Source organism: Shewanella sp. 6_MG-2023, assembly GCF_030547195.1.
In the GTDB taxonomy this organism is placed as follows: domain Bacteria; phylum Pseudomonadota; class Gammaproteobacteria; order Enterobacterales; family Shewanellaceae; genus Shewanella.
This window is the reverse complement of record NZ_JAUOQU010000003.1, coordinates 57672-115342: the sequence shown is the minus strand read 5'-3', so window position 1 is coordinate 115342 and position 57671 is coordinate 57672. Positions and strand designations below refer to the sequence as shown.

Genomic DNA, 57671 nt, shown 5'->3' with positions numbered 1-57671 from the left:
TTTAGTCCGCTTAGCACAGCGTTATACGTCATTCAGAGAGATGAGTTTTATCATGGCAATCAGTGAGTTTGAAATAAAGCGTTGTGAGAAAGAGTTAGATAAGTTTATTGATGAGCATCGGCCTCCTGTTCATGTAAGAGACCAGCTTGATATTAGTTATCAAATTGAAAATCAAAGCGTTGTGCTATTTGAAATTAGAGCTAACTTTAGAAATCCATCGGAAAAATTAGATATTCCGATTGCGAAAGCTACATATGTGAAAACGCAAAAAGTGTGGAAGATCTATTGGCAAAAATCTGATCTTAAATGGCATGTATATGAACCTGTAGCAACAGTCAAACATCTAGAAGATTTCTTGAATGTTGTTGGTCAAAATGAGTACGATTGCTTTTTTAGTTAAACGTATAGCAAGGTAGTTATAACGGAACTAAAACAGTGGGTTACGCTTCGCTTTGCTACACATGTTAACCCGCAATTTTAGTCCGATTATTGCGGCGTTACACGTACATTCGGAGTTGCCATGATCAAAACTGAAAGCATACAGATTCAATGTCCACAGTGTGGTGAAACTGAATTTGAACAACCTGATAATGTACAAGATGATGACTTTGTTAAATGTAATCATTGTAAATTTGAAATGATGCTGGCAGACCTTAAAGAGGTAGGTATTGAGCAAGCTAAGGAAGTCATTATTCCAGAAGCTAAAAAAGAAATTGAAAATATGTTAAAGAAAGCGTTCAAGGGGTTTAAATAAATGAGCAAATACGAAATTATAAGTAGTCTTGTTTCATTACTAGCTATAGTGGTTTCTTCAGCAGGAAAAAGGTGCCACCCATTGTTAATGTTTTATGTAGTGGCCAGACTTTATTAGCCACTGCACCCCAAATGAGTTAGCAAGGCTGAAAGCTTGTTGTTGGCAGGTAATCTACACAAACAGTTATGCTTATGGAGTGTCAAAGCATAACTGTTTGCTGAATAGGGCGAGTAACCGAGGTTTTAAAGTTATTTCACTTCATATCTAAGTAGGACTTCATTATCCAATACAACGTTGGTTGACCAGATGAAGCTTGCTCCAGCACCACTGAATTTATCAATGAAGTTCATGTAAGACTTTTTGTTGTTTACACCGATTTCATCTTCTGAATATTGTGTTGCTTGAGGCCATGAGGTTGCGTCAAACTCTTGTTCCATCCAGCTACTTGGGGTTTCCCAGTGGGCGGCATAAGCATTCTCACCATTATCTGTACCTTCCGTTGTACAGGTGGCTGATAAGCGTTTTCCATCAGCTTCGCTTAAACAGGATAAATCATAGATAGGAGCGGTATAAAACGTTTGTGCTTGCCAGTTTGCCCCTGTCACAGTGCCATCGCTAAAGCTTGCGATAAAGCCACCATCTCCAGGGTGGTATGCTTTGCCACGGTTGTCTTCAGTACCCAAGCCTAAGTTCTCTTCCCAATCAATGACCTTTACAGCAATCGTATAAGGTTTGTTAACCTTGAACTTTACGATGCTAGAGTTAAATGGCGTGAATGGTACGGTGTCTACTGCTACAAGCTGACCATTAATGTATAACTCAAAGTAATTGTCAGCAAAAATGTAACCGGTGATCTCTTCTCCGTCTGCATCAATAACTGCAACAGGTACTGAGTCCTCATCCACGTCCGCAATGCCTTGAGGAGTTATGTTGTTACACTCTTCATATAGGTCGATTGCTTTTGTTGCGGTAGTAAAATGATTTTCGGCAGGAACAATCCAAACCTTACCGTCAACATCAATTACTTCACCAATGCCAGCAACACGGCTTCTGCCATTCTTACACTCAAAAAGATTAGCCTCTATTGTGTTTGCAAGACCTTGGGTAATACTGGCTGAACCGCTGTAATCGCTGATGCTTTCGCTAACAGTTAGGTCGGCTGTTGGGGAGCAACCAGCCAACAATAAGGCGATTGATGAAAGGGCGAAAACTCGATTATTTGCAGTAATCATAGATGAAAATCCAGTAATAAGTATGAATCTTAAGTGTAGTTTTTAATTTATGTAGAGCAATGAGTTGAATTAGTTTTCTTAACAAGGCGGATATATTAGCCGATGTATTGTAAATGAACGTAAACTCATTTTTTCCAAAAACGAGTTACAAACCAATCCCAACTACGCCCCTAAAGTAGCGAGTTAACTAGCTATTAGACGCCATAATCGCGTGTTGTAATTGCAGTAAATCATTAACGATAAAATCTGCCTGAGATTGATAATCAGGCTGCTTATTATGATTAATAAAAACCGACTTCATCCCCGCATTTTTCGCCGCTTGAATATCATATAAATAATCGCCCACATAAATCAGTGACGCAGGGTCTAAATCCCAAGTGGTGGCGATGGCCAGCAGTGCATCTGGGGCGGGTTTGGCGGGATAACATTCGCGGGTTAATACCAGTTCGAGATTGATATTATTTTGTCTAAGCTTGGTGGCGGTAGCTGCTTTACTGTTGCGGGTAACAATGGCGCTGGGCAAACTTAACTGTTCAATGCTGCTGAGCAATTCTTGCATATGCGGCAAGGCCTTGGCGTTAGTGGCATCTTGTGTTTCATGGGCCAAGATAATTTGGTTGGCTCTATCTTGCAAAGGCGGATGGGTAATATCGGCGACAAAATCCAGTAGGTCAACATCGCATGGGCAACCTAATTCCTGTTTTATTTGGCTAAAATCCAGTGCTGATTCAACCAAGGTGCCATCTAAATCAAAAATGACGCCTTTAATGCCGGCCAAACTTTTCATTGCTAATCCTTGCAGTCAAAAATAGGGTGTTGATGGGCGATAGCCTTTCGCGCTCATGCTCTGATTCTACTCAGCTTGTGCTTAGCTTTTGCTTATATGTGGCTATCAAATACCAGCGTATCTAAGGTAATACTAAATGGGCCTTGCTGCTTGGCGGCGATCAGTAAACCAATGCGGCTGATATCAGCAAATTTTAACGCTGGCGCGCTGATATTTCTACCCCGAAAACGTGGCTGAAAATCTGTCACGGTAAATGTGTGTTCACTCCATTGCCCCGCTTGCGTATCAAAGTCGGCGGCATAGGCTTCACCAAAACTCAGTTTGGCGGTTTTTAGGCGTAATTGATAGCGTTTACCGTCACCAAAGACCCTAAGGGTAATACGGTCACTATAAGGGGCTGTTTGACGTAATTGAAACTCTATCGAGGCAAAGCCGCCATTATTATCTAGCGAGACATTACCGCTAAATACGGCATTTTGGCCTTGTTGAGAGTCAAGCTGACTTGCCGATAATCCGCCCATTACCGTGTCATTACTTATTCTGCCCTCTTTGACATGATTGGGGTTATCAAACTGAATTTCCATGGCGAAAGCCTTTATGCTGAGTAAATGAAATAACACCAAAGTGACAATATAAAGCGGAAATAACTTTAGCATAATGCTGTGCCTCAAGGTTGTTTAGCTGGCATTTAAGTTGAGTTATGGTTTTGATTGATGATTTTAGTAAAAAAAGCGACTTATCTGGGTGAGGGATAAGTCGCAAAAGGTAACGCAGGGACGGGTAAATCGTGTTTAATCAATACTCATACTGGGTAGATATCAGTATTGAATTGGTTGTTACTCTTCTTCGGCAACAAAGTCATCCATTAGAATAACTGAAAACATAGAAGTGTCATTTTCTGCATCCACTGCAGCAACGCTGTATAGCCCATTTGCAGCTAAGCTCACTGGCAGTGGACCAATGGCAACAGTTTTAGTACCTGTTACAGTGACGCTTACGGTGTAATCACCTGGTGCAACACTTAAACTACCTGACGCTGCTTTAAATGGTACATCTGTTAGCGCAGGCTCTGATGCACTGATGTCGGCTGTAGGGGTGAGGTAAACATCGACATTACCCGCTGAGTACGAAGCGTGGATGACGTTTAATCTAGCTTCAGTTGCAATGCGGCGAGTGTGCTCGGCAAAGGCCCAAGGGCTAATGTCGTTGTCAGATAAAGAGCCGACAGCGAGCACTGAGTAGCTGGCACCTAGCATTAAATCGACTTCGGCATCTTTAATCACTTCAACTGAGTTATCAGCATCAGCTGCCACAGTGACTGTGTGCATGCCTTCTGGGATGTTGACGTAACCTGCAAATTGACCAAACGATAGCATGTCAATGGCGGGAGTCATGCTGCCATCAAGAAACACATCAACAGCAGGTGCGTCTGCTACGGCATGGACTACACGGATGTCGCTACCACTGCTCACATCATTTAAAAGTACTTGTGCATCTGGTAATGCCACTAACAGCGCGACAGGTGAGTCTCCTGACCATTCATTTGGGATTGCCGAAATGAAGTAATCATTACCTGCGGCTAAATTGACTGTGCCTGAATCAAACACCACGGTTTTGTCACCATTTGGGGTAATTCGAATTTGATAATCAGCGGTCGGCACTTCAAGCTGATCACTGTTATCCATGTAATTGGCCGATAAGGTTGGCTCCATCATGGCGATGTCTGCCATTGGCTCGGTAACGTAAATATCCACTAAACCCACATCAGGAGCAGCATGTAATACTTGCACTCGGGCATTGTCTGCGGTGATATCGGCTTTTTCATTGGCAACCAATTTGAGCATCAAGTTTTCATCGCTGACGTTACCTAAAGCAACGGCGGTATATTCCATATCTGCAGCGGCGGCTAAGTCGGCTGACAATACCGTTGTAGTGGTGCCATCTGCAAGCTTTGCATCTACGGTAATGGCGTAGGTTGAGGCTTCAACTTCTAACAAACCACTTGAAACGGCGTAATCGACATCGGCTAATAACTGAGCGCCATCGGCAGTGACATTAACCATAGGCGCATCGCTTGATGCGTGAATAACGCGTACTTGGGCATATTCAATATTGGGGGTTTCTTCAATAACAATTTTGTCATCGTCATCATCTGAACAAGCGGTTAGGGCGATTAGTGAAAAGCACAGACCAAGGGAGTATTTCCGTTTCATCTTTATATCCTCAAATTCATTTTGTCGTATTGTCATGTCGATGGGTAATACGGCACTTGCTAATTTAGGATCATGTTTTTATTTAATCTTTAAACACAATTGTTGGTTTTAGAGATTCTAATAGGGTGATTTTTAGTCGGTATGACAAACATCGACATAGGGGTGAATAGGGGATAATCTGTAGTCTTAATCGGTGTTGTAAGGTGTCGCGTGTGAGTTTAAAAAGCCGTCAAAATACTCTGAATAAAGCTCTTAAAAATAATCTAGAAAAAGATCTGCAAAAGGATCAAAATAATGATCTGTTACTGCCAATAGCGGCAGATGTCGCTGCTGAAATCGACGCTGACATTCCCCCTAAAGTTGCACAAAAAACTGAGCGCCAGTTTCGGGTAGCCTCGTTTAATTTATTCAACTTCATCGAGCCACCTGCAGCTTATTATGATTTTGAAAATATTTATTCCCATCAGCAGTGGCAAAAAAAATGTCGCTGGTTAACTGACTATCTCACTGAGCAGCAACCTGACATGATTGGTTTTCAAGAAGTCTTTAGCCCCGATGCTTTAAAAGCATTATTGCTCCCTTTAGGCTATGACTATTTTGCGGTATTAGATGAGCCCACCTTAGTCAGTGACTATGTTTATCAAAGCCCTGTAGTGGCGCTGGCTTCTAAATTTCCGATAACCGAAACTGCCTTAATCAGCGTTGATAAATCACTATTGCCACTGATGGGCATTGCCAGTGATTTTAGCTTTAGCCGCCAACCGTTACTGGCAAGGGTTAACATTCCCAACTTTGGTGAGTGCGAGTGTTACGTGGTGCATTTAAAGTCTAAACGCAGTGGCATGGGTATCGACACTTTAGCCGATACTGGCATGACTGGCGGCGCTGATATTATGGCCAGACAAGCCCTTGGTACATGGGCATCGAATATGCAAAGGGGCAGTGAAGCGGCATTACTATTTTATGAAATTGCCAAACGCCGCCAGGCTAATCAGCTGCCGGTGTTATTAATGGGTGATTTTAACGATTCTATTCAAAGCACAGCACTGGAGGCTTTTAGGGCTAACAGCAAGCGAGTGTTTAGAAGCGATATTATCGATCCAAACCTTAAAGTATTGAATGACGTTAATCTTAAAGCTGAGTTTGAACGCTTTAGTTTATTTGATAGTTATGAATTGTTTCAAGCAGGGCAAAAGCTCAATGCCACCTTAGCCCAAGATGAATATGAATCTAGTGTTAATGCAGATGAATCGACTAGCGATATTGATGATGCGCCAGCGCCTGATTTACATCAGCATGATAGGCCAGCAACCCATTATTATGGCAATACCGGCTCGGTTTTAGATTATATTTTGGCAAGTTGTGAGTTTGATGCCTCGCATCCAAGAAACTTAGCTGAGGTCAGCGCCTATCAAACCTATGATAGACACTTAGTTAGGCCAGAATATGAACGTGACAGTGATAGTACTGATCACGCGCCTATTATGATGACCTTTAGCGTTAGGCGCTAGGCTAACGTGAGTTCAAAAAGCTAGCGCGAGTTCAAAAAGCTAGTGCTAGTTCAAAAAGCTAGTGCTAGTTCAAAAAGCTAGCGCTCGCTTATTATCTTGCTAAGGCCTCACTCATGCTGACACAGGTTTGTTCCTGTTGGCGGGCTTCTAACAGTGCCCGCCGAGTCATTTTCGATAATCCCGTTTGGGTATTTAACACTTCAGATAAAGTTTCAATATTGGCATTGGTGCAGTCCATGGGGATTAATGCTCGGTTGTAAGCGCGCATAAATACCGGGCCTTTTTTATCAATCTCACTTAGCGTATCTAAACGCTGCTCCGCAGTAGCGGCGCTCAGTAATTTTTGTTCGCTTGGATAAAGGTGATTCATGGCGATACGGGCTTTGGCAAAGGGCAGTCGGCTGTCATCTTGTATCTTGTGTAGCCATTGACGTTTAAGGCTAGCTTGAGGGCGAGACACTTCTGCGGCAATGGCAGATTTTTGGCCACTGTCGCTGTTATCTTGTTGTTTTTCGTTTGCCAGCAACGCCGCGCTATTAGGGTAATCATAGCGATTTAATTGAATGATTATTTTCCAGCGTAAATCCTGACTGATAGTTAACCCTTTAATCGGCGCAATGCCAGCCAAGATATCGGCTAAGTGCCCAAGGGCGGCATTGTCGCTGGCTAAGCTAATATAAGCATCAAACCAACGGCGCTGAAAATCAGCATCGTCGTGGTGCTCCATGGTCATGCGTAAACTCATTTGTGTTAGCGCTTTGCTGACTTTAGTGGCATAAGATTTATGGTTAGGCGCCATGCTATGAAGGTTTTTTTGCACCTCTGTTAAGTAGCCAATGACTTGGCCTAAAATGGTGTAGTCTTTTTCTAATGGGGCATTAACTAAGGCGACATTAATAAACTGCTTTAATGAGGTGTGGCCATCGCTAACACTGTCCCACATGCTTTGCCATAACATTGACCGCAGTAATGGGTCACTGACCTTAGCTAACTGCTGCTTTACCGTGTTAAACGAGCGCTGATCTAACTCAACCTTTACAAAGCCCCAATCATCAAAATTTGGGTAAACCAAGTCTGGGCAATACTCGCCTACAAGTTCAGGTACCTCGGTAATGGCGCCTTTATAAGTGACCGCTACCGTGGTGCTATGGTGAATAAAATGCCGCGCTGCTCTAAATAATGCCACTTGTACTTTTTGTTCTCGCAGGGTGGCAAAGTCTTCACTTGGGGCGCTTTGTAGCAATGAAAACTTGCTGATGCGATGGTCTTTACATTGGTATTGGGCTGTTAAGGTGTTAACCCCAGCTTGGTACAGCCACTCTTGTGTCCACTGGCTTAAGTCGCGATTACTGGCTTTGGCAAGGCTATTAATAAAATCCGCTAACTGGGCATTTTGATAACTGTATGTTTTAAGGTATTGCTGCACACCTTGTTGGAATGTCTCAGCGCCCAGTAAATGGCGTAATTGCATTAACACCGACGCGCCTTTTGAATAGGTAATAGCATCAATATTATCAAAGGCATTATTGCTACTGGCCACAGGAACTTCGATGGGGTGAGTGGTCACTAGGCTATCTTGCTGATACGCCTTTAGCTTGCCACTGGCGTAAAAGCTGCGCCAAGCGTGGTTAAATTCGGTGGCTTCGCTGGTGGCCAAGGTGCCCATAAAGGAGGCAAAGCTTTCGTTGAGCCATAAGCCATTCCACCATTTCATGGTCACTAAATTGCCAAACCACTGGTGCGCCATTTCATGCATGATAACCCCAGCTAACCGCTGCCTTTGGGCGGCGGTCATGGTGTCTTTTACCATAAAGCGGCTTTCTGAGTAGGTAATAGCGCCAGCATTCTCCATCGCGCCATAGAGAAAATCAGGCACTAATAATTGGTCGTACTTTTTAAAAGGGTAGTCAATACCAAAGTAATCATCGAAGAAGCTGAGGCCTTGCTTGGTGTAAGTAAACCAATCTTGATAGTTAACTTGCTCAGCCACAGATTGGCGGGCAAATAAACGCATGGGGTAATTGCCGGAGTTATCTTGCCACACATGATAAGGCCCAGCATGCATTGAGAAGTTATAAGGGCTCAGTTTTGGCGTCGCTGGGAAAGTCCAAATTTTGCTGTCGCCAAGATCTTCAATATGGGTTTCAGCCATGGTGCTTATCACCTGCCAGCTTGGCGGCGCTTCAACAGTAATTTGAAAGCTGGCTTTTAAATCGGGTTGGTCAAACACGGCAAACATTTGCTGGGCAGCAGCGGGTTCAAAATGGGAATACAAATATACCTTGCCATCAACGGGGTCTTCAAAGCGATGCAAGCCCTCGCCATTGGTACTGTGCTCGCGGCTGTAGCTTATCTCAATGGTGTTTTTGCCACTTGATAAAAGCAGCGGGTTAATGGTGAGGTATGCGCCATTGTAGTTAGGGTAAAGGCTTTTGCCATTAATCAATAATTTGCTGATATTGGCTTGGTTTAAGTCGATGGTTAATGCTTCTGCTGTGCTTGCAAGGCTAAAATCTATTTTGCTAATGGCCTCAAAACGGGTTTCACCAGTGAGGGTAAAACTGAGTTGGTAATCTACCTCTGACACCACATTTGAGCGAGCTTTAGCTTGGCCCTGAGTGATGTTCGCGCTGCCATCTCGGGGTTTGATATTGGGCGCGGTGGCATTACAGGCAAATAAACTGGAGCAGACCAGTGCAATAAGCGCAGACTTAAACGAGTTCACAAATTCTTCCCTAACCTAATTTGATGTTTTTATTATTGTTATTTTTGCTATAAAAAAGCCGACGTGACGTCGGCTTATGATTGTAAATCGAATAGGCTTACATGCCTAAGAAAGACTTCGATTTTACTTTACGGATTTCTTTTTCATCAGACCATTCAATTAAGCCTGTTTCAAGGTCCATAAGACGCATGGTCATTTTATAGTAAACATCTTTAGTGCTGCCATCTTGTTTTACTATGCTAGAAAGATTGCCGTATAGCATGTATTGCGCGCCCACTTGGCGGCCAAACTTAATCGCAGTTGATGGGTCGACCATGCCAGCATTGTTTTGGTAATCAAGCTGCTTGCGCACTGAATCGACTTTGGTCATGTCAATAAAGCGGAACTTACCTGAGCGTAATAGCTTGTTACTGATGGTGTCAGTGACTGATTCAGTGTCGATGTGCTCTGAGGTTTTATTTTTAATTTTATCAACGAAAATAATTGGGCGATCGTTTTGGGTCATTACGATCACTGGTGGGAAGGTTAACATGCTGTCGACCATTTTGGCGGCAATGACTTGTAGATCCGTTGAACCGAAGTTTTCATTCACGGTTTCTACTTCTGTGGCATCGCCATACTCAACCTTAGATTGACACGCTGATAGCCCAATAACCGCAGCTAAAACAAAAATCAGTTTAAAATGTTTCATAGTAAGTTCCATGTTAGATAAAAGGTAAAGTTGTTGTTTTTAAAAAGTCGCGTTAAATAGGAGTCGTATTAAATTATTATTGAATAAAAACGGGTTTGATTGCCAGTTTCTATTACCCAAATTAAGGTGGCCCGATTAGCGTGTACATTAATGGTCGCAGCTGGGCTGTTACCTAGGCTGACTTGATAGGCGCCTGGCTCAATATATTGGCGCGCTATTTGCGCTTGCCTTGGCAGCGTTAGCCAACTTCTTCTGTCGGCTTGCTCTGTTACTACATTGAAAATTTGCATTAATATGGCGGCGGCATCGGCTTCATTATTACGGCGTTTACTGCCACTTTCGACGCTGCGAGTAAACTCTGATTTAGTATAGACCCGCGCGGCTTGTCGAACCAATGCGCCGGGTAAATCTTCTTTTAAGGCATTAATGGCTAAGGCATCGATATTGGCAATGGGCTCAGCTTTTAGCACTGTGCCAAAACCTTGAATGATTGAGGGCGGGATCACTTGGTTATAGGGCTGGTAAGTGGCTAATGACACCGTTTGCCAGTTGCCATGAATTGTAAACGGCACGGTCAGGCTTTGTTTTTCGGGGACAAAGCCACGTTCAACCACCATCACCACCTGACCTTGGCCTTGTTTAGGTAAAATGGCATCTCCCCAACGGCGTTTGAATTCATCATATTGCGGCATTGAAAGTTGCTTGGCTAACCTGACTAAATCTTGTTGGAGGTATTTATTATTCGGGCTTATTTGAGCCGCTTTACGGTAATCAATATAGGCATCATTGGGCTCGCCGAGTAATTCATGTAGTAAACCTGTGGTGTAATAGCTGTAGGCATTTAAAAAGGAGCTGGTGACAGTGCCAGCCGCTGAGCCTAATTTATTTAATTCGCTATCAATGGTGCCATTAGCCATGGCTTGCACTGATTTTTGCGATTTTTGGTAGCGCGCCTGCTCACTGCTTTGCAGCTCATTACTGCGGCGCACTTCAATTAACGCCCCTTGGGGATCGCCGGCAAATAAATAGTTAAAGGCTTGGTATTGATGCACCATAATGCGCTCATAGCCTGGGCCGCGATATGGAATGGCATTGTCGTTTAATACTAGGCTACTGGCGGTGGCGGTTAAGTCTGAGGCGCTAATAACGGCTCTGTCATCAAAGGCTTGATAGGCTTTGATGGCTTGTTGGTAATAATTTTTACTGGCATCAAAATCACCCGATATTTGCGCTACTCGGCCAGCTTCTTGGGCGTAAAGTAGGCCATCATTGGTATCAATTTCACCGGCCAACTCATTAAGTTTGGCGCTGGGTGTTGGGCCACTGAGTTGCTGTTTAATCGGCGCAATTTGCGAAGGGTAGTTAATCAGCACACTATTATAAGCGCAGCCTGATAACAGGATTGGCAATAGGAAAATACTGCTCAGTGCTTTCATTAGCATACGTCCTGCAACCGTGATTTTTCTTGGTCGAAGGCCTGTTGCTGATCTGGCATATTTATCCTTTCTAGCAAAGTAATACCTTGTAAATGATCAAATTCATGTTGAAAAATGCGGGCATCAAAGCCGCTCAACTGTTGTGTTACCCACTTACCGCTTAAGGTTTGGTATTCCACGTTAATGTGTTTATGCCGATAGACGCTAACACGCTGGTTATCGATTGATAAGCATCCCTCTGTAGCCGCTTCCACCTCTAACGAACTGCTAATTATTTGTGGGTTGATAACTATGGTTGCTTGGCTTGTGGGTATTGAGGGATAGCGCGCATTTGGCCTTGAATGCATAATAAATACCGCTTTATTACTAAACACTTGTGGCGCAGCGATCCCGACTCCATTGGCTGCCAACATAGTAGCCATCATATCGTCGGTTAGCTGAACCAGAGCTTGATCAAAAGTAACAACGGGCTGAGTTTGGTGAGTTAAAATAGCGGCACCGGTTTTAGCAATCGTTAGAATGTTACTTTCTAGCATATAATCCCTTACTGAAAATTCAGCTTGATAACATCAAGCGAATTCTTGACTCTTTAATGTTAATAATAAAGCGACCACGTTATCTAAAAGCTAGCTCATAGCGGCTTAGCTCATCATGGCTTATATAGCATAGATTAATAATGTGGCGGTGGTGTTTCATCTGCTTGAGAAGCCATATTACTGGGTTCAATCGCTTGTAGTTTATTGACGATTAATGACAATTGATGTTGCTGAAACGCAACAAGGTCATTTAATTTAATCACTTCTTGATTGAGATCTTCAATGGTTGCTTCTTGAAAAGCGACTTTCATTTCTAAATCATCAATTTTTTGATGTACATCTTGCATTAATCTTCTCCAAACATGGCACTATTTTAAGTTGCCCCATGTTTCTACTAAACCTTGATTACTGATACTGATGATGTTTTGATTTTCATCACTTGCAATAGAGTATACAACGGCACCTCTATTTTGGCTGTTTTTCGTCAGCTGAATTTGCCTTGTTGTTTGTTTTTTACCAGTTTTTGTATCCCATAATATAATTTCTTTGGAAGGTGAGCCTGTTATTAGCTGTTTATCTTGATGAATAAACCTGGCACTACTAAAGGTCATTTGGCGTCGGTTTATGGCCAATTGCGATTGCTGTGCGCCAGTGTCATTGTGATAGATATAGGCATGACCTTTAATATCACTGACAAAACTCAAGCTGCCGCGCTGATTCAATTGTACTTTACTAAGGCGTGACTCAAGTTGCCATTGCTGAATCGGTTGGCCTGTTTGTGCTTGCCACAAGATAACAGAGCCATCATTGGAGCCTGTTAGTGCCCGCTGGCCATCAGCGGAAATTGACACGCTTGAAACGCGCTCATTATGGCCCAAAAATTTAATCAGATTTTTTTCTGGTGCCAATGACATTACTGAGCCATCAATTAATCCCACTAGGGTTTGGGCATTATTAGCAATGGCCACCGATTGTGCTGATGCGGGCAAGGACCACCAGCCAATGGATTTACCACTTTGGATATTCCAAATCACTAATGAGCTATTAGATAATGTCGCGGCATAATGCGCATTGGCAGAGATCGCTGTATCAAAGACGCTATTATCGCTTTCGCTAGCACTATTGCCATGCTGCCAATGGTATTTTAGCTGGTTAGCCTTGAGATCCCACCATAAAATCCCATTACTTGCTGTACTAACAAGTGCATATTGGCCATCTTCAGATAAGCTGGCGCTGTAACTGGCATCATCAGTGACGCTAAAGACGTGTGTGGCAGAGGGATGACAACCTATGAGTAAGCAAATGCAAAATATCAGCATTATGATCCTAACCATGAACTTACTCCCATAAATGTTGTCTCATTGGCGTTGATATGACTTACGGCCATTGCTAAAAACACTTTAATTAGTATAAAGTGGCCAAATATATACAAATTTTACATTTAAAGGTTATTGTAACCGCTCAAGAGTGCTGAGGAAGCTTTAATGAAATCTATTTACAAATTATCGTTAGTTGCATTGGCTGTAGTTGGTCTAACTGCGTGTAATCAAGAGCAAGAAGTTGTTGCTAAAAAAGTTGAATTAACAACGGATGCACAAAAAGAAGCTTACAGTGTTGGTGGTTCTATTGGCCGTTACATGGCGGGTCATATTACTGAACAAGAAGAGTTAGGGTTTGCAGTTGATAGAACTTTAGTTATCCAAGGTTTTAGCGATGGTTTAGCTGATACGCTAGAGTTAACTGAAGAAGAGATGCAAGTGGTTCTTCAAGGTTTAGACACTAAATTAAACGAAAAGCGTACTGAGCAAGCTGCATTATTAGCCAGCAAAGCGGTTGAAGAAGGTAAAAAGTTCCTTGAAACCAACAAAGCTAAAGAAGGCGTAGTAACCACAGAATCTGGTTTACAGTACGAAGTACTTGAAGCGGGTGCAGGTGACACTCCAGTTGCTGAAGACACGGTTGAAGTACACTATAAAGGTACTTTGATTGACGGTACTGAGTTTGATAGCTCATACAGCCGTGGTGAGCCAGCTAAGTTCCCACTAAACCGCGTTATTCCTGGTTGGACTGAAGGTGTTCAATTAATGCCTGTTGGTGCTAAGTACAAGTTCGTTATCCCATCAGAACTTGCTTACGGCGAACGTGATACTGGTACTATCCCAGCTAATTCAACCTTAGTATTTGAAGTTGAATTGCTGTCTATCGAAAAAGCACAAGCGGCACCAGCTGCGCAGTAATTTTTCGAATAATAAAAAAGGACGCCAAGCGTCCTTTTTTATTGTCTGAAAATCACTACAACCATTTAAAGCGATAAAATAGCCACATTTGCAGCGCAATAATGGCAAACAGTCCTGCACAAAATAAGCTGAACGCTAAATGGCTATCAGTACCAGGTATGCCGCCAATATTGACCCCAAGCAAGCCCGTTAAAAAGCCCAATGGTAAAAATATTGCTGAGATCAGTGACAGAAAATAAAGCCGTTTATTAAGCTGCTCAGATTGCACTGATTGCAGCTGCTCTTGAGTGACGCTGGCTCTATCACGCACCGCATCTAAATCCTCAATGACCCGAATGAGCACTTCATTAATTTCTCTAATGCGAAGCTTATGCTCAGTATTAAAGAGCAAGTGGCTGTCATTGAGTAGCCGCGAAAAAGCATCCCGTTGGGGCGAAAAGTATCGCCGTAAAATAACCGTTTGCTTACGCAGATCAGCAATATCGGAGCGTAAAGTTTGGCTGTTATGCTCAGACACCTGCTCATCAAGATTATCTAGTTCATCTTCAAGATTATGGATGAGTTCTACTTTTCTGTGGGTTAAACGTTCACATAAAGAGATAAGAAAATCAGCACTAGAATCAATAGAACCAGGTGAGCTTATTATCTGTTGAGCAATATCTTTTACCGATTGTAGTGGCCGTTCACAGGTAGAGATTATCCGCTGTGGCTGGGCGAAAACGCGCATCGACACCATGTCTTCTGGCGCTGAATTGGGGTTAAGGTTAACTCCGCGTAAAGCCATTAATATACCATCTGCAGTGCTAAGAGCCCTTGGGCGAGTGTGCTCTGCCAGTAGGGTGTCTGTTTCAGTGGCGGGTAATTGGGCGTTGTTAATCCACGCTATGGCATCGGCTGCGCTATAACGCAGATGTAGCCACAATAAACCATCTGCAGGCTGCCATTGGTTAACTTGCTCAGGTGTTAAACTTTGACCAGCATTAGGACCTGATAACAATAAGCAATATATAAAACCTGATTCCATATGATTCCTTATACCTAGGCGGTATGGTGTATGGTTTAAAAGCGGATTTATCTTGTTGGTAATGCCTATCCTATCACTTAGCATTAAATATACCGCTAACTATTTAACCTACTTGCTAATGCCTTATTAAGGCATTTTAGATGCTGTAAGTTTAAATACCATTCGGGGTATTTTTAATTATTTACTGGCTGTAATTAAGCAGTTTGCATCAATATCAGTTAAAATAGACTTAATGCCTTATTTAATTGAGCTTTACCATGGAATATGAATTTCGCCGTAATAGTCTAGACGGCACCGTGTTTGCAGAATTCAGTATGGAGCATGCGATACTCGGACGATTTTTTGCTGAGCAACTTGGTACTGATAAATCCCAATGCCACGATATTTTGCAGCAAATTGAACAAATTAGGGCCAGCAAAAAAGCAGGCTGGTCGTGGCAAAGTAACGATTTGTCTATCGCGATTGACAGTGAGCAGGTGCGGATTTATACCAATGCCATTGATTTTGATGAAGACTTTGACTTGGAAGAGTCAATGAATATGTATGATGCAGAGTCAGAAGCCTTTTGTGGTTTAGAAGACTTTGAAAGTGCCTTAAAGAGTTGGGTTGAGTTTATCGCCAGAGCCTAGTTGATGTTTCGTCAGGCATCTTGACCTTATAGCTGTTTATTATTGCTTTAGAGATAAAAATGGATGATAGCCAGTGGCTGTCATCCATTTTTTTATGGCCTAAACACTTTCAATGGGCACAAGTAGCTGCGACTGAAGTTAGTGGTTTAAGTATCTTACCGCCATTTCAGTTCTTGATTTAGCATTGGCTTTACGTAATAAGTTTTTCACGTGAACTTTTACCGTACCTTCACTGATATGTAAATCTTCAGCGACCACGCGGTTGCTTTTACCTTCGGCAAGCTCTTTGAGAATTTGCAATTCACGTGGGGTTAACGAGGCTATCCAAGTTTCATCATTATCAGCATTTTTCAGCTCATAAATGTATTCTTCGACCTCATCACTAATAACGCGATGGCCAAGCATGGCTTTTTTAAGCTGCTCTAATAATAAATCTGGCTCAGTATCTTTAAGTAAATAGCCGTCAGCGCCAGCGCGTAATAGCCGCACCACATCTTGTTTAGCATCAGACACGGTCAAGATCACAATACGAGCAGTGACTCCTTCTTGACGCATAGCATTTAAGGTATCTAAGCCTGACATGCCTTTCATATTAAGGTCGAGCAAAATAATATCAGGTTCGTCTTCACCTATTGCGGTTAATGCATCTAACCCCGTTCCGGCTTCACCAAATAGTTTAAAATCGCTATCTGAGGTTATTAACTGACAGATGCCACGCCGAAGTAGAGGGTGGTCATCAACTACGAGTACAGAATAAGGTTTACCCATTTAAAGGCTCCTGCTGGGGTGGAAATACGAGGGAAACAGTTGTGCCGCCTTGCGGATTATTGTCAAACTTTACCGTGCCGTGCAATTTAGTTGCACGCTCATGCATGATGCCGATGCCAAAATGTTGATCCCGCTCTTTTAAGTGAGAGACACCAATGCCGTCATCTTTTATGTTGATTTGTATCATACCAGAGTCTGCTAAAAAACAATCAATAACTATTTTATTTGGCTTGGCATGTTTTATGGCATTAATGGTTGCTTCACGCATTAAATGTAGCACATGAATATGCTGGCTTGAGGAAAATAGGTGCTGCGAAAGGCTATATTTAAGCTCAATGTTAATGCCAGATTGCTTACGTAACTCACTAATCATGACTTCAATGGCTTGGTTTAAATTAGGCTCTTTAATGGTTAAGCGGAAGGTGGATAATAGTTCTCGTAATTGACCGTATGCTACGCTAACACCTTCATTAATATCAGCTAATTGTGATGCTACTTTCTCAGTTTTATGTGCTGGTTGAATTTGTTTTCCTAATAAACTCACCTGAATTTTTAAATATGATAATAGCTGACCTAGAGAGTCGTGTAGCTCTCTGGCAATCACGGCGCGCTCTTCCATTAAAGCTAATTGCTGGCGCTCTTCGGTGGCATTATGGATCACAATAGAGCGGGTTAGCATCATAGCGAAATTGACAAATAACATGTTATTGATCGGCTTTAGAGAAATAACTTCCAGATAACCTAAGGTTTTATTTTCCAGTTTAAGGTCAAACTTAACAGGGATTAGTTTGCTTTCTTTATTTAGGATATGTTCAGGTGATGGCCAGCCTGTATCAGCCTCAATGGTATCGATTGAATGGTCATCATGTTCGATAACAAGGCGTAAAAAATCAAGACTTTCAAATTGCTGCAGCTGGTTTAATGCTAAGCCCAATGCTTTGTAATCCAGTCTGTCAGCATGAAGCATAATTAAGTTGTCATATAAAAAACTCAACTCATTATTGGCGCGAGTTAAGGCAGTGGTTTTTTCATTCACTTGGCCTTCTAAGTCTTGATATAGCCTATCAAGCTCGGCGGCGGTCTTTTTGAAAGCGACCCCTAATGAGTGCAGCTCTATATAGTCTGTGGCTGGCACCTCAACGTTAAATTTTCCTTTAGATATTGAATTGGCCACATCCATTAATTGCAGTATCGGTTGCACCATCTTTTTGCGGGTATAGCGGGTCGCAAAACTTGCCACTATTAGCATTAAAAATAAACCGATTATTTGGCTTATAACTAATGCTCTGAGCTTAAATGCCGCAAATCGCTCCATTTCTAGCACCAGTAAATCAATAGTATCAACAAAGTCTTTTAGGGCAGCGGTATAGAGTGGTTTTTCATTATTTTCAATGAAATAACGCATTTGTTGCCATTTATCAATGACCAATAAATATTGGTCAGAAAGCTCTTTCGGGCTATACCAAGCATTGGAGCGCTGCAGTGCTTCAGACCCCAAGGTTTCTTCAAACTGATTTATTTTTTCATTCAATAACTGTGGTTCTCGCTCTAAAAATAACTTTAAGCGGTAACTTTGCATTCTTAATGAACCAGAGGCATTAATGGCTCGGGCATCGCCAATACTAAATGAAAGATTAATAATTGAGTACACAGCTAGGCTGGAAGAAATAAATATTAGTACTAACATTAGTCTCAATATTGTTGATGTGAGACTGCCTCGCTGCGCCATGAGTTACCCAACTTAAGTATATTATTGAACACAAAGTACTCAATTTTTTCATTGAGAGTCTTGTCATTATGTTAACAGAATAGCAAATATGTGACATACAACATATTAACACTTTGATCTAGCGCAAGCTTATTGCTTAATACTCATTAAGGGGTATTCTTAATTGAACCTTAAATGTATAAGTTTGCCAATAGAGATGTCGTGATTATTCAAATATAAAATGTAACACGGAGATGAACGGTGATGAAGATGAAAGGAAAGATTGTTGCACTAAGTGCATTATTAGCAAGCAGTTTTATGATGACTAGTGCAATGGCTAGTGATAAAACAGAACCTAGAAATGAAGTATATAAAGATAAGTACAAGCTTCAATATGAAACTTGGCATGCTACCTCAGAAAGTGATGAAATTGTTGATGTGTTAGCTCAAGATCCAAACCTTGTTGTGTTATGGGCAGGTTACGGCTTTGCTAAGGATTACAATAAAGCACGTGGTCACCATTATACCGTGACTGACTTACGTAATACATTACGTACTGGCGCACCAACAGGACCTGATGACGGCCCAATGCCTATGGCATGTTGGAGCTGTAAAAGCCCTGATGTACCTCGCATGATCGAAGAGCAAGGCGAAGACGGTTACTTCAAAGGTAAATGGGCTAAAGGCGGTCCTGAAATCGTTAACAGTCTTGGCTGTGGCGATTGTCATGAAAAAGGTTCACCAAAACTACGTATTTCTCGTCCATATGTTGATCGCGCTCTAGTAGCAATTGATAAGCCATTTGATAAAGCTTCTCGTAAAGACAAGCAATCTATGGTTTGTGGTCAATGTCACGTTGAGTACTACTTCGAGAAAACTGAAGAAAATAAAGGTTTCGTGAAATTCCCTTGGGATAACGGTACAACTGTTGAAGAAATGGAAGTTTACTACGATGCCATCAATTTCTCTGATTGGACTCACGCTATTTCTAAAACACCTATGCTAAAAGCTCAACATCCTGGTTATGAAACTTGGATGCAAGGTATGCACGGTAAGAACAACGTAAGTTGTACTGACTGTCACATGCCACGTGTTGCTAAAGCAAATGGTAAAGGTAAGTTTACCGATCATAAAGTGGGTAACCCATTTGATCGTTTCGAAGAAACTTGTGCAACTTGTCATAAAGGCAAGACTAAAGAGTTCATGATGGAAGTAACACATGCTAATCAAAAAAGTGTTACAGAAATCAAGCTAAGAGCTGAAACTCAACTTGTACACGCTCACTTCGAAGCGGGTGCTGCATGGGACGCTGGTGCAACTGAAGCTGAAATGAAGCCTATCCTAATGGATATCCGTCACAGCCAGTGGCGTTGGGACTTTGCAACTGCATCTCACGGTGTTGCTGCACATGCTCCAGCTGAAGCATTACGTATTTTAGGTGGCGCTGTTGATAAAGCCGCTGATGCACGTATCAAGCTAGCTCAACTACTTGCTGTTAAAGGCGTTAAAATGCCAATCGCTATCCCTGATATCTCTACTAAAGAGAAAGCACAGGAAGCACTTGGCATGGATATGGACAAAATGAATGCTGATAAGCAAAGATTCTTAAAAGAACTTGCGCCTAAGTGGGATGCTGAAGCTGAAAAGCGCGAAGCGACTTACTAATTAGCACTATTACTTAGGTAATTATGTCTCTTAAAAGCCCTCTTGTGAGGGCTTTTTTATTGGCATAAATTTGTGCTTTAATTAAGGTTTACAGGATTAACAACAGGATGTTTATATGGATGATAAATCAACTGAACAGGCTGTGATGCTAACGGGTGGCTGTTTGTGCGGCGCAATTCGCTATCAAGTCAGTGCTGCGCCGTTTGATGCCGATTATTGCCATTGTGTGCAGTGTCAAAAATCATCTGGGGCAGTGTTTCAAGCTTGGATGGACTTTAAGTTTGAGCAGATAAGCTGGATCGCTGGCGCAGTGACTGAATATGCCTCTTCTGAGCATATACTAAGGGGCTTTTGCGCTCAGTGTGGCTGTACTATGAGTTATCGAGACCGCCGCTATCCTGATTATTACACTTTAACCATCGCATCCCTTGATAAGCCAAGTTCAGTGAAACCCAATTACCACATTTATACTCAAAATCAGGTTAGCTGGCTTAATATTGTCGACGATTGTCAGCGTTATCAATATGAAAGAAGCAGTTGATTGATTTTGATCGACTTCAGCTGCTGTTCATTGTTGCTTCAAATACAGCTAATTTTCGCTTCAAATACAGTTAATCAGGCTCTAACTGCCTAAGCTCCCATGTGGGCAGTTTTTGCTGTAGGTCTGCGCTGATTTTGTCGGCATCACCGCGCAGTACTACGATAGGCGTGGTTAGGCTCAAGGTGTTGGCCTGTTGCAATAATTGCATCGGAGTCAGTTGTTGAAGTTGCTTCATCCCTTGGCTAAATTCAGCCGTGGTTTGGCCGCTTAATAATTGACGGATGTAGAGGCTTTCTTTACCAAATGGGCTATCAAGGCTAAGTTGCTGCTTACCTTGTAAGTAGGTCACAGTGGCATTGATTTCGTTTTGTGAGGCGGTTTGCTCAGTGATAAGGCTTAAATGATCCAGCATCCCTTTTATAAAAGCGCTTGAGTTTTCTAATGCGGTGCTGCCATAAAAATACATATATTGACTCAATGGCGCATTGACGCAGCGGCCATAAACCCCATAGCTTAAGCCGCGCACTTCACGTAAATCATAAAATAACCGCCCTGAATAACCTCTACCTAATAGCGCGGCAATCATCTGACAAGTATTGGCATCTTGCACTGTCGCATCAGCTGTAGCTGTGACGAGTCCAATTCTGACTTGGGTCTGCACAGTGTCTGGCGCATCAATGATATAAAGGATTTTATCCTTTGCAGTGCTGGTTTCAACTGTGCTTGAATTTATAGTGCTTGCTTTAGCACTTGTTTGAGCGCTTGTTTGAGCGCTTGAATCGAAAGCTGAATGACTTGAATCTGGCTTTTCTGTTAATAGCCAACTCGGCAGCGATGTGACGTGCTGAGCTATTTGAGTCTTTGAGCTATTCGTTTTTAAGCTATTCGTTTTTAAGGTATTTGCTTTTAAGGTCTGCGCTTTTGTATTGGTTAATTGCGGGCTAAATTGTGGCGCAAACAAGTGCCACTGCAGCTGTTGTCGCAGCTCAGTGTGCAATGCAGATAAGCTGGAATGGGTTAACTCATCAATCACAGCGTTATTATTGATGTTTTGGTTGTAAGGGTGTTGGCTGCCCAGTAATTGCTTTCTAAAGGCGAGATCTATTTCGCTACCAGTGAAAGCGCCTATGTGCTTATTCAATTTAAGATTGCGTTTGATAGTGGCAATATTGACCTCATTCACCGCTTGGTTATCCCAAAACTGCCACAGTAGTTCCGATTTAAGCTTTGTGGTTGCCATACAATTAATACTGATGCCGATACTGTGCAGGCTGGCCCTAAAGCGCATGCTGTCATAACAGGCTGCTTGCACGGCGGTTAGCACTTGAGTATTGGCCATGTGTTTTTGCCGTTGTTTGAAGGCTGCGATAATAATATCGGGGTTAGCAATGGCAGCCTCTTTTGATATGCCGACTAAGTAAAGATGATTACCTTGCTGGGCAAAGGAGTCAGCAGTTAATGACCATTGATGTAAAAAACTATTTGTAGTCAATGACATGGTTTGCGGCGAGACTATTGCGCTTAATGGCAATTGTACTTTTTCACTACCGAATACCGGCAAATCGTTATAATTTGCTAAATTGGGCGGCTGTGCAGGGGTGAAACTAATAGGTGCATGCTGACAAGCCTGTTGTGAGCAGATAAAGACAGCTAAGCCGATTATTTTTGCCCAGAGAATTGAATGCGACTTTTTCATAATGCCCACTCTTCTAAAGATTCAGCCATCCCTTGGGGTAACCATTCAAGTAAGGTTTTGCCCCAGCGAATGTACCAAGGCGGCAGTAAATCAAGGCGAACTTGTTTGCCGATAAAGTATTGCTGGGTGACAGTTTTAATATCATCGCTAGTGACTTGGTTTATGCGCTGCCATGGCTGAGTGAGCGGCAAGAATTTATCGCGACTGGCGGTATTTGATAAATGAATAGCCAATTGTTGACTATCAGTAAAGTTAATTAGCGTGTCATTAAGGGCAATACTTTTAAGTTGGCACAATACATTGGGCTCAATACCTTGGCTGGCGACTTGCTTAAGGATAGTACTGACTAGTTGATTAAGTTCATCTAATGAGGTGTTGGCTCTGGGGACCAATACCAGATTAGTGACGCCGTGATTGTCCATGGTTAATGGCACTGAATAACTGAGCATATGGGGCGGGTTGGCAAGGCTTGCTTTGGTTAATGCATTGGCGATATTTTGAAAAAGATAGCTTTGCAGTAATGAAATTGCCTCAAAATCGCGATCTTGTCTGCCTACCGTATGCCAAGCCAGCAATAATGCAGGCCATGGGCCGCGAGTATCGATGATTTCAGCGTGGATAGCGTTAGTCTTTGTACCTAGATCGATTTTGCTAAATTTATCTTGCGGATGAGTGGGAGCTTGCCAGTGGCCAAAGTACTTTGTTAGCCAGTCAGCACTTCGGTCATTGAGTTGGCCAACCAAGGATATTTGCATGGCATCGGGGCGGTAATAGCGTTGATGAAACGCATTGAGCTCAGCTGCGCTAGCACTTTGAACATCTTGTTTACTGCCAATGATGGCATGGCCATATTGACTGCCCTTTACTTGCGATAATAAAAACTCCATCGCCTTTCGAATGTAGGGTTGATTATCAATGCTGGTGGCCATTTCTTCTAACACCGCGCCTTGCTGATTTTTGACTGTGGTTGCTGACAGTTGCGGTTGCGTAAATCTGTCTGACTCTAAAAACAGGCTCAGCGCTAAGGCTTGGGCTGGAATAGTTAAATAATAATTGGTGTAGTCAAAGTGGGTACTGGCGTTAAAACGTGCTCCAAGGGCACTCATTTGTTGTGGGTAGCTATCATCGGGGGCATTTTTACTGCCTTTAAACAGTAAATGCTCAAATAAGTGCGCATAACCCGTTTGCCCTGTTTGCTCATTACGGGAGCCCACATTAAATTGCGAGGCAATGGCCACCGTATTGAGACTGGGTAAATTCACTTGGCGAATAATCAAACCATTATCCAGTTCACTGAGGGCGATCTGCTGTTCAAGTATTTGAAGCTTAGTTATGCCATCAGTGAGGTCACACTGCTGGGCTATTGATCTTGATTCGGTCAATGACGCTGATGTAGATGTAGATGTAGATGTAGATGTAGATAGTGATGTAGATAGTGATGTGGGGGAACTGGCAATAGCTGGGCTGATGAAGCCACTCAAGGTTATTGATAGCAAGGTTACTGATAGTAAAGCAGAAATGGCAGTGATGGCTTTCAATCTATTACCCAGTGTATAAAGTGAACCCTTGATTTAGGTTACTGAGTATTGATAAAGAGCTCAAGCACTTATCAATGAAATATTCATATGGTAAGTGCTTGAATATAGGTGTTTAACAAAATGACTTATTGTTATTCGCTGCTGGCTATTGAGCGGCTATTCTGAATCGACAGGGTTAACCATGTCTTGGTTTTTTGCCTGTTGCATGCTGTTAATTCGAGTAGGTATACCGGTGCGCTGCTCTAGTAAGCGCTTTAGTACAAATGAGTCAGTGTCAGCATTAGCTACAACAGCAGTAATTTTTTTATTTAAGGTCAATGGAAGTGGCTCAGATGAATCAAATTGCTCTTGGGTCTCAGATAATGGCTGATGCACTTCTAAATAACGATTACCATCGGGCTCAACCGTGGCTTTAATCGGTTGATTAACAAATTGCACTCGGGTGCCAACTGGCACTGTGTTAAATAGATGCTCAATATCATCTTCACGTAACCTGACGCAGCCTTGACTGACGCGCAGGCCAATACCGAAAGAGGCATTCGTGCCATGTATCGCAAATAAATTACCTACATATAAGGCAAACAACCCCATTGGGTTATCTGGACCTGCTGGCCACACATCGGGAAGGGTCTCGCCTCTGGCTGCATAAATTTCGCGGGTACGCTTAGTGGGAGTCCAGGTTGGGTTAGCCCGCTTACGGTAAACCTGAGTCACCCAATTTTCAGGGGTGTCACGGCCTACTTGACCAATACCAATTGGGAGTACTTCAACAATATTGGTGCCTTTTTTATAGTGATATAGGCGCATTTCAGCACTGTTAATCACTATGCCTTTACGCGGTGCATCCGGTAGGATCAACTGATGGGGGATCACTAAGGTGCTACCTGGTTTAGGTAAGTATGGGTCAACGCCTGGGTTGGCTTCAAGCATATTGCTCAGTCCGAGTTGGAACTGATCTGCAATGGCTTCTAGGGTTAATTTACCTTCAGGTACAACATAATATTGATTTTCACCAATTAAACGACTGTCTTTAGCGGGTAAAGCATATTCTACCGCCACCACTTGGACGCTAAACAGCATGGTAGAAACAACAATCAATTTGGCGCAAAAAGACTTAATCATAAGGTGGATGTTTTCCTATGTGAGTGATGATCACAATGGCTTTGGTGAGTGTTATCAGTGCTCCTGCAGAATAAATCTCAACATCTGATGAAAACTTAAACTAAAGTTTCGCTATTTTTATCACTGGATACTTGATCATTTTTGCGCTTATTTCAAGCTATGGTCGTTATCCAGTGATATTTTACAGTTAATATTAACTCTGCTGGCTATTTGTATAAAGAGGGGGTTTCTTTGGTTGGCCGAGTTTTAAAACGGCGATGTAGCCACATATATTGATTACGATTACGATCAATTAATTGTTCAATGATCTTATTGCCACGAATGGCATCTTCGAGCTCATTTTCACCGGGGAAGTTATCAAGTGGCGCTAAAATTTCCATATTGTAACCCGTGTCATCATCATTACGTTCGACAAAAAAGGGTAATACTTTGGCGCGGCCTAACTTCGCCAAGGTGGTAGCGCCAGTAATGGTTGCTGCTTCTGGCACGGCATATAGCGGGATAAATACCGCACTTGAGCGGCCAAAATCTTGGTCGGCGGTATACCAGATCACATCTGGGTTTCTTAAACTTTTTACCATTTTACGTAAATCACGTTTTGGTACTAAGCCTTTATTAGAGCGCAGACGGCCTTTGACTTGTAAGTATTCCATCACGGGATTGTTGTGAGGGCGGTAAACGCCGATCCCCGGTTGGAACTGGCCAAATATTCTCGCGCCCATTTCTAACGGTAAGCAATGCACAGCAAAAAGTATCACGCCTTGACCGTTATCTAAGGTGTTTCGTACATGCTCATCGCCTTTAATGGTCATATGCTGTTGCACTTTTTCATCTGACCACCACCAAGCGTTGATCGTATCGAATAGGGCTTTACCGGTTTCTTCGAAGTTTCTCTTTAGTAGTGCCTCGCGCTCTACTGCTGGCATATCAGGAAAACACAGCTGAAAATTACGTTCTGCAGTATGTCTGCGACTAGCAGCAAATTTCAGAACCAAACGGCCCAAACCTTTGCCTAGTGCCATTTGCCAGCTAAGCGGTAATAGCTGTGTCAGCTTCATAAGAGCAACACCAAACCATAGTGGCCAATGCTTTGGGTGTAACAAATGCGAGGAAAATTGTGCTTTATCTACCACGAGGAACTCATCCAAAAATCAAAATTAGTTGCTATTCTAACTTAATTTTAGAGCAAAATTAGGTACAATCACGGTTTAATATCAGCAAAAGAATAAGTTTACTATGAAGGTATCTCTTCCTGCATTCGAAAAAGCCCGTGTTTTAGTGGTCGGCGATGTCATGCTTGACCGTAATTGGGTTGGCCCTACTGGTCGAATCTCACCAGAAGCGCCAGTACCTGTAGTTAACATCAATCAAATAGAAGACCGTCCCGGCGGCGCTGCTAACGTGGCATTAAATATTGCTGCCCTTGGCGGTCAAGTTGAGCTTGCTGGTATTGTCGGTAATGACGAAAATGCTAAAGCGTTAACCCTTGGTGTTCAAGCCCAAGGGGTTGAACCTCGCTGGTTAACCGTTGCTGATAAACCAACTATTACCAAATTAAGAGTGTTTTCTCGCAATCAACAACTTATCCGCTTAGATTTTGAAGAAAAATACCCTAAAGCTGATAGCGAAAGTTTATTAAATAGCAGTGAAGCGCTGTTAGATAACGTCGATGTATTGGTGTTATCTGACTATGCCAAAGGTGCGATTGACTCGCCAATCGACTTTATTGCTAAAGCCCGCGCTAAAGGCGTAAAGGTGCTGGTAGATCCTAAAGGCAGTGATTTTTCACGCTATCGCGGCGCGACGTTAATCACCCCTAATATGAGCGAGTTTGAAGCGGTTGTGGGCCCAGTAACCAGTGAAGCTGACTTAATCGAAAAAGCCAAAAAGCTGATTAAAGATAACGATTTTACTGCTATTTTGGTGACCCGCTCTGAAAAAGGCATGACGCTGATTAGTCATGATGATGCTGAACTGCATATCCCAACAGTTGCCCGTGAAGTCTATGACGTGACAGGTGCTGGAGATACGGTTATTTCAGCATTAGCAAGTTCGCTGGCAGCGGGTAGCTCGTTAGCACAGGCTTGTTCTATCGCTAATATTGCTGCAGGCGTGGTGGTGGCTAAGTTAGGTACCGCAACAGTAACCCGAATTGAACTCATTGGGGCCTTAGCTTTAAATCAAGGCGAGTCAGGCTTTGGCGTGGTGACTGAAGATCAATTAGCTTACGCCATTGAGCAAGCGCGTCTTCGCGGCGAAAAGGTAGTCATGACCAATGGCTGTTTTGATATTTTACATGCAGGCCACGTAAGCTATCTGCAGCAAGCAAAAGAATTGGGCCATCGTTTAATTGTTGCCGTTAATGATGATGCTTCAGTGAAGCGTTTAAAAGGTGATGGTCGCCCAGTGAATCAAGTTGATCGCCGTATGGCTGTTTTAGCGGGATTAGCGTCAGTTGATTGGGTTATTCCTTTCAGTGAAGATACTCCGCAGCGCGTCATTAGCCGCTTATTACCGGATTTGTTGGTAAAAGGCGGGGACTATAAAGTCGAACAAGTGGCCGGTGGTAAAGAGGTGATGGCTGCTGGTGGTAGTGTCGAAATTCTTGGGTTTGAAGACGGCGTCTCTACCACGGCAATTATTGAAAATATCATGGCTAACAAGTAGTGAATGTTCGGGCACTGTACTTTATGCCCAGTGCCATTTTAAAGAGTGCCATTTTAAAGAGTGCTATTTTAAAGAGTGCCTTTTCAAAGAGTGCCTTTTCAAAGAGTGCCGTTTTAAAGAGTGTTTTTGTAAAGAGTGCCGTTTTAATCTGTACCCTAGTGATCAGTCAGCCATTGCTGGCTGATACTCACTTGCCTTTTCAGATAAAAACCGCACTCGCCCCCACCATCACCCCCTATTACTCAAGCTCATTTAGTTGGATCTCTATTAGTAACAAGCAGGCAATCGTGTGCGATGAAAGCCATTACCCGAACTGCTTGAATGCGTTACCTGTTGAGGTAGTGAACCAATTACCGAGAGACACTCAAATCAGCTCTCATTTAGGTGCTAAAACCGCGATGGTGTTAGCGGTTAATCACCATGATATAGCCGGCATTATTATCGTCAGCACTAAGCTGCCTCTCACCCAATCGATGTCCTCTGTAAATGGGTTGACCTATCAGTTAGCGCTGTTAGAACAATTTAAATTAACCCTATGGCATGAAGTAGGGCATTTAGAGAATATTGCGTTAATCGGCGATGTACTTCCCAGTACGCTGTCTGCCTATCAGCATGAATGGTTGGCTGACATGTATTTAGTGTGGCGTATTGCGCAAACGCACCCTAATTTGGATTTAGCTTGGCAGCAGTTTCATCGCCGTAATATGGATTTGATTAACAATCGACATAATATGAGCCATTGGAGCTCACCGCAGTTGCAATGGTTATTGAGCCAATATCAACTTAAAGACATACAAGAATTTGATCGCTACAGTGACTTTATTGCCACACTATTTCCGCAGTTAGCGCTATTTGATGACACTGAAATTGCTGAAATCTCCAGCCTAGTGCAACGCACATTTGGCCGAGGTGCAACGCTGGCGCTACCTAAATATATATTTTGGCGACAACAACGACTTATTGAGGTTATTTCCCCGACATTAGTCATGTTAATGGGCGAGGATAAGGCCCATAAGTGGTTGGTTGAGCAATTCTCTGAGGCGGCGCAATTAGTCAACAAAGAGGCTGAGCACAATAAGTTATAACTCTGATTAGTACTGTAACCTCGAGCTTAAACGTTATAAAAAAGCGACTAATTAAGTCGCTTTTAAATGTACTAACAATCTGTTTTTTTATGGCAATGTTTTTAAGTTAAAAATGCCACTGCAGATAAACCGAGTTGTAATTGCTGCCACCTTTGATGCGGCCAAAAGCTGAGCTGGTTTCAAAAATCCCTGATCTATGATGAATACTATAACCTAGCCATGCGTTTTTCATTGGGGCGTGGTTGAACACATCTCCCAAGTTAACATCAAATGAAAAGTCTAAGTAATTTAATAGTTTTGAGGGTCGATAATCTTTTTCGTCAAGTTCGCTGCCTTCAATGTAGGTGACATCAGAGACATAAGATAACCCTTCAGCAACCCCGATCCGAAAACGCCAGCCTAAATCTATGGTGTAAAAGGCTTTAACTGCAAGTACACCTTCAGCTAAGTTATCTTGTACTTCAGAGTCATGATGCCAAACAGCACCTGTTGTTAAGTATAAATCAATGGGTAAGTTGAATAAGCTATTACTGAGTGGGATACCATAGAAAAGGGAGGTCATTTGATTGTTGTAACGATCGCCTTTGGCATTCCCGGTTAAAATGTCATTCAAGCTTGAAGGCGTTGCCCAGCCGTGTGCGACTCTTAAAAATTCGCCACTTTCTTTAGGGACTGGATTGGTATTGGGCCTTTTATTATCAGGGAAAAAGCCAAAGCCTAAGAAGGACTCAAATTGATATTGATTTTCAATGGTGGGCAAGTGATAAATATCATCTTCAAGGCGGGTTACCCCAAAGTTACCCAATAGGTATAAATTACTGGCAAGGTGATAGCGAGCATTAACCCCTGCTGAAAAAGCCAATCCAGCACCGGGATCGGCTAGCTCTAAGCCATAGTAATGTTCATTGAAATCGTTGCTTTTCCATTGGAATTCGGCATAAGGATTTAATTGCCAATCACCGCCTTGCCAGTGGTATTGAGTACGAGTGTAACCATACATGCGCTTGTTACCATCACTCATGATGGCAACATCAGCTTCTAGGCCGTCTTTTTGAAAGCGGTATTGAAAACCAAAATCAAAGGCGTCAGATTGGGTTTGATTTTGATATTCTTTAGGGATGTCAACGAACCGAAAACGACTATAAACATTGACTTGATGTTCATCATTTTTCCATAAATGAACCCCGCCCTCTAAGCCATTTAAATAAAAATAATCATTTTCAAATTCAATCAATGGCATGACGTCATAGACATCATCATTTTCAGTGGCATAAGGAATATCAGCTTTACGCACACCAATGCCAACTCCCCAGGTTGATGGGAAGTATTCTACATCTGCATGAGACTCAGCTTTGCTTGGTGGATTAACCGTTTTGGTTTGGTCATTGTCAGCGATGACAGAAAAAGAGCATGTGCTTAAGCAAACAAATGCGGTAAGTAAAGAGGACGTTTTAGGCATAGAGGTTTTACCATTAATCTTTATCAACAATAATTTTTATTACCTAGCAGGATAAGAGGTGGTAAAAAGCTAAGTAAACACTAATTTTTATATTATTTTCAGGATTATAGCATGTAGATATTGGTGAATGTGACAGCGAAAAATTTTAACAGCATTTTTTTAACGCGACATTGCTAGCCTAACTGGTGCATTTTTATTTTGACTGATTGCTGCCAAAAAGAATAGTTATGCTTACCCGATTGCTTTACACCGTACATGGCATTATCTGCTTGCTCGCAAACGTGGGTGAATTGGTCTCGTTGATTAAAACGACTAATACCAATGCTTAACCCCAGTGATAGCGGTTTATCATCTATTGTTTGTAACTGTTTAAAGTGATTGATTAATGCTTCGGCGAACATACTGATAGTCGCGAAGTCTGCAATAGCGGTAATTATCACAAATTCATCGCCACCCAGTCGGGCTATGCTGACCTTGTGTTTAGAAATTAACTTTTGGCAATAATGATTTAGGGTATTGCTTATCTCTACTAACACCAAATCCCCAAAATGATGACCATACCTGTCGTTAACCCCTTTAAAGTTATCGACATCGATAAATAGTAATGTTCCTGATTGGAAATTGGTATTTTTCTGTATCTGCTGGAATGCTGTTTCAATCGCAGTACGGTTTAACAAGTCGGTGAGAGGGTCTTGGTGGGCAAGGCGAGCTAAGTCAAGTTCATAGCGCTTTTCTTGGGTTATATCAATATGAGTGCCCATGATCCTTAAGGGTTGACCATCTGGGGTATATTCCACAATACGTCCCCTGTCTGAAACCCAGCTGGTGGTGCCATTTTTATGGATCATCCGATGAACGGCGCGATAAACCTCTTCTTTACCTGTGAGGTGATCTTCAAAAGCTTTGATGACCCAGTCTTTATCTTCAGGATGTAAATGGCTTTTCCAGCTAGAAATATTTGCCGCTCGCTCTTCGAGGGTATAACCCAGCAATGCGCCCCATTCTTGATTGAAAATGGTCAGATCGCCAGAAGGGATATGTTGCTCCCACAGACACAAGCCTGTGCCATCGAGTGTTGCTGAGAGCTTCTCTTCACACAGCTTTAGTTTCTGCTTAAGTAAATCATTCTCTTGGGTGAGTTGATTTAACTGAGCTGTGAGCTGTTGAATTTGTGAAGCCAATGGGTCCATCTGAGAAAATCATCCTTGTGTTAAAACGAGCTAAAGCTTGAAAAGCAATCGGTATATCCTTTGTACATTTTACTCATAAATTCGTCAAGAATGAGAATGTATGATTATTGATAACTTATTCTCCCAATGATAGAAATGAAGCGCTTATTAATAAAAAGGCCGCTAAGCGGCCTTTTTAGGGGGTATATCTAACATGTTGAAAATTAATCAGCTTCTTTTAAGCTTTGCGTCAGCTCAACAATGCCTTTTTTACCATCACCGAATAACATAAGTGCATTATCCATGGCAAATAATGGGTTAGGTAAACCTGCAAACCCTGGGCTTAATGAACGCTTAATTACCACCACGGTGCGGGCTTTATCGACGTTTAGAATTGGCATACCATAGATGGGGCTACCTTTATCTTCACGTGCCATTGGGTTGGTGACATCATTGGCACCAATGACAATCGCCACATCCGTTTGCGCAAATTGTGGATTAATCTCATCCATTTCAACTAACTGTTCATAAGGCACTTCAGCTTCTGCAAGTAGCACGTTCATGTGGCCAGGCATACGGCCAGCAACAGGGTGAATCGCGTACTTCACATCGACTCCACGCTCTTGTAAAACGTTAGCGAGCTCACGTACTGCATGCTGTGCTTGCGCCATGGCTAAACCGTAACCTGGGACAATAACCACACGTTCAGCGGTTTCTAGCATCATGGCAATTTCATCTGGCGAAGTTGATTTTACTTTACCTGCGTAAATTTCATCTGCATCGACTTTCTCGCCGCCTTCAGCCATCACACCGAATAAGACGTTAAATAATGAACGGTTCATGGCTTTACACATGATTTGTGTGAGGATAATTCCTGATGCACCAACCAGTGAACCTGAGATAATCAATACCGTATTACCTGTAATGAAACCAGTCGTTGCCGCGGCGATACCAGAATAGGAGTTCAGTAGTGCAATAACAACCGGCATATCAGCGCCGCCAATTGGCACCACTAATAACACACCCAAGACCACTGCCACAGCCACTAAAGCATACATTAAGCTGACGTTAGCAGGGTTAATGACTAGCGCAATGGCTAAGCCAAACGCAGTGATCAGCAGCAGCGCGTTAAGGATTTTATTACCTGGGACTTTGATTGGATTACCTGAAATAAGCTCTTGCAGCTTAGCAAAAGCCACAAATGAACCTGAAAGGGTAACTGCACCAATAATAATGGTCGCTCCGATAGAAATTAACGCCACCATGCTAGTAGCTGCAGTCGGGTCAAGGAAACTTGCCGCAGCAATGGCCAGTGAAGCACCACCACCAAAACCATTCAACAGTGCAACCATTTGCGGCATGTCGGTGACTTTAATTTTAGTCGCCATCACTGCACCAATGGTGCCACCTAATAGTACGCCGGCAATGATCCACTCATAGCTAAGAATGCTTTGGTCAAATAGGGTTACCACCACAGCAATAAACATACCCATGGCTGATAATTGGTTGCCACGAACCGCTGTTTTAGGTTTTGTCAGTCCTTTAATACCAAGAATAAACAGGACTGCGGCAACAAGGTAAGCCAAATAAATAATTGTTGTCATTGAGTCTATTTCCTCTTGAACATAGCTAGCATACGGTTGGTGACCATGTAACCACCGACCACATTGATGGTAGCCAGCACTACGGCGATAAAGCCAAGTACATTCACTATCATGCCACCGCCAGAACCTGCTGACAGTAGGGCGCCTACCAGTGAAATACCTGAAATAGCATTCGAACCAGACATTAATGGCGTGTGCAGTGTCGGTGGCACTTTAGTGATCAGCTCAACACCTAAAAATACTGCGACGACAAAAAGCGTCAGTAATAATAGTAAGGTCATATCCATTATGCTTTTTCCTCTACACTGGTGTCAGCTTCAGGCGTTGCTAAAGGCGCAAGACCCAATAAATCTCTTAGGCGAGCACTGGTGACTTCTTTGCCATGGGCAACAACAGTGTCTCTGACGATTTCGTCTTCAAAATCAAGAACCAGTTCACCCTCTTTACTGACGATTAAGTTCAGTAAGTTCTCGACATTTTTACCATACATTTGGCTGGCATGATTCGCTGCAGTGCTAGGTACGTTAGATGGCCCTAAGATCATCACGCCGTTGTGCATAATAACTTCATCAACGCGGGTTAATTCACAGTTACCACCTGATTCAGCCGCTAAATCAACAATGATGGTGCCGTTTTTCATGCCATCAACCATTTCTTTAGTGATAAGCACAGGGGCTTTACGGCCTGGAATGGCTGCAGTGGTAATCACAATATCTTGTTGTGCTAACACATTCGCCATCGCTTGTTGTTGACGCTTTAAAAAGTCATCACTTTGCTCGGTGGCATAACCGCCTTTGGTTTCAGTGTTTTCGGCTTCAATATCAAGCTCAACCGGTTTTGCACCAACAGAAATAATCTGCTCGCGCGCCGCAGGGCGAATATCATAGGCTTCGACAACGGCGCCGAGACGCTTAGCTGTGGCGCAGGCCTGAAGTCCCGCAACACCCACACCCATAATAAAGGCGCGAGTGGGTTTTAATGTCCCAGCAGCTGTCATCATCATTGGGAATAAACGCGGCGCTTTATGGGCGGCGAGTAACACAGCTTTATAGCCTGAAATCGTTGCCATTGATGACAACACATCCATACTTTGGGCACGGGTAATACGTGGAATAAGTTCTAAGGCAATCGCGCTTGCACCCGTGTCAGCAATTGCTTGGGCATTTTGCGGGTTAATCAGCGGGTCCATCATGCCAATCAGCAGTTGCTGAGGCTTGATTAGCGCTTTAATTTCATCGAATTGCTCACCCTTACAGTTCACCACGGTAATGATGTCAGCTTCATTCAGTAGCGCTGCTCGTGATGAAGCAATAGTGGCGCCTACCTTGACATAATCGTCGTCGGTAAAGCCTGCGTTTTGTCCAGCGCCTGATTCTACGATCACTTGTAGCTGTTTTTTTAATAATGCGGTCACATTGGCAGGGATTAACGCAACGCGTAACTCACCTGGGTGACTCTCTTTCGGTAGACCTAATTTCAAAAGGACAACCTCTTAGTTAGTGTAAATAGGGAAGGGTCGGGTCGTGTGAGTATTTAATACAACTTTGTTTTAAATACTCATTTTTTCTAAGTGCCTTTTTATGGTGCACATTTTTTTAGGTGCTTCATTCTGGCAATTATTAGGTTTGAAACAAGTAAATAATGCGCTAAATCACATTTTTACCGAGTTCAGACCCAAAAGTTTGCACTAGACCACACTTTTGTAGCTTAAAAATGCAGCTTTGCATATTCCTTAATGGAATAAAGAATTAACTTTTAGTCTTTTTTGGTTTTAAAGAATCGGAGTAATCTGATGATATTAAACTGTTATAGGGCTCTCCAATGTTGTTAAAAGAACTTTCTTCATTCGCATCGCCATTGTCTCAAGGACAAGTCGACAAGCTAAAACAGCTCACTTCTGAATTATCTGCGGTGCAATTAGCTTGGGTTAGTGGCTATTTGGCTGCATCTTCAAATCAAGGGCAAACAGCAAGTGCGCCAGAGGCTAGTGCAGCGCAAACTGTGACAATTTTATTTGGTAGTCAAACGGGTAATGGTCAAGGTATCGCTAAAGAGTTAGCTGCAAAGGCATCCGCTAAAGGCTTTACGGTTAATTTAAGCTCGATGGCTGATTACAATGTGCGTCAGTTAAAGCAAGAAACCATTTTAATCGCGGTGGTGAGTACCCACGGTGAGGGTGAAGCGCCAGATGATGCTATTGAATTACATAAGTTCCTTGCTTCAAAAAGAGCGCCTAAGTTAGATCAACTTAACTTTTCAATTTTGGCCTTGGGTGACTCAAGCTATGAGTTTTATTGTCAAACCGGTAAAGACTTCAGCGAACGCTTATCTGCTTTAGGTGCAACAGAGTTATTGCCGTTAGTTGAGTGTGATGTTGATTACGAAGAAGCTTCAGAGCAATGGCTTGAGTCGGTAATAACAGCGGTTGAGCCATTAGTTGAAACTAGCAGTGCCAGCGTGGTGTCAATTGATAGCGCCAAAGCGGCGGGTGAAAGCGAATTTACCAAGCAAAATCCTTATGAAGCAGAAGTGTTATTAAGTCAAAAGCTTACTGGTCGTGATTCTGATCGTGATGTTCGCCACGTGGAAATCGATTTAGGCGAATCTGGTATCAGTTATCAAGTGGGTGACGCCTTAGGTATTTGGTTTACCAATAACGAGGCTTTAGTCACTGAAGTGATTAGCGGTTTAGGATTAGACCCGTCAACTGAAGTTGTGGTCAGTAAAAATACCTTATCGCTACAACAAGCATTAACAGATAAAAAAGAGCTAACCCAACTTTACCCGGGTCTTGTGACGGCATGGGCAGAGCTTGCGGGGAATGCAGAGCTTAGCGCGATTGCTGCAGATAAAGAGCAAACTCGCCAGTTTGTATTAGGTCATCAATTAGCTGATTTAATCAGTTTGTATCCAGTAAAAATCGATGCCGCAACCTTAGTAAGTTTATTACGCCCATTAACACCGCGTTTATATTCAATTGCCTCTAGCCAAGCGGAAGTGGAAAACGAAGTGCATTTAACCGTGGCACTGGTTGAAGATGAGCGTGCGGGTCAAGCGCGTTTTGGCGGCGCTTCGCACTTCTTAGCATCTGCAGAAGAAGGTCAGCAAGTTAAGGTTTACGTTGAACCGAATAAGCATTTTCGTTTGCCAGAAAATAGCGACACTCCAGTTATTATGGTTGGCCCTGGCACTGGTGTGGCGCCTTTTAGAGCCTTCATGCAACAACGTGCAGCAGACGGCGTTAACAGCGATAGCTGGTTATTTTTCGGTAATCCGCATTTTGAGCAAGACTTTTTATACCAAGTTGAGTGGCAACAGTACCTAAAAGCGGGTGATTTATCGCGCCTCGATGTGGCTTTCTCACGTGATCAACAACATAAAATTTATGTGCAACACCGGATTGCAGAGCAAGGTGAAGCGATTTGGGCATGGCTACAAAATGGCGCGCATTTTTATATCTGTGGCGATGCAGAGCGTATGGCAAAAGATGTCCATCAAGCCTTACTAGATGTCGCAGTTAAGTATGGTGGTTTAGATGCGCAGGGCGCTGAGGATTACCTTGAAGGGTTGCGCAGTGCGAAACGTTATCAAAAAGACGTTTACTAAATGAATACCGCATGAGTTCGAAATAAGCATAACGAAAATAATATACACGCTGGTGATTTGATATCACCAGCGTCATAAAAGCATCGATAGAGGCCACAGGATGAGTGAGCAAAAGTTAGCAGTAAATGAATATTTAAAAACCGACAGTGATTACCTGCGCGGCACCATTAAAGAAGGCTTAGACACCCAAGTTACCGGTTCGTTTAGTGATGGCGATCAGCAGTTGATCAAATTCCACGGCTTTTATCAGCAAGACGATCGTGATTTACGTAATGAGCGTAAAGAACAAAAACTAGAGCCTTTATACAGTTTCATGTTACGAGCCCGTGTACCAGGTGGTATTTGTAGTCCTGAGCAATGGTTGGATGTGGATAAAATCTCATCAACGCTAACGACATCAAACAGTATTCGTTTAACCACCCGTCAAACCTTTCAATATCACGGCATTCCAAAGCGTAATTTAAAAACGCTGATCCAAGGCCTTGATAGAGCGGCGTTAGATTCTATTGCGGCCTGTGGTGACGTTAACCGTAACGTAATGTGTAACCCAAACCCTGTTGAATCTAAGTTACATCAACAGGCTTATGCAGTGGCTAAAGAGTTGTCAGATCATTTATTGCCTCATACTCACGCCTATGCTGAAATTTGGTTAGATAAAGAAAAGCTGCTTGATACTGAAACTAACGAACCTGTGTACGGTAAAACCTACTTGCCACGTAAATTTAAAATGGCTGTAGCAGTACCCCCAGACAATGATGTTGATGTTTATACCAATGACTTAGGTTTTATTGCCATCGCTGAAGCGGGTGAGTTAGTCGGATTTAATTTAGTTGCTGGTGGCGGTATGGGCTCAACTCATGGTGAAGTGGAAACCTTCCCACGTCTAGCGGATGATTTTGGCTTTATTAAAACTGACGATGTGATTAAATTCGCTGAAGCTGTTATGACAGTTCAGCGTGACTGGGGTAACCGTGTCAATCGTAAGCGTTCACGTTTGAAGTACACCATTGTCGATCATGGCGTTGCAGAATTTAAAGCAGAAGTTGAAAAGCGTGCAGGGGTGAGTTTTGAACCTAAACGTGAGGTAGTGATTGGCGATCGCGGTGACCGTTATGGTTGGGTTCAAGGCTTAGATAACAACTGGCATTTAACCTTGTTCATTGAAAGTGGTCGTATTAAAGATGAACCTGGTCAGACGCTGCAAACAGGCTTAAGAGAAATCGCCAAAATCCATAAAGGTGATTTTAGAATGACCTCTAACCAGAACATGATTATTGCTGGGGTTGCAGAAGAAGATAAAGCTGCGATTGAAGATTTAGCCCGTAAGCATGGCTTTTTTGGCAAGGTTATCAGTCAAACCCGCGGCCATTCAATTGCCTGCGTGGCGCTGCCTACCTGTCCATTAGCCATGGCCGAAGCGGAGCGATATTTCCCAGAGTTTATTGACAATATTGATGCGCTGCAAGCTAAGCATGGTATTAGCGAGCAAGCCATTGTGGTGAGAATGACAGGTTGCCCTAATGGCTGTGCGAGACCGTTCGCAGCCGAAATTGGTTTAGTAGGTAAAGCGCCGGGACGTTATAACTTGTATTTAGGTGCAAGCTTTGAAGGCACACGCCTTAATAAAATGTACAAAGAGAATATTCAAGAAGCTGAAATTTTAGCTGAGTTAGACAGATTATTCGGCTTGTATGTACTTGAGCGTGATGCAGGTGAAACCTTCGGTAACTTTACAGTTCGCTTTGGCATAATTAAAGCCGTGAACGATGCCGCTGTAGATTTTCATGGCTAACGGGTTAGCAACAGAGGTCATTACGATGATTAATCACAATGAGTTGCAAGCACTATTATCAGCTCCCAAGTCTGAGCAAAAAATAGTGCTAGAAAAAGTGAATCGCTTTTTAGCCGATTTAACCGCGCAAGAGCGAGTCACTTGGGGATTAGCTTTTTTGCCTGGCGAACATGCTTTATCGTCAAGTTTTGGTATTCAAGCTGCGGTTATGTTGCATATGGTAAGCCAAGCGCAGACAGATATTCCGGTGATATTGACGGATACAGGATACTTGTTTGCTGAAACCTATCAATTTATTGATGAGTTAACCCAAAGACTAGATTTAAATCTACAGGTATTTCGCGCCCAGCAGTCATCTGCATGGCAAGAAGCCCGTTACGGTAAGCTTTGGGAGCAAGATCTCGAAGGCTTAGAAAAGTATAATCGCATCAATAAAGTGGAGCCTATGCAACGTGCTTTGGCTGAGCTAAATGTCGGCACTTGGTTTGCCGGGCTACGTCGCTCGCAAGCCAGTAGCCGTGAAGCGCTGCCCATTTTAGCTATTCATGGTGATAAATATAAGCTACTGCCCATCATTGATTGGAGTAACAAAGATGTCCATGAATACCTTAGTGAGCATCAACTACCTTATCACCCGCTGTGGGAGCAAGGTTATGTGTCCGTTGGCGATACCCATTCAAGCAAACCCCTAGAGCTAGGAATGAGCGAAGAAGAAACCCGTTTCAACGGCCTAAAGCGTGAATGTGGCTTGCATTACGAAATTTAGGCCAAGGGCGTTTATTAACTCGGTTAGACAAACAAAATATCAGCCTTAGTGGCTGATATTTTTGTCTATACGCCCTTAGGGCGAGCTATTTTATGGCCAATAGCCAATAGCCAATAGCCAATAGCCAATAGCCAATAGCCAATAGCCAATAGCCAATAGCCAATAGCAACTTTTATCTAAACCACCGAATTTTATCGCTTACCACTAAAGTATTACATCTAACGACTGATTTTTTTTAAAGTTGATTTTTTTGTTAATAATTCCCTAAGAAAAGTATGCATATAATATTTTTTAGTTTAAATTAAAAAGTTCCCGTAGATGGTTTTTGTCGACACTTTAGGCGTGTGATTGCACATCAAGTACCTCCAAAAGCCTCGCTCGTGTAAACGAGCTTATGTGATTGGCTTGCTAGCGTAAGCATAATCCATTTGGTTATCTCGGTTAGCCATCATTGGCTAGCCGAGAAACCAACCTTTCATCGATATCGCTATCTTCATGGTTTATTTATCCTATCTTTTTGGCACCTGCTTAACCTTTTATTAGACTTTTAAACCTTATAAACAATTGCTTAACTCGGTTATTGCTTATCAAACCCCAAGCCACTTTTATCGAGGCATTATTTTATTTGCAAATTAAAAGTGTGCTAAGTTATCGCTATGCTTGATCAAATTGAGTTATCGGCATTAACTAAGCATTTACTCTCAAGGAAGAGTGACTTGTTATTACTTACATGTGAATTATGGAGCACAAATAAATGAAAAAACTGGCTATCGCAGTTGCCATTGCCGCTGCTGGTGCAGGCGCATACATGCTATCGAACAACGATGGTGTCACCACAACTGATAACGACATGCTCGCGTATATCCCAGCAGATACCTTACTTTTTTCAGGACAACTCACCCCGTTTCCGTTAGAAGATTATTTGTATTCAATGCCTATGGGGCAAAACGGTGCTGCCCAACTAGAGCAAATTGAGCAGGCTGGCCCATATTCAAGTGCCCAAGAGGGATTTTTTGTCAGTTTATATAAAAGTTATTTAACTAGCCTTGAAGACCCTGAACTGTTTTTAACAACCTTTGGTTTGCCTGCCAAGATTGAGTCATATACCTACACGCTAGGGGCGTTGCCTGTTTTTAAGGTGCAAGTCACTGATGAACAAGCTATTTGGAAAGTATTGGACAAAGCGTCAGAAGAAAGCGGTTTAGCCCACACCACGGCAACCATTGAAGGCCTTGAGTATCGTGCTTATTCACTTATTGATGACGATGAATCGATTGATTTAGTTGTTGCCCAGCAAGATGGCTGGTTAACAGTAACCTTAAATACCTCCTTCAATAAACCAGAATTATTAGCAACGGCGCTGGGATTATCCAAAGTTGATAATCCAATTAGTGACAGTGGCATTGTTGAAGATATCATTAAGACTCATGGTTTTTTAAACGACAGTATAAGCTTTATAAACCATGTGGAATTAGTGAAAGGATTAACCTCAACTGATGGCAATATGCTGGCTAAACAGTTATCTAAATTAGGCGAGTTAGATGGCACTGGCAGTGATCCTTTTGCAGAGTTTAAAACGGCTGAGTGTCAAACAGAGCTTGATGCTATCGCTACAAATTGGCCGCGCACGGTTATGGGCTTAAAAGCATTTAATGTTAGCCGTAAACAAGCGCAGTTTGATGCCCAAATGGTGGTTGAATCTAACAACCAAGTGATATTAGGTGCATTTAATAAAATGCGTGGTTTTATTCCTAGTTTCACTAATAGCCTAACTGACAATGCCATGTCCATAGCACTGGGGCTTGATGCGGCGCAATTAGCACCAGCATTAACTGAAATTTGGCAAGATTTACAAACGCCCAGTTATCAGTGTGAAGCACTAGCGCAAATGCAATATGAAATCAGCGGCCAAAATCCGGCAATGCTTGGCATGATGACAGGCATGGCCAATGGGGTTAAGGGCATGAGTGCCACCATAGTCGACTTTTCGTTAACTGACGAAAATGGTGAGCCTGGCTTTAAGCACCTAGATGCACTGATTAGCTTATCGGCTGAAAACCCAGAAATGCTATTAAACATGATTAAGCCATTTGTGCCTCAGTTAGCCCAAGTTCAACTGGAGACTAATGGTGATCCCATCGATGTGTCTTCATTGCTAATGCTGCCACCTTCAATGGGGGTAAGCGCTCAAATGGCTATTAAAGATCAGCACATTGTGATTTATAGTGGTGATAAAGGTGAGGATTTAGCTAATAAGCTGGCTAAAGAACCGCTGGTCGCTAATGGCTTAGCGAATATGTCGATTGATTATCAAAAAGTGCTGAAACCGGTATTTTCACTCATTGAAGAAAGCGGTGAGCAAGTGCCAGAAGAACTAGAAATGCTCAAAGATTATGACATGCGCATGCAGGTAAACTTGGATATTACCGATAAAGGTATTTCAATCTCTACTCGCGGTGATAGTAAAGCTTACTAAGTTGCTAACAAGCTAGTCGGGTATTGATAACAAAAAAGGTGAACTGTATATAACTGCAGCTTCACCTTTTTTATTGTTTTTATTGTTGTTTTTATGGTTGTTTTTATTGTTTGTGATGGCCTATTTTAAAGAATATCACCAATCGAAACCCCGATCCCAATGCGCTGATTATGATGATTATAGTCAATCATACTTTCGCCATAGCCATTAAAGTACTGGGTATATAAGCGTAAATTGCCTAATATCGGATAGCTCCAAGTAAACTCAATGGAGCCTTTATTTGGGTGTTGTAAATTATTGCGCCCCATTAAGGTAAACATATGCTCATCAAGGCCATAGACGGCTGTTAACTCAAAGTTGCCCATATAGTCTTCAATATCGGGGTTGTCATCACCCTCAGGCGAGCTGGGTGTTGCTTTTTCATCTTCAGGGATCCGCCACCACGCCTTTAGACCTAATGCAAAAGGGCCTCTATCAAATACCATGGTGCCGTAAATTCGATTCCAACTGCGTGAAAGTGAACCAGATTGACCATTAGATTGATGCACAGCCCCTACACCCCAAAACGAATTTGTTAACCCTGCCACTTGCCAGTCATTATTGAATAGCATGAACATTTCCGGTTCATGATTAGTTTCTCTAAAAGGGGAGGAAATTTCTTTATTATAGACTTGCCAGTAAGACTGGTTGGTATAGGCGAAATAGAGGTGGCCATTGTCGCCAAAAACGTTATACCACAGCGGGAATTTAAAGCTTATCTGAAACTTAGCCTCAGCGTTATCGATGACTTCTTCATTGTCGTCATTGGTTGTAAAGTTTGTATATGGGTCAGTGTTAGGGTTGTCATTATAGGTGTATGGCAAAATGTAATTAACTTTATGGGGGGTAATGACAAAGCGCTCCTCTGAAGTTTTAAGCTCGTCTTTTACTCTTTCATCAACGAGTGAGTCTTCAGCTAAAGCCACTTGGCTTACTCCTAAACCAATGGCTGCGCTAAACCATAATCGGATCCATGTTGGTTTCATTAAAAGCTCCCTTTAATTATATTTTTCTAGACTAACACTATGGTTAAAAATGAAAAGTACTGATGATTTGAGCTTGGGCTTTGTATGGTAACTGTGCAGCTAGTTTACCAAGGTTTTTAAATGCCACTTAATAGGTCTCATATAACTAAATGGAATAAAAGCTAAGTATTATCTATTATATATGGAATATATAAAGGGCTATATTTGATGCTAAGTAAACATTGTGGGGTTTTGAAAAATGGAATTGGTTTCGATACCGGGTCAAGGGGCCAAAGGGAAAGTCTGGATAGTCGGTGCAGGGCCTGGAGATGTTGAGCTGCTCACCCTCAAAGCTTATCGGGTGTTAAAGCAAGCCGATGCTGTCCTGTACGATGCCCTCGTTAGCCAAGACATCTTAGATTTAATCCCACAAAGCGCTGAAAAAATTGCTGTGGGTAAACGTGCTGGCAAGCATAGTGCTGGGCAAGATGAAATAAATCAGTTACTGGTGACAAAAGCTTACACTCGCAAAAACGTGGTACGCCTTAAAGGTGGTGATCCGTTTATTTTTGGTCGTGGCGGTGAGGAGCTGCAAACCTTAGCAGAAACAGGGGTTGCTTTTGAGGTTGTCCCCGGTATTACTGCTGCTAGTGGCACAGCTGCTTATGCTGGCATTCCATTAACCCACCGAGATTTTGCTCAAGGAGTGACGTTTATTACTGGTCATTGCCAATTACAAAGTCGGCCGATGGACTGGCAAGGTTATGCAAATCCAAATAATACCTTAGTGGTTTATATGGGCATTTTGAACGCAGAGATTATCCGTGATGGATTAATGAGTAGTGGCCGTGATGGTGATACGCCTGTGGCTATTGTTTCTAAGGCGACGACCGCATCTCAACAGCGCTTTATCGGTAAGTTAAGTGAGTTATCGCAGCTGGCTGCAGATCCTGCTTTGCAAATGCCAGCATTGATGATTATCGGTGAGGTGGTGTCATTGGCAGACAGCCTCAATTGGTTTAATCCTCAAGAGTACTCAGCTGCACCAATTCAGTCTCAAGTGGGTATTTAGCGGATTTGATCTTAAGCTATATTTACCGATAATTTTGACCGCATGAATTTAAATGGCGAAGACGACAGTCTTGGCCATTTTTTGTTTTTAGCTGCTCAGGCTTGCCATTAACATGTTCATTTCATACTTATCCCATATTTGTCATTCTTATTGCTTCAAACTTAATTATTATCTCAGTGCTTACCTAGCAAATTTTGATTTCTGTAATTCTTATACAGCTTTTATTGAGATTAATGTGAACTGTGTCTATGTTAAATTGTGATACATGGGGTAGTTCAGCATTGGGTAGCGTTTTGGATGCTGTTTTTTGTGCTTTAGTTCCTGTTTTGAAATTGAATATCGGTCTTGGTTCAAATTTTTGGTCGAATTTAGGTGTTATTAGTACATTTATTTCACAATTATTTAAAAGGTGTGACCTCAATAGCGGATTTAGTTCACAAATCTATTTATTATGTGGTATCTGAATTTTAAAGGTTACAAGTAATGGCTGGATCCTCAAATCAGGTTATAACAATTAAACGGGGCCTCGATGTGCCTATAGCGGGTGAGCCGCAACAAATAATCGACGTCACAGCAAAGCCAACCAGAGTTGCCATATTAGGCGAAGAGTATGTTGGTTTAAAGCCGACTATGTTGGTTGAAGAAGGTGATATCGTTAAAAAAGGCCAAGCGCTTTTTCAAGATAAAAAGATTGCCGGAGTGACCTTTACTGCCCCTGCGAGTGGCGAAGTGATTGCCATAAACAGGGGCGAAAAACGGGTGCTATTATCAGTGGTGATCCGTTGCGAAGGCGATGAAGCCGTGAGTTTTGCTACTAGCGATGATGTTTTGGCATTATCCCGCGAAGCGGTGCAAACCAATCTGGTTAACAGTGGGTTATGGACGGCATTAAGAACCCGCCCTTTCTCAAAAATTCCCGCGTTAGATACTAGGCCATCGGCAATCTTTGTGACCGCCATGGACAGTAATCCGTTAGCGGCCGATCCTCGCGTGATTATCGCTGAGCAGCCACAAGCATTTGCTGTGGGAATGCAGGCACTAACCCGGTTAACCGATGGTAAAGTGATGCTGTGTCATGATCAAGGTGAGGCGTTACCCGGCCATGATTTAGCTCAAGTTGAGTCATATCAATTTGGCGGCGTTCATCCCGCTGGGCTGGTGGGTACTCATATCCATCTGCTGCATCCAGTAAGTGTTGAGCGGGTAGTTTGGCATATTGGCTATCAAGATGTGATTGCCGTTGGCAAGCTGTTTCAAACCGGTGAGCTATTTAATGAGCGAGTGGTGTCATTTGCTGGACCCAATGTGTTAAAACCAAGGTTACTGCGGACCCAATTAGGGGCAGACTTGGGTGAGCTAGTCGAAAATGAAATTGAAGATATTCACTCACGGGTGGTATCGGGCTCCGTACTTTGTGGCCATACCGCAGTTGGGGTTTATAACTATTTAGGTCGTTATCATAATCAAGTTTGTGTACTAACTGAAAACGCCCGTCACGAGTTATTACCTTGGGTGCGCCGTAATAAAGAAAAGTTCTCACTGACAGGTATCATGATGTCAGGTTTTAGCCGTACTAAAAAACTGTTTGATTTTACCACCCATGCAGGTGGCTCTCCTCGTGCGATGATGGCTTTTGGTCAGCTTGCCCGCGTTATGCCTTTGGATATTTTACCGACCTTGTTGGTGAGAGATCTGGTGGTGCGAGATACCGATGAAGCACAGCTATTAGGCGCTTTAGAATTAGACGAAGAAGATTTAGCACTTTGTACCTTTGTTTGTCCCGGAAAGTATGACTTTGGTAAAGAGTTACGTGCTTGCCTAGATATCATCGAGAGGGAAGGTTAATGAGTCAGCAACAAAAGAAACCGGATCATCAAGATCGCTATTATGCTCATGGCGACTCGATGAAAAGTTACTTGCGATCCTTGTGGATTGCTCGTGGCCGCAGTACCAAAGGTAAAGTGCATGTTCGTGATGCCATTGATGTAAAACGTACCATGCATATTGTGGGTATGTGTTTACTGCCCGCCATATTTTTTGGGATGTACAACCTAGGCTTACAAGCGCAAATTGCCATCATGGCTGGGGCAACTCAACCTGAGGCTTGGCAGGCTGACTTGTTTTCAATGCTGTTTGGCCAGTTAACCGAACAATCAGGTTTTGTCAGCTTAATGGCTTATGGTGCGAGTTATTATGTGCCAATTTACCTAATGACCTTGTTTGTCTGTTTAGTGTGGGAAGTGGTTTTTGCCAAAGTGCGGCGCCAAGAATTACATGAAGGCTTCTTTATTACAGCATTACTGTTTTCTATCATAGTGCCGGTATCGACACCCTTATGGATTATTGCTGTAGGAGTGACCTTTGGGGTTATCGTAGCCAAAGAAATGTTTGGCGGCATGGGTTATAACTTTTTAAACCCAGCGTTAGCCGGTTATGCCTTTATCTATTTTGCCTACCCCACAGAAGTCGCAGCCTTAAGCCAATTTGTTGCTGCTGATGGTTTTTCAGGTGCCACCACCTTAACCCAAGCTGCAGCCAGTCGCGCGAATATGTTTGCCGATGTTAGCTGGATTAGCGCCTTATCAGATCCTGCATGGATAGATGCATTTTTAGGCTTCACTCCAGGCTCTATTGGTGAAACCAGCACCTTAGCTATTTTGATTGGCGGCGGTGTATTGCTGCTAACTCGAGTGGCAGATTGGCGAGTGGTTGCTGGGGTTATGTTCGGCATGATCGCTACAGCAATATTGTTTAACTTAGTTGGACCTGCGAAAAGCTCTATGGCTTCTATGCCGTGGACATGGCATTTAGTTACCGGTGGTTTTGCACTGGGGATGATGTTTATGGCAACCGATCCAGTGACCGCCTCATATACCCGCAGTGGTCGATACGCCTATGGCGCGTTAATTGGCTTTATGACCATACTCATTCGAGTGTTGAATGTGAAATTGCCTGAAGGGATCATGTTGGCGATATTGTTCGCAAATCTATGGGCGCCATTATTCGATTATCTGGTGGCTCGTGCCAACATTAAACGGAGACTAAAACGCCATGGCCTTTAAGAAAGATAGCATAGCTGGCACGATGATTTTTATCATCAGCCTGAGTTTGGTCTGTTCGTTTATGATCACCGGTACCGCTGAAATTTTAAAAGAACGTAAGCTGGTTAAAAAGCGTGATGAAGTGCAGCAGTTTGTATTACGGGCCGCCAATATTGATATCAGCAGCGGCGATTTTAGGGAATTATTTGAACAAAGAGTAAGCCCTAAAATGGTCAATCTAGAGTCGGGTGAGTTTGTTGATCATGACAATCTACTTGATTTTGATGAGCGTATGGCAGCGATAAACCCAGATACATCATCAAAACCTAAAAAAGATACCGCCAAAATTAAAAGCCGTGCGGATAATATCCGCGTATTTGAAGTCTTTGACGCTAATGGTCAATTATCCAGTGTGGTGATGCCCATTTATGGTAAAGGACTGTGGTCGATGATTTATGGTTATTTAGCCCTTAAGCCTGATTTAAATACCGTTGAGAATATTATTTTCTACGAACACGGTGAAACCCCTGGTATTGCTGATTTTGTAACAGATCCCCAGTGGACTGACTTATGGAAAGGTAAGCAGCTATTTGATGATAAAGGCAAAATTTCCATCAAGGTTATCAAAGGCGGTGCTAAAGCTGGCGATATTCACGGTGTTGATGGCGTTAGTGGCGCAACCCGAACGGGCATGGGCATTCAACGTGCGGTTGAATTTTGGTTTGGTGTAGAAGGTTATCAAACCTTTCTTAACCAGTTTGCCACTACGGAGGCGAAATAATGAGTACGACTATCTCAACTAAACAAATTCTGACCTCACCGATTTTTGCCAATAACCCAGTGGCGATGCAAGTGCTAGGGGTCTGCTCTGCACTGGCTGTGAGTAATTCAATGCAAACCGCATTGGTAATGACACTGGCGGTGACCTTTGTTTTAGTGTGCTCCAATGTGATCATTTCGAGCATTCGCAATTTTATCCCTAGCAGCGTGCGTATTATTGCGCAAATGACCGTGATTGCCTCTTTGGTAATTATCGTTGATATGGTGTTGCAGGACGTGGCTTATGAGCTTTCAAAGCAGTTATCTGTATTTGTCAGTTTGATTATTACCAACTGTATCATCATGGGCCGCGCAGAAGCCTTTGCGATGAAATACCCACCGCATTTGGCATTTGTTGATGCGCTAGGTAATGCCATGGGCTACGGGGTGATTTTATTAAGTGTCGCCTTTGTGCGTGAGCTACTAGGACGCGGAACCTTATTTGGCAAAGAGATATTTACCACTATCGAAAACGGTGGTTGGTATCTTGCCAATGAAATGTTCACCTTGCCACCAAGCGCATTCTTTTTGATCGGCGTGATGATTTGGGCGATCAATGTTGTGCAGCGTAAGAGAGGATAATGGCAATGGAACACTATATTAATTTATTTATTCAAGCGGCCTTTATCGACAACATGGCACTGTCTTTTTTCTTAGGCATGTGTACCTTCCTCGCGGTGTCTAAAAAGGTCTCAACCTCATTTGGTTTGGGCATTGCAGTGATTGTGGTGATGGTATTAGCCGTACCGGTAAATCAGCTGATTTACGTGAATATCCTTGCGCCAGGTGCACTGGCATGGGCAGGCTTCCCTGAGCTTAACTTAAGCTACTTACAGTTAATTACCTTTATTGGGGTGATTGCCGCATTAGTGCAGATTTTGGAGATGTTTTTAGAAAGATACATTCCAACTCTGTATCAATCTTTAGGTATTTTCTTACCGCTACTAACGGTGAACTGTGCCATTTTTGCTGGGGTTATTTTCATGGCCAACCGTGATTATAACTTAGGCGAATCTGTGGTGTTTGCAGCAGGTAGTGCTGTGGGCTGGGCGATGGCCATTGTCTTACTCGCCGGGCTGCGTGAACGGATGAAATTTCATGCTATCCCACTAGGGCTGCAAGGAATTGGCATTACCTTTATTACTACAGGTTTAATGGCATTAGGTTTTATGTCATTTGCTGGCATCACTTTGTAAGGCGTGAAAATGCAAACAAATTTGAATTCGCTTATAGATGACTCACTCATGCTTGAATCAGTGGTTTTGGTAAAACTGACCCATGAGACTGCTTGTTATCAGCAACTGTTGAGAAGGTGCATTTAATGGAAATGGCAATTGGCATAGGCATGTTTACCATAGTGGTAAGTTTGCTGGTAATGATAATTTTATTCGCCAAAAGCAAATTGGTGGGTACGGGTGATGTCACCATCGGCATTAATGGTGATGCAGACAAAAGTGTGTGCACACCTGCTGGTGATAAACTGCTTGGCGCACTGGCGAGCAACAGTATTTTTATTCCATCGGCCTGTGGCGGTGGCGGCACCTGTGGCCAATGTCGGGTCACAGTGAAATCAGGTGGCGGTGATATCTTAGCCACAGAGCTTGACCACATCACCAAAAAAGAAGCCAAAGAAGGCTGCCGGTTAGCGTGTCAGGTTGCGGTGCGAACCGACATGGAACTAGAAGTGGATGAAGAGATCTTTGGGGTTAAAAAGTGGCAATGTGAGGTAGTTTCTAATGACAACCAAGCGACCTTTATTAAAGAGCTGCTGCTGAAAGTCCCTGAAGGGGAGGATGTTCATTTCAAAGCCGGTGGTTATATTCAAATTGAAGCCCCTGCCCATGAGGTGAAATACGCTGATTTTGATATTCCTGAGCAATATCGTGATGACTGGGATAAGTACGACTTATTTAGCCTAGTTTCAACCGTTGATGAAGATGTATTACGTGCTTATTCAATGGCGAACTACCCTGATGAAAAAGGCACCATCATGCTGAATGTGCGTATTGCTACGCCGCCAAGCAATGATTTACCACCAGGGCAAATGTCGTCATATATCTTTAATCTAAAGACTGGCGATAAGGTGACTATTTCAGGGCCCTTCGGTGAGTTTTTTGTCAAAGAAACAGACGCTGAAATGGTGTTTGTTGGTGGTGGCGCAGGTATGGCGCCGATGCGTTCGCATATTTTTGATCAACTTAAGAGTAAGCAAACAAAACGTAAAATGTCATTTTGGTATGGAGCGCGTTCAGCGCGAGAGATTTTTTATCAAGATGATTTTGATACCTTAGCCGCTGAAAATGACAACTTTGAATGGCATGTAGCTTTGTCAGAGCCTTTAGCTGAAGATAACTGGACCGGCTATACCGGCTTTATTCATACGGTATTATTGGAAAACTATCTTAAGAATCACAAAGCGCCAGAAGATTGTGAGTTCTACATGTGTGGCCCTCCAATCATGAACTCCTCTGTGATCAGCATGCTAGAAAGCTTAGGTGTTGAAGAAGAAAATATCTTGCTAGATGACTTTGGTGGCTAGTGTTTAGTTTGAAAGGCTTGGCGTTAATTAAAGATAAACAAGCTAACTAAAAATGAGCTACTAAAAGTAAGTTTTCAAAAATAAAAAAAGCTGAAACCTAGGTTTCAGCTTTTTTATATCGCAATGTGTGAATTATCCTAGAGGAATAATACCATCAACTTTAATCACTAATGAACAAGAACCAACGTTTGTCCAGTCAACATCCGATGGAGTAAAGTCTTCTCCAGCACCAAGTCCTGGAACTTCAGTAACCCAGTCAAATCCTTTTAGTGCTGTACGCTCGTAATCAATAGTACCTAAAATTCGAGCACCCATATTACGATCAGGCTTACTTGATAGCATTGGTGAGTATTCGTAATATGCCAATCGAACGTCACCATGCATAACTGCATTATAACAAGTGTTATTCTTACCAATATTCATCGAGGCGTAATAGTTACCATTATCTTCTAGTTTCATGCCGTAGCCGAAAATAGCAACATTAGGCAATTCAACTTCTTCAGTTGTTTCTTCATCAGTAAATTTACTAACAGTGGAAATTAATTTAGAACCCATTTGGTTATTAAAGCCGTTTAGTTTGTACTCTTTACCGTCGTTAGGGTACATGTCTTTAATAAATTCACGATTTTCTAAACCACAAGCTGTTTTCAATGTCTTAGCGGTATTTTCACCACTTTCTGTGGCTTCTACCCACTCGTAGTTGTAAATACTACCATTGAGTCTTTGTGCTAAATAGTCAGCGTTTAGGAATGAAGAGCTGCCGTAGTAGAAAGAACCCGATGCCCCAGTTTTTCCATCAACGAGACTGTCGTCTGGTTCAGGTTGTGGGAACGTTGGATCCTGTGGATTACCCGGATCAACAGGTGGTGTTTCATTGTGGCCATCATGACAATTACTACAACTTCCAAAATTTCCATGAGGAATCTCAACGGGATCATCATTGTCGTAAGTGTGGCAACTAGAACACTCATTAGCTGCCATCGCTGAAGCAAAGGCGGACATTTGCGGAGCTTCTTCTGCTGGCGCATTCGGGTCAATATAATCAAACATTACGCCTTCTTCAGCGCATTGTTGGTTGAAAGTAGAAATGTAGCCTACTGCTTTATCCTGAAGTTCTTCAGTTTTAGTTGTTAAATTAGCATTGTCTTCTGCTAATGATTCATTTTTTGAACTTAATTCTGTATTTTGAGAGTTTAATTCAGCATTTTGTTGTTCAAGCTGTTTTATTTGGCTTTCAAGCCCAGATGTATCTTTATCATCATCACTACAGGCAGTCATACCTAATACAGCAATACATAATACACTTAGTTTAAATTTATTCTTCATCATTTTTCCTGTTAATAGTTTAAAACTATTCTTTAATATATTTTTTAAAGCTTTCTGAATGGTGAGTAATCAACTCTCCAAACTTATCCTCAATGATCATGATTGGGATATTGTGTTCATTGGCAACAGCCAATGATTCCTCAACAGTGAGCACCATAAAGGCGGTAGCCAATGCATCAGCTGTCATAGAATTTTTTTCAATTACCGTGACTGAAACAACGGTATGAGATACGGGTTTTCCTGTTCTAGGGTCAATTAAATGCGAGTAGTAGTGGCCATTTTTTTCGAAATATTTACGGTAGTTCCCCGATGTCGCGACGGCGGAGTCCCCAGGGGTGATAATTTCCATTTGTCCTGTTGAATAAGCAAAGGGTTTATCAACTCCCACCTTCCAAGCCTGTTGGCTAGCATTTAATCCCTTAATTCTTAACTCCCCGCCAATATCAACTAGATAGTCATGAATATCATTGCGTTCCAATACGTCAGCTACGACATCGACACCGTAACCTTTTGCTATAGCTGAAAGGTCAATTTTTAGATTGGCCGCGTTTTTTGTGAGATACTGATTCTTAAGGGTTATATTGCTAATTCCGGTGGATTTTATGGCTGCTTCGATTGCTTGTTCTGATGGTAAGTCAGTGACTTGGCCATCAGGGCCAAACCCCCATAAATTAACTAAAGGCCCAACTGTGATATCCAGTGCATTATTAGTGAGTTGAGCAACATGAATAGCATTAGTTATGACGTGATTCATGTCATAACTAATGCGTATGGGTGTAGCTTTAGGTGAGTTGTTTATTTTATTGATTTCAGAGTCTTTACGCCAAGTTGACATTGATTGATTCACATCATCTAGACGTTGTTCTATTTGACTTCTAATATCAGCCATTCTTTTTGCAGATATTTTAGTTTCTAACCAAGTAACTTTATATTTATTACCCATAGTCTCTCCCCGAAGGCTTTTCATATCCTGGGCAGATGCAACTGAATTTATAATGATATAAGTAAATAGAAAGATAGAAATGTTAAAAATTATTTTTTTCATAATGTAGTAATCTAAAAATTAGATTTATAGATTACATTGTCATGAAGGGATGTAAACTTTACTACTACTTTTATTATTCGGGTTTGAGATTGAAGTCATATTTATTCTAAAGTTATATTACAGGTCAATTTATATATTCATTAATTAGTATATGCTTAACTATTATATATTTTAATGAAGAAGAGTTTTTATTATTAATAATAACTTTTATAACAGGGGTAATTGTGAACTACTCGCCAGAAATACAATAAGAACTAAGTTTTTTGTATTTTTACTGTTGACGTTTTTAAATTCTATTTTCTGCATAATTAATTTCTATAATATGCAATTCTGTCGTTGTTTTTATCACACAAAGCTAACATTGATTTTGATATATCCAAGACACGCCGCAAACGCATCCATGTGGGCTTTGCGAAAACAAATAACATCCATGTTAAACGGCCAGTTCGGCATCCATGCCTCTCGCTCAGAGCGTTTCACACTGTGAAACTTCGCCATGTTTTGGTCATATTTGTTCCCGACAAATAATGACATTCCCGCCATCCTTGGCAGTCAGAAGTTCGCTGCTGCATCTACACTGGGATTATTGCTTCTTCGATTTGACTGTATTCGTGCCAAATAAAAGATTAAAAAGATATAAAGCTAAAAATCCAAAAGACTCAATTTGAATTGAGGACGTTGAAGAAAATAGCGTGATGCTCACATGGATGTGAGCATAGCTTTCGCGGTGCAGGGATGCACCATCGGAAGCGTTAGCATTTTCGAATAAGTCTGAAGTTAACAACAAACGAAGTTAAAAGCTGGATCAATCCCCATCGAAAACTATGCGCTTTTCAGCATTTTTCGTTAGGGGCGGCAGGGTGATCCAAGAGGGTATTGCTGTTGATACCCTTTTGGTCGGGTGTGGGTGGAAAACCCACGACGTTAATCCAAACGGAGTTTGGAAATACACAAAGGAAACTTACAGTCTAAATCTGGTGTGGGCGAAGCGCCACGACGTTAATAAAACGGAGTTTGGAAATATTTAAAAAAATAAATCAGGTGTGAACGAAGCGCCACAATGTTAATCCAAACGGAGTTTGGAAATAAAGGATGTAGGTCTAAATCCGATGTAAATTAAACCAACACTTGTTTAAGCACTCTTTGCCAGTTGCCACCGAGGAAACGATCTCTATCGCTCGACTTATAACGTGCTTTGGCCAGTGCATCGTCAATGCGACTCATTCTGTCGATATGGTTAAATTCTGGGATCACCACATGCTCTGGGGTATGGTCAAAGCCTAATACATTTTTATCAGCAAGACTTTGCCACCAACCCAGGTATTGTTTTACCCCTTCGGCGTTATTGTTATTTAACGCCAGTAAGTTTTCTTGGCCCCGCAGTGGGAAATCATTGGCAATGGCTACTGCATCCATGCCGCCCAGCCTAGCGACTCTATCAAGTTGACGAATATAATCATCAATGGTCGGCACAGGCTTATTGGTGAGCCAAAAGCTCATCATGAAAATACCAAACACACCGCCAGTGTCGGCAATAGCGCGGATCACTTCATCGGGTGAGCAGCGAGCATTATTGACGATGGAGCGCACAGCGCCATGGCTTTGCACTATGGGTTTAGTGGAGACTTTAGCGGTATCCAGTGCGGTTTGCGGACTTGAGTGACTGACATCGATAAGAATATTGTGACGATTAAGCTCGGCGATTAATGCCTTACCATCAGCGGTCAGTGGCTTATTGAGGCTTTGAAAGCCATCATTGTCTAATGCGCCACCGGCAAAGCGGTTGCCGTAGTGGTGGGTTAATTGCAGCACCCGTAAACCATGTTTGTGAAATTGGTCTAGTTGTGGCCAAGGCTTATCGCCACTGTTAGCGTTATCGGCATCGGCTTCAACACAGTCAGCGCCTTGGATTTGAAAGTACACCGCGGTGCGCTGCTCATTTCGGGCTTTGGCAATGTCGTTGCCTGTTAGCCCTTGTAATAAAACTGAAGGGTTATCATCGACCACTTTTTTAGCTTGTTTTATACTTTCAATACAGGCTTGGTAGGTGCGTTTGTAATTGGTGGTGCCATCGGGCTGTGTAATAGTTTCGATAGCGGAGATATCACAGATGTAAGCATCAAGTTTTGATTCGCGAACATCTGCTAGGTTTTCGGGCAGAAATGATAAACCATCAATATAGAGGCGCTTTTTGGAGGCGGCAAACACAGAAGTGCTATACAGCGGGCAAAGTAAGCTGGTTGCAGCGATCCCTTTAAGTAGGGTTCTTCTGTTTTGGTTACAAGCGCTTTCAGACATTGTTATTCCTTTTAACGCTCGTAATCATTATTGATTAGTTTGCGGCGTATTGCTTAATAGCATTGGCGAGTGCGGTAAGCCCATTGGTACGAGAGGGGCTTAATTGGCCGCTAAGTCCTAATTGTTCAAAATACTCAGTTAAGTCAAATGCACTAATGGCGGCACTGGTTTTTGTATGAGTTGCATATAACAGTATAGCAATTAGACCCTTAACTATACGTGAATCACTGTCGGCACAAAAAAAATGTTTGCCATCAATCGCTTTATGGTAAAGCCACGCTTGGCTTTCGCAGCCTTTTACTTGGGCTGACTCTAGCTTAAAGGCATCATCAAGTGTCGGTAGGGCTTTACCAACCAGCATGATTTGACGGTATTTATCTTGCCAGTTGCTTGCTGACTCAATCGCGCTGACGGCTTGTGCGACCTTATTATCTAGCGGTTTAAAACAGTGCTCTTGGGGTTGTGGTAATTGGTTAGTCATTTTCTCAATTTACTATCAGGTGGTGGAGAGTATTTGCAGCTATAAAGCTAAGGTTAAAAAGCCTGGCTAAAACATCAGGCTATAACAGTAGATCTTTAACATTACCCAGCGCCGCGATAAACAGGTCAATGTCTTGCTTATTAGTATAGAGGCCAATGGATGCTCGGCAACAACCTTTAATGTTTAACTGCTGCATTAATGGCATGGCGCAGTGGTGGCCACAACGAACGGCTATGCCTTGTTGATCAAGTAGTATCCCAACATCTTGATGATGCTCTTGTGCCAAGTTAAACGCAACCACGCCAATATTATGCGGCGTTGCACCAATAAGGGTTATATCGCCTAAGTTTCTGAGTTCATTTTGCAAATAGTTCAGTAAGCTTTGCTCATGGGCCAGTAACTCAGCTTTTGGCAGTCCATTGATAAAACTAATTGCTGCGCCTAAACCGATAACCGCTGAAATCGCTGGGGTGCCCGCTTCTAATTTATTGGGCAGTTCCCCAAAGGTGGTAGCTTCAAAACTCACCGACTTTATCATTTCGCCGCCTGTTAGCAGCGGTTCAAGCTTATCGAGCTCGGCATAACGGCCGTATAAGATCCCAACGCCAGTGGGGCCATACATTTTATGGCCTGAAAACACATAAAAGTCGCAGTTAATTTGTTGTACATCGACATCGATATGGGCGATGGCCTGAGCGCCATCAACAAGAGTGAGTGCACCTACTTGCTGGGCAAGCTCAATTAATTGGCTGACATCATTTACCGACCCCAGCGCATTGGTCACATGGCTTATGGCCACAAGCTTAGGTTTTAAACTAAGCAGTGCTGAATAGGCATTGATATCAATGGATAAATGCTCATTCAGTGGAATGGGTTTAACCACAGCGCCGGTATTTTTGGCCAATTGTTGCCATGGTACTAAGTTGGCGTGATGGGCGGCGCTATCAACTAAAATAATATCATTAGCTTTAAGCTGTTTGCTTAAGCCTGCAGCGACCATGTTGATCGATTCAGTGGTGCCGTGAGTGAAAATAACTTCTTCAGTTTGGCTAGCATTAATAAATTGCTTAACTTGATGACGAACGTGTTCATAGTTGGCTGTGGCTCTGGCTGATAACTGATGGGCGGCGCGATGCACATTAGCGTTATCATGCTGATAATACTGAGTCATTGCCTCAATGACACTAACAGGCTTTTGGCTGGTGGCTGCCGTATCTAAATAACACAATGGATTATCATCTAGCTGTTGATCCAATATTGGAAACTGAGATCGAATAGCTTGGTGATCAAAGGCATTATTAATTAAAACGGTATCCACAGGCACTGTCATTGAAAGCTCGTTAAGTTAATGATGAATCGCTGAAGTTATCGCTTCAGCATAAGAAAAGCGCTACGATCTTCATAGATTGTAGCGCTTATTGCAAGCATCAATATGCTGATTGGCAAAAGGTCTTATTAACCCCTGTTATTCACACTTGTTATGGGCAAGGCAAGCGATAAAGGTTAGACAGCTCGTTGATGCGGCCAATAAGCTCTGCGGACAAACTAACATCAAGGCTATCGATATTTTCTTTTAACTGTTCAAGATTGGTAGCGCCAATAATGTTTGAAGCGACAAAGCGTCTTGAATTAACAAAGGCTAAGGCCATTTGGGTTGGCGACAAACCAAACTCACGGGCTAAATCCACATAAGCTTGAGTAGCTTCAATTGCCATTGCTGTGCTGTTATAGCGGGCAAAGCGCTTAAATAACGTTAATCTGGCGTTTTCAGGCCACTGATTATTTTCATATTTACCTGTTAATGCGCCAAAAGCTAAAGGCGAGTAGGCCAGCAAAGGCAATTCTTCACGGTGGCTGATTTCAGACATGCCCACCTCAAAGCTGCGATTAAGCAAACTATAAGGATTTTGCACACTGACGATGCGGGGTAAGCCATGCTTTTCAGCTAATCGAAGGTATTGCATTAAGCCCCAAGGGGTTTCATTGGACACGCCGATATAGCGCACTTTTCCTTGGCGGATGACTTCAGCTAATGCTTCTAAGGTTTCTAAAATAGGGGTTTGATGTTCATCATCCAGTTGGTCGTAAAGTAGCTCACCGAAGTAATTACAGTGTCTATCAGGCCAGTGCAGCTGATATAAATCAATGGTATCGACTTGTAGTCGCTCTAGTGATGCATCAACCGCTTGGTGGATGTTGACCCAATCTAAGGCCATGTTTGGTCTAACAAAATCACTTTTAGGGCCTGCAGCTGACACTTTTGATGCAATGACTAAATTATCGCGATTACCTCTTTGTTTAAGGTAGTGACCAATAATGCGCTCAGTTTCACCTTGGGTGTCAGCACTGGGTGGCACAGGATACATTTCAGCGGTATCAATAAAGTTAATTCCACGACCAATGGCGTAATCCATTTGTGCAAAAGCTTGGGCTTGGGTATTTTGTTCGCCCCATGTCATGGTACCAAGACAAATCTTGCTAACATCAAGGCTAGAATGCGCTATGCGTTGATATTCCATTTAATTCTCCTATGGAAACGAGTTACTTCGAAGTTAGCAATCTTTATCCATAAAACAAAGTAACTTATTCCTATGGGCAAACTAATTGTT

General features: G+C 42.5%; 52 protein-coding genes (1 of these 52 only partly in view). 22 read left to right on the top strand and 30 right to left on the bottom strand.

Annotation, left to right across the window (positions count from 1 at the left end):
- Positions 1–52 precede the first annotated feature (52 nt).
- Both Q4533_RS02830 and Q4533_RS02825 read left to right on the top strand, forming a co-directional pair.
- Entirely contained in the window at positions 53–400 is a 348-nt protein-coding gene (locus Q4533_RS02830) for a DUF3024 domain-containing protein (RefSeq protein WP_102438467.1), read from the top strand.
- A 120-nt stretch (positions 401–520) separates the two neighbouring features.
- On the top strand, positions 521–754 hold the full coding sequence (locus tag Q4533_RS02825; protein ID WP_102438397.1) for a hypothetical protein: 234 nt from the start codon (positions 521–523) through the stop codon (positions 752–754).
- Between the two features lie 248 nt (positions 755–1002).
- Here the strand turns inward: Q4533_RS02825 and Q4533_RS02820 are convergent, their stop codons facing one another.
- From Q4533_RS02820 to Q4533_RS02805, 4 genes are all read right to left on the bottom strand, one after another.
- On the bottom strand, positions 1003–1986 hold the full coding sequence (locus tag Q4533_RS02820) for a hypothetical protein (protein WP_102438399.1): 984 nt from the start codon (positions 1984–1986) through the stop codon (positions 1003–1005).
- Between the two features lie 187 nt (positions 1987–2173).
- Entirely contained in the window at positions 2174–2773 is a 600-nt protein-coding gene (locus tag Q4533_RS02815) for an HAD family hydrolase (RefSeq protein WP_303501783.1), read from the bottom strand.
- 92 nt (positions 2774–2865) lie between these two features.
- Positions 2866–3429, bottom strand: coding sequence for a CIA30 family protein (locus tag Q4533_RS02810; protein WP_102438403.1), 564 nt, complete (start codon positions 3427–3429; stop codon positions 2866–2868).
- Between the two features lie 180 nt (positions 3430–3609).
- On the bottom strand, positions 3610–4986 hold the full coding sequence (locus Q4533_RS02805; protein WP_198589932.1) for a DUF4397 domain-containing protein: 1377 nt from the start codon (positions 4984–4986) through the stop codon (positions 3610–3612).
- 212 nt (positions 4987–5198) lie between these two features.
- Here Q4533_RS02805 and Q4533_RS02800 point away from each other — a divergent pair, with 212 nt between their 5' ends.
- Complete coding sequence (locus Q4533_RS02800; RefSeq protein ID WP_303501781.1) at positions 5199–6497, top strand: endonuclease/exonuclease/phosphatase family protein; 1299 nt, start codon at positions 5199–5201, stop codon at positions 6495–6497.
- 91 nt (positions 6498–6588) lie between these two features.
- Here the strand turns inward: Q4533_RS02800 and pepN are convergent, their stop codons facing one another.
- The 6 genes from pepN to Q4533_RS02770 all read right to left on the bottom strand — a co-directional run bounded on the left by pepN (position 6589) and on the right by Q4533_RS02770 (position 13219).
- Entirely contained in the window at positions 6589–9222 is a 2634-nt protein-coding gene (gene pepN / locus Q4533_RS02795) for an aminopeptidase N (protein WP_303501779.1), read from the bottom strand.
- 97 nt (positions 9223–9319) lie between these two features.
- Complete coding sequence (gene lpoB, locus Q4533_RS02790) at positions 9320–9913, bottom strand: penicillin-binding protein activator LpoB (RefSeq protein WP_175609517.1); 594 nt, start codon at positions 9911–9913, stop codon at positions 9320–9322.
- A gap of 68 nt (positions 9914–9981) precedes the next feature.
- Complete coding sequence (locus Q4533_RS02785) at positions 9982–11349, bottom strand: COG3014 family protein (protein ID WP_102438410.1); 1368 nt, start codon at positions 11347–11349, stop codon at positions 9982–9984.
- The gene (gene def / locus Q4533_RS02780; RefSeq protein WP_102438412.1) at positions 11349–11885 is read right to left on the bottom strand and encodes a peptide deformylase; all 537 of its coding nucleotides are present in this window, start codon (positions 11883–11885) and stop codon (positions 11349–11351) included. The genes Q4533_RS02785 and def overlap by 1 nt, the downstream gene beginning before the upstream one ends.
- Before the next feature lie 134 nt (positions 11886–12019).
- On the bottom strand, positions 12020–12232 hold the full coding sequence (locus Q4533_RS02775) for a SlyX family protein (protein ID WP_076540726.1): 213 nt from the start codon (positions 12230–12232) through the stop codon (positions 12020–12022).
- A gap of 21 nt (positions 12233–12253) precedes the next feature.
- A complete protein-coding gene (locus Q4533_RS02770) occupies positions 12254–13219 on the bottom strand; it encodes a WD40 repeat domain-containing protein (RefSeq protein ID WP_102438414.1) in 966 nt (321 codons plus the stop codon).
- A gap of 150 nt (positions 13220–13369) precedes the next feature.
- Between Q4533_RS02770 and fkpA the strand changes: the two genes are divergently transcribed.
- Positions 13370–14122, top strand: coding sequence for an FKBP-type peptidyl-prolyl cis-trans isomerase (gene fkpA, locus Q4533_RS02765; RefSeq protein ID WP_102438416.1), 753 nt, complete (start codon positions 13370–13372; stop codon positions 14120–14122).
- A 55-nt stretch (positions 14123–14177) separates the two neighbouring features.
- Here the strand turns inward: fkpA and Q4533_RS02760 are convergent, their stop codons facing one another.
- On the bottom strand, positions 14178–15146 hold the full coding sequence (locus Q4533_RS02760) for a zinc transporter ZntB (RefSeq protein WP_303460749.1): 969 nt from the start codon (positions 15144–15146) through the stop codon (positions 14178–14180).
- Positions 15147–15403: 257 nt separating this feature from the next.
- Here Q4533_RS02760 and Q4533_RS02755 point away from each other — a divergent pair, with 257 nt between their 5' ends.
- Entirely contained in the window at positions 15404–15775 is a 372-nt protein-coding gene (locus Q4533_RS02755) for a YacL family protein (RefSeq protein WP_102438420.1), read from the top strand.
- Positions 15776–15913: 138 nt separating this feature from the next.
- Here Q4533_RS02755 and Q4533_RS02750 read toward each other — a convergent pair whose 3' ends face one another.
- Positions 15914–16543, bottom strand: coding sequence for a response regulator (locus Q4533_RS02750; protein WP_102438422.1), 630 nt, complete (start codon positions 16541–16543; stop codon positions 15914–15916).
- A complete protein-coding gene (gene narQ, locus Q4533_RS02745; protein ID WP_303501776.1) occupies positions 16536–18272 on the bottom strand; it encodes a nitrate/nitrite two-component system sensor histidine kinase NarQ in 1737 nt (578 codons plus the stop codon). Before narQ ends, Q4533_RS02750 begins: the two co-directional genes overlap by 8 nt.
- Positions 18273–18521: 249 nt before the next feature.
- Here narQ and nrfA point away from each other — a divergent pair, with 249 nt between their 5' ends.
- Both nrfA and Q4533_RS02735 read left to right on the top strand, forming a co-directional pair.
- A complete protein-coding gene (gene nrfA / locus Q4533_RS02740; RefSeq protein WP_303412006.1) occupies positions 18522–19916 on the top strand; it encodes an ammonia-forming nitrite reductase cytochrome c552 subunit in 1395 nt (464 codons plus the stop codon).
- Between the two features lie 115 nt (positions 19917–20031).
- On the top strand, positions 20032–20457 hold the full coding sequence (locus Q4533_RS02735) for a GFA family protein (RefSeq protein ID WP_303501774.1): 426 nt from the start codon (positions 20032–20034) through the stop codon (positions 20455–20457).
- A gap of 70 nt (positions 20458–20527) precedes the next feature.
- Here Q4533_RS02735 and Q4533_RS02730 read toward each other — a convergent pair whose 3' ends face one another.
- On the bottom strand, positions 20528–22153 hold the full coding sequence (locus tag Q4533_RS02730) for a pitrilysin family protein (protein WP_303501771.1): 1626 nt from the start codon (positions 22151–22153) through the stop codon (positions 20528–20530).
- Complete coding sequence (locus tag Q4533_RS02725) at positions 22150–23430, bottom strand: pitrilysin family protein (RefSeq protein WP_303501769.1); 1281 nt, start codon at positions 23428–23430, stop codon at positions 22150–22152. The genes Q4533_RS02730 and Q4533_RS02725 overlap by 4 nt, the downstream gene beginning before the upstream one ends.
- A gap of 55 nt (positions 23431–23485) precedes the next feature.
- On the opposite strand from Q4533_RS02725, the gene Q4533_RS02720 reads away from it, so the two are divergent.
- Entirely contained in the window at positions 23486–23710 is a 225-nt protein-coding gene (locus Q4533_RS02720; RefSeq protein ID WP_303501767.1) for a hypothetical protein, read from the top strand.
- A 137-nt stretch (positions 23711–23847) separates the two neighbouring features.
- Here the strand turns inward: Q4533_RS02720 and Q4533_RS02715 are convergent, their stop codons facing one another.
- Both Q4533_RS02715 and Q4533_RS02710 read right to left on the bottom strand, forming a co-directional pair.
- Entirely contained in the window at positions 23848–24813 is a 966-nt protein-coding gene (locus tag Q4533_RS02715; RefSeq protein ID WP_102438432.1) for a L,D-transpeptidase family protein, read from the bottom strand.
- A 206-nt stretch (positions 24814–25019) separates the two neighbouring features.
- Positions 25020–25946 carry an LpxL/LpxP family Kdo(2)-lipid IV(A) lauroyl/palmitoleoyl acyltransferase gene (locus Q4533_RS02710; RefSeq protein WP_303501765.1) on the bottom strand — a complete coding sequence of 309 codons (927 nt, stop codon included), beginning with the start codon at positions 25944–25946 and terminating at the stop codon, positions 25020–25022.
- 103 nt (positions 25947–26049) lie between these two features.
- Here Q4533_RS02710 and hldE point away from each other — a divergent pair, with 103 nt between their 5' ends.
- From hldE to Q4533_RS02700, 3 genes are read left to right on the top strand one after another with little or no spacing between them, the layout of a single operon-like run.
- Positions 26050–27480, top strand: coding sequence for a bifunctional D-glycero-beta-D-manno-heptose-7-phosphate kinase/D-glycero-beta-D-manno-heptose 1-phosphate adenylyltransferase HldE (gene hldE / locus Q4533_RS02705; protein ID WP_102438437.1), 1431 nt, complete (start codon positions 26050–26052; stop codon positions 27478–27480).
- Positions 27401–27664, top strand: a complete 264-nt coding sequence (locus tag Q4533_RS19670) for a pentapeptide repeat-containing protein (protein ID WP_368389870.1) — start codon at positions 27401–27403, stop codon at positions 27662–27664. Before hldE ends, Q4533_RS19670 begins: the two co-directional genes overlap by 80 nt.
- Positions 27665–27671: 7 nt before the next feature.
- Positions 27672–28565 carry a hypothetical protein gene (locus tag Q4533_RS02700; protein ID WP_368389869.1) on the top strand — a complete coding sequence of 298 codons (894 nt, stop codon included), beginning with the start codon at positions 27672–27674 and terminating at the stop codon, positions 28563–28565.
- Between the two features lie 106 nt (positions 28566–28671).
- On the opposite strand, the gene Q4533_RS02695 is transcribed toward Q4533_RS02700, so the two are convergent.
- The 5 genes from Q4533_RS02695 to Q4533_RS02675 form a co-directional block, all read right to left on the bottom strand.
- Positions 28672–30024 carry a MipA/OmpV family protein gene (locus Q4533_RS02695; RefSeq protein ID WP_102438473.1) on the bottom strand — a complete coding sequence of 451 codons (1353 nt, stop codon included), beginning with the start codon at positions 30022–30024 and terminating at the stop codon, positions 28672–28674.
- 173 nt (positions 30025–30197) lie between these two features.
- Positions 30198–31214 (bottom strand): sensor domain-containing diguanylate cyclase, encoded by a 1017-nt coding sequence (locus tag Q4533_RS02690; protein ID WP_102531996.1) that lies wholly within the window; start codon positions 31212–31214, stop codon positions 30198–30200.
- 203 nt (positions 31215–31417) lie between these two features.
- A complete protein-coding gene (locus Q4533_RS02685; protein ID WP_076540751.1) occupies positions 31418–32797 on the bottom strand; it encodes an NAD(P)(+) transhydrogenase (Re/Si-specific) subunit beta in 1380 nt (459 codons plus the stop codon).
- Positions 32798–32802: 5 nt separating this feature from the next.
- Positions 32803–33078: an NAD(P) transhydrogenase subunit alpha gene (locus Q4533_RS02680; protein ID WP_102438475.1), complete on the bottom strand. Its 276-nt coding sequence runs from the start codon at positions 33076–33078 to the stop codon at positions 32803–32805.
- A 5-nt stretch (positions 33079–33083) separates the two neighbouring features.
- The gene (locus tag Q4533_RS02675) at positions 33084–34277 is read right to left on the bottom strand and encodes a Re/Si-specific NAD(P)(+) transhydrogenase subunit alpha (RefSeq protein WP_102438441.1); all 1194 of its coding nucleotides are present in this window, start codon (positions 34275–34277) and stop codon (positions 33084–33086) included.
- Positions 34278–34618: 341 nt separating this feature from the next.
- Here Q4533_RS02675 and Q4533_RS02670 point away from each other — a divergent pair, with 341 nt between their 5' ends.
- The 4 genes from Q4533_RS02670 (at position 34619) to Q4533_RS02655 (ending at position 41437) form a co-directional block, all read left to right on the top strand.
- On the top strand, positions 34619–36403 hold the full coding sequence (locus Q4533_RS02670; protein WP_102438443.1) for an assimilatory sulfite reductase (NADPH) flavoprotein subunit: 1785 nt from the start codon (positions 34619–34621) through the stop codon (positions 36401–36403).
- Positions 36404–36503: 100 nt separating this feature from the next.
- A complete protein-coding gene (gene cysI / locus Q4533_RS02665) occupies positions 36504–38195 on the top strand; it encodes an assimilatory sulfite reductase (NADPH) hemoprotein subunit (RefSeq protein WP_303501760.1) in 1692 nt (563 codons plus the stop codon).
- Positions 38188–38961 (top strand): phosphoadenylyl-sulfate reductase, encoded by a 774-nt coding sequence (locus Q4533_RS02660; RefSeq protein WP_102519156.1) that lies wholly within the window; start codon positions 38188–38190, stop codon positions 38959–38961. The genes cysI and Q4533_RS02660 overlap by 8 nt, the downstream gene beginning before the upstream one ends.
- 754 nt (positions 38962–39715) lie before the next feature.
- Positions 39716–41437 (top strand): hypothetical protein, encoded by a 1722-nt coding sequence (locus Q4533_RS02655; protein WP_303445974.1) that lies wholly within the window; start codon positions 39716–39718, stop codon positions 41435–41437.
- Positions 41438–41562: 125 nt separating this feature from the next.
- Here the strand turns inward: Q4533_RS02655 and Q4533_RS02650 are convergent, their stop codons facing one another.
- A complete protein-coding gene (locus Q4533_RS02650) occupies positions 41563–42462 on the bottom strand; it encodes a phospholipase A (RefSeq protein ID WP_102438451.1) in 900 nt (299 codons plus the stop codon).
- A gap of 238 nt (positions 42463–42700) precedes the next feature.
- On the opposite strand from Q4533_RS02650, the gene cobA reads away from it, so the two are divergent.
- The 7 genes from cobA (at position 42701) to nqrF (ending at position 49912) form a co-directional block, all read left to right on the top strand.
- On the top strand, positions 42701–43513 hold the full coding sequence (gene cobA, locus Q4533_RS02645; RefSeq protein WP_303412026.1) for a uroporphyrinogen-III C-methyltransferase: 813 nt from the start codon (positions 42701–42703) through the stop codon (positions 43511–43513).
- 483 nt (positions 43514–43996) lie between these two features.
- Positions 43997–45358, top strand: coding sequence for a Na(+)-translocating NADH-quinone reductase subunit A (locus tag Q4533_RS02640; protein WP_102438455.1), 1362 nt, complete (start codon positions 43997–43999; stop codon positions 45356–45358).
- Positions 45358–46575 carry an NADH:ubiquinone reductase (Na(+)-transporting) subunit B gene (locus Q4533_RS02635; RefSeq protein ID WP_303501753.1) on the top strand — a complete coding sequence of 406 codons (1218 nt, stop codon included), beginning with the start codon at positions 45358–45360 and terminating at the stop codon, positions 46573–46575. The genes Q4533_RS02640 and Q4533_RS02635 overlap by 1 nt, the downstream gene beginning before the upstream one ends.
- Entirely contained in the window at positions 46565–47335 is a 771-nt protein-coding gene (locus tag Q4533_RS02630) for a Na(+)-translocating NADH-quinone reductase subunit C (RefSeq protein ID WP_102438459.1), read from the top strand. The genes Q4533_RS02635 and Q4533_RS02630 overlap by 11 nt, the downstream gene beginning before the upstream one ends.
- Positions 47335–47955 carry an NADH:ubiquinone reductase (Na(+)-transporting) subunit D gene (locus tag Q4533_RS02625; protein ID WP_076540771.1) on the top strand — a complete coding sequence of 207 codons (621 nt, stop codon included), beginning with the start codon at positions 47335–47337 and terminating at the stop codon, positions 47953–47955. Before Q4533_RS02630 ends, Q4533_RS02625 begins: the two co-directional genes overlap by 1 nt.
- Before the next feature lie 5 nt (positions 47956–47960).
- Positions 47961–48569: an NADH:ubiquinone reductase (Na(+)-transporting) subunit E gene (gene nqrE, locus Q4533_RS02620; RefSeq protein WP_076540866.1), complete on the top strand. Its 609-nt coding sequence runs from the start codon at positions 47961–47963 to the stop codon at positions 48567–48569.
- 125 nt (positions 48570–48694) lie between these two features.
- Entirely contained in the window at positions 48695–49912 is a 1218-nt protein-coding gene (gene nqrF, locus Q4533_RS02615; protein WP_102438461.1) for an NADH:ubiquinone reductase (Na(+)-transporting) subunit F, read from the top strand.
- A gap of 132 nt (positions 49913–50044) precedes the next feature.
- Here the strand turns inward: nqrF and Q4533_RS02610 are convergent, their stop codons facing one another.
- The 7 genes from Q4533_RS02610 to yjjX form a co-directional block, all read right to left on the bottom strand.
- Entirely contained in the window at positions 50045–51241 is a 1197-nt protein-coding gene (locus Q4533_RS02610; RefSeq protein WP_303501751.1) for a hypothetical protein, read from the bottom strand.
- 22 nt (positions 51242–51263) lie between these two features.
- On the bottom strand, positions 51264–52283 hold the full coding sequence (locus Q4533_RS02605) for an FAD:protein FMN transferase (protein ID WP_303501749.1): 1020 nt from the start codon (positions 52281–52283) through the stop codon (positions 51264–51266).
- A 1116-nt stretch (positions 52284–53399) separates the two neighbouring features.
- A complete protein-coding gene (locus Q4533_RS02600) occupies positions 53400–54581 on the bottom strand; it encodes a membrane dipeptidase (protein WP_102476920.1) in 1182 nt (393 codons plus the stop codon).
- Between the two features lie 34 nt (positions 54582–54615).
- Positions 54616–55062, bottom strand: coding sequence for a SufE family protein (locus tag Q4533_RS02595; protein WP_102439723.1), 447 nt, complete (start codon positions 55060–55062; stop codon positions 54616–54618).
- A gap of 79 nt (positions 55063–55141) precedes the next feature.
- Positions 55142–56392: a cysteine desulfurase gene (locus Q4533_RS02590; protein ID WP_303501744.1), complete on the bottom strand. Its 1251-nt coding sequence runs from the start codon at positions 56390–56392 to the stop codon at positions 55142–55144.
- Between the two features lie 148 nt (positions 56393–56540).
- Positions 56541–57581, bottom strand: a complete 1041-nt coding sequence (locus tag Q4533_RS02585; RefSeq protein ID WP_102439721.1) for an NADP(H)-dependent aldo-keto reductase — start codon at positions 57579–57581, stop codon at positions 56541–56543.
- Between the two features lie 81 nt (positions 57582–57662).
- Positions 57663–57671, bottom strand: partial view of an inosine/xanthosine triphosphatase gene (gene yjjX / locus Q4533_RS02580; protein WP_102476923.1) — the final stretch only. 549 nt of this gene lie beyond the right edge of the window; 9 of the gene's 558 nt are visible here — the last part of the coding sequence; the start codon falls outside the window, past its right edge; its stop codon occupies positions 57663–57665.

What these genes read in the sequence shown, in the direction of transcription:
- Q4533_RS02830 (WP_102438467.1), top strand. Translation starts at nt 53, where the DNA reads ATGGCAATCAGTGAGTTTGAAATAAAGCGTTGTGAGAAAGAGTTAGAT.
- Q4533_RS02825 (WP_102438397.1), top strand. Translation starts at nt 521, where the DNA reads ATGATCAAAACTGAAAGCATACAGATTCAATGTCCACAGTGTGGTGAA.
- Q4533_RS02820 (WP_102438399.1), bottom strand. Translation starts at nt 1,986, where the DNA reads ATGATTACTGCAAATAATCGAGTTTTCGCCCTTTCATCAATCGCCTTA.
- Q4533_RS02815 (WP_303501783.1), bottom strand. Translation starts at nt 2,773, where the DNA reads ATGAAAAGTTTGGCCGGCATTAAAGGCGTCATTTTTGATTTAGATGGC.
- Q4533_RS02810 (WP_102438403.1), bottom strand. Translation starts at nt 3,429, where the DNA reads ATGCTAAAGTTATTTCCGCTTTATATTGTCACTTTGGTGTTATTTCAT.
- Q4533_RS02805 (WP_198589932.1), bottom strand. Translation starts at nt 4,986, where the DNA reads ATGAAACGGAAATACTCCCTTGGTCTGTGCTTTTCACTAATCGCCCTA.
- lpoB (WP_175609517.1), bottom strand. Translation starts at nt 9,913, where the DNA reads ATGAAACATTTTAAACTGATTTTTGTTTTAGCTGCGGTTATTGGGCTA.
- Q4533_RS02785 (WP_102438410.1), bottom strand. Translation starts at nt 11,349, where the DNA reads ATGAAAGCACTGAGCAGTATTTTCCTATTGCCAATCCTGTTATCAGGC.
- def (WP_102438412.1), bottom strand. Translation starts at nt 11,885, where the DNA reads ATGCTAGAAAGTAACATTCTAACGATTGCTAAAACCGGTGCCGCTATT.
- Q4533_RS02775 (WP_076540726.1), bottom strand. Translation starts at nt 12,232, where the DNA reads ATGCAAGATGTACATCAAAAAATTGATGATTTAGAAATGAAAGTCGCT.
- Q4533_RS02770 (WP_102438414.1), bottom strand. Translation starts at nt 13,219, where the DNA reads ATGGTTAGGATCATAATGCTGATATTTTGCATTTGCTTACTCATAGGT.
- fkpA (WP_102438416.1), top strand. Translation starts at nt 13,370, where the DNA reads ATGAAATCTATTTACAAATTATCGTTAGTTGCATTGGCTGTAGTTGGT.
- Q4533_RS02760 (WP_303460749.1), bottom strand. Translation starts at nt 15,146, where the DNA reads ATGGAATCAGGTTTTATATATTGCTTATTGTTATCAGGTCCTAATGCT.
- Q4533_RS02755 (WP_102438420.1), top strand. Translation starts at nt 15,404, where the DNA reads ATGGAATATGAATTTCGCCGTAATAGTCTAGACGGCACCGTGTTTGCA.
- Q4533_RS02750 (WP_102438422.1), bottom strand. Translation starts at nt 16,543, where the DNA reads ATGGGTAAACCTTATTCTGTACTCGTAGTTGATGACCACCCTCTACTT.
- narQ (WP_303501776.1), bottom strand. Translation starts at nt 18,272, where the DNA reads ATGGCGCAGCGAGGCAGTCTCACATCAACAATATTGAGACTAATGTTA.
- nrfA (WP_303412006.1), top strand. Translation starts at nt 18,522, where the DNA reads ATGAAAGGAAAGATTGTTGCACTAAGTGCATTATTAGCAAGCAGTTTT.
- Q4533_RS02735 (WP_303501774.1), top strand. Translation starts at nt 20,032, where the DNA reads ATGGATGATAAATCAACTGAACAGGCTGTGATGCTAACGGGTGGCTGT.
- Q4533_RS02730 (WP_303501771.1), bottom strand. Translation starts at nt 22,153, where the DNA reads ATGAAAAAGTCGCATTCAATTCTCTGGGCAAAAATAATCGGCTTAGCT.
- Q4533_RS02720 (WP_303501767.1), top strand. Translation starts at nt 23,486, where the DNA reads ATGCCATCAGTGAGGTCACACTGCTGGGCTATTGATCTTGATTCGGTC.
- Q4533_RS02715 (WP_102438432.1), bottom strand. Translation starts at nt 24,813, where the DNA reads ATGATTAAGTCTTTTTGCGCCAAATTGATTGTTGTTTCTACCATGCTG.
- hldE (WP_102438437.1), top strand. Translation starts at nt 26,050, where the DNA reads ATGAAGGTATCTCTTCCTGCATTCGAAAAAGCCCGTGTTTTAGTGGTC.
- Q4533_RS02695 (WP_102438473.1), bottom strand. Translation starts at nt 30,024, where the DNA reads ATGCCTAAAACGTCCTCTTTACTTACCGCATTTGTTTGCTTAAGCACA.
- Q4533_RS02690 (WP_102531996.1), bottom strand. Translation starts at nt 31,214, where the DNA reads ATGGACCCATTGGCTTCACAAATTCAACAGCTCACAGCTCAGTTAAAT.
- Q4533_RS02685 (WP_076540751.1), bottom strand. Translation starts at nt 32,797, where the DNA reads ATGACAACAATTATTTATTTGGCTTACCTTGTTGCCGCAGTCCTGTTT.
- Q4533_RS02680 (WP_102438475.1), bottom strand. Translation starts at nt 33,078, where the DNA reads ATGACCTTACTATTATTACTGACGCTTTTTGTCGTCGCAGTATTTTTA.
- Q4533_RS02670 (WP_102438443.1), top strand. Translation starts at nt 34,619, where the DNA reads ATGTTGTTAAAAGAACTTTCTTCATTCGCATCGCCATTGTCTCAAGGA.
- cysI (WP_303501760.1), top strand. Translation starts at nt 36,504, where the DNA reads ATGAGTGAGCAAAAGTTAGCAGTAAATGAATATTTAAAAACCGACAGT.
- Q4533_RS02660 (WP_102519156.1), top strand. Translation starts at nt 38,188, where the DNA reads ATGGCTAACGGGTTAGCAACAGAGGTCATTACGATGATTAATCACAAT.
- Q4533_RS02655 (WP_303445974.1), top strand. Translation starts at nt 39,716, where the DNA reads ATGAAAAAACTGGCTATCGCAGTTGCCATTGCCGCTGCTGGTGCAGGC.
- Q4533_RS02650 (WP_102438451.1), bottom strand. Translation starts at nt 42,462, where the DNA reads ATGAAACCAACATGGATCCGATTATGGTTTAGCGCAGCCATTGGTTTA.
- cobA (WP_303412026.1), top strand. Translation starts at nt 42,701, where the DNA reads ATGGAATTGGTTTCGATACCGGGTCAAGGGGCCAAAGGGAAAGTCTGG.
- Q4533_RS02640 (WP_102438455.1), top strand. Translation starts at nt 43,997, where the DNA reads ATGGCTGGATCCTCAAATCAGGTTATAACAATTAAACGGGGCCTCGAT.
- Q4533_RS02635 (WP_303501753.1), top strand. Translation starts at nt 45,358, where the DNA reads ATGAGTCAGCAACAAAAGAAACCGGATCATCAAGATCGCTATTATGCT.
- Q4533_RS02630 (WP_102438459.1), top strand. Translation starts at nt 46,565, where the DNA reads ATGGCCTTTAAGAAAGATAGCATAGCTGGCACGATGATTTTTATCATC.
- Q4533_RS02625 (WP_076540771.1), top strand. Translation starts at nt 47,335, where the DNA reads ATGAGTACGACTATCTCAACTAAACAAATTCTGACCTCACCGATTTTT.
- nqrE (WP_076540866.1), top strand. Translation starts at nt 47,961, where the DNA reads ATGGAACACTATATTAATTTATTTATTCAAGCGGCCTTTATCGACAAC.
- nqrF (WP_102438461.1), top strand. Translation starts at nt 48,695, where the DNA reads ATGGAAATGGCAATTGGCATAGGCATGTTTACCATAGTGGTAAGTTTG.
- Q4533_RS02610 (WP_303501751.1), bottom strand. Translation starts at nt 51,241, where the DNA reads ATGATGAAGAATAAATTTAAACTAAGTGTATTATGTATTGCTGTATTA.
- Q4533_RS02605 (WP_303501749.1), bottom strand. Translation starts at nt 52,283, where the DNA reads ATGAAAAAAATAATTTTTAACATTTCTATCTTTCTATTTACTTATATC.
- Q4533_RS02600 (WP_102476920.1), bottom strand. Translation starts at nt 54,581, where the DNA reads ATGTCTGAAAGCGCTTGTAACCAAAACAGAAGAACCCTACTTAAAGGG.
- Q4533_RS02595 (WP_102439723.1), bottom strand. Translation starts at nt 55,062, where the DNA reads ATGACTAACCAATTACCACAACCCCAAGAGCACTGTTTTAAACCGCTA.
- Q4533_RS02590 (WP_303501744.1), bottom strand. Translation starts at nt 56,392, where the DNA reads ATGACAGTGCCTGTGGATACCGTTTTAATTAATAATGCCTTTGATCAC.
- Q4533_RS02585 (WP_102439721.1), bottom strand. Translation starts at nt 57,581, where the DNA reads ATGGAATATCAACGCATAGCGCATTCTAGCCTTGATGTTAGCAAGATT.